Origin of the sequence: Massilia agilis, from assembly GCF_024756255.1 — a bacterium.
Lineage (GTDB): Bacteria > Pseudomonadota > Gammaproteobacteria > Burkholderiales > Burkholderiaceae_D > Telluria > Telluria agilis.
This window is the reverse complement of record NZ_JANUHB010000001.1, coordinates 1,369,099-1,424,017: the sequence shown is the minus strand read 5'-3', so window position 1 is coordinate 1,424,017 and position 54,919 is coordinate 1,369,099. Positions and strand designations below refer to the sequence as shown.

The window sequence follows — 54,919 nt, the reverse complement described above, 5'->3', positions numbered from 1 at the left end:
CGCCTTTGACCTGCAGGTTGGCGCGAGCGCGCAGCAGGGCCACGCCGCCGCCCGGCACGATGCCTTCTTCCACGGCAGCGCGGGTGGCGTGCAGTGCGTCTTCCACGCGGGCTTTCTTCTCTTTCATCTCGACTTCGGTGGCAGCACCAACCTTGATCACTGCCACGCCGCCGGCCAGCTTGGCCACGCGCTCTTGCAGTTTCTCGCGGTCGTAGTCCGAGGTCGCTTCTTCGATCTGCACGCGGATCTGCTTGACGCGTGCCTCGATCGCTTCAGCGGCGCCGGCGCCGTCGATGATGATGGTGTTTTCCTTGCCCACTTCGATGCGCTTGGCCTGGCCCAGGTCCTGCAGCGCGACCTTTTCCAGGGTCAGGCCGACTTCTTCCGAAATCACCTGGCCGCCGGTCAGGATGGCGATGTCTTCCAGCATGGCCTTGCGGCGGTCGCCGAAGCCCGGCGCCTTGACTGCCACGGTCTTCAGGATGCCGCGGATGTTGTTGACCACCAGGGTAGCCAGCGCTTCGCCTTCGATGTCTTCAGCGACGATCACCAGCGGACGGCCCGACTTGGCCACTTGCTCGAGCACCGGCAGCAGGTCGCGGATGTTCGAGATCTTCTTGTCGCACAGCAGGATGAACGGGTTCTCGTGGATGGCGACTTGCTTGTCCGGGTTGTTGATGAAGTACGGCGACAGGTAGCCGCGGTCGAACTGCATGCCCTCGACGATTTCCAGCTCGTCGTTCAGCGACTTGCCGTCTTCAACGGTGATGACGCCTTCCTTGCCGACTTTTTCCATCGCCTCGGCGATGCGCTCGCCAACCGAGCTGTCCGAGTTGGCCGAGATGGTGCCGACCTGCGCGATTTCCTTCGAGGTGGTGCACGGCTTGGCGATCTTCTTCAGCTCTTCGACGGTGGCGGCGACGGCCTTGTCGATGCCGCGCTTGAGGTCCATCGGGTTCATGCCGGCGGCAACGAACTTCATGCCTTCGCGCACGATGGCCTGGGCCAGCACGGTTGCGGTGGTGGTACCGTCACCGGCGTTGTCGCTGGTCTTGGAAGCGACTTCCTTGACCATTTGCGCGCCCATGTTCATCAGCTTGTCTTTCAGCTCGATTTCCTTGGCGACCGACACGCCGTCCTTGGTGACGGTGGGGGCGCCGAACGAGCGCTCGAGCACCACGTTGCGGCCTTTCGGGCCCAGGGTGACCTTGACGGCGTTGGCCAGGATGTTGACGCCTTCAACCATCTTGGTGCGGGCGAGATCGCCAAACACGACTTCTTTAGCTGCCATTGTATTTCTCCGTATTTTGGAAGTTTTTTGAACTGGGAAGGATTAGTCGACCAGGACGGCCATGATGTCTTCTTCGCGCATCACCAGCAGTTCCTCGCCCTTGACCTTGACGGTCTGGCCCGAGTATTTGCCGAACAGGACGCGGTCACCGACTTTCACTTCCAGCGGACGAACCTGACCGTTTTCTTGCACTTTGCCGTTACCCACGGCGAGGATTTCGCCCTGGTCCGGTTTTTCTGCCGCTGCATCGGGGATGATCAGGCCGGACGCAGTTTTGGTTTCCTGGTCGAGACGCTTCACGATAACGCGATCGTGCAGAGGGCGAAGGTTCATGCAAAACTCCTTTAGATTCAATGGTTTGACTTGCAAGGCGCAGCTTTGAGACAGCAGCTGCGATCCGGAAAGTGTTGTTAGCACTCACCGCTAACGAGTGCTAATTATAGGGACGATAATTCAGCATTTCAAGAACTGCTGTTGCTTGTTTGTTCTGCCTGTTTGATCGGCATCAAACCTGAACCGGCCGCCGGAGGCGAAAAAGGGTGGGTTCGCCAAGGAGCAGCCATGCACCCGAAACCAGCGCGTTTTCCCTGGGAAGAAGGCTTCCCACCGGTCCTGGTCCACGCACAAAAATCGGAGGTTACCACCCATCCCTGGTTTGCCGCCGCACGATCCGGCGACGTGGATGCGGCCGCGCTGCTGGTCGCGGACACCTGTTGTGGCCAGGTGGTGGACCGGCTGGCGCAGCTGGCCGGCAGCGAAGCGCCAATGCTGGCCGGCGTGCACGCGCAAAAGCGCGATGGCCTGAACGTGCTGCCGGATGTGCTGGCGCAGGGGCTGCAGCAATTGCTGGGCTGGCAGGTGGATACTGACATCGTGCAGGCCAATATCGTCGAGCACGTGGACGATCCGGCCTTCGTGCACCTGGCGCGCCAGGCCGTGTTCGACGGCACGGTCGAGCCGGGCAGGGCGTATGTGCTCGTGGACGACTTCATCCGGCAAGGGGGAACGCTGGCCAACCTGCGCGGTCACATCATGCGCCAGGGCGGACGGGTGCTGGGGGCGACAGTACTGACCGGCAATGCGTCGAGCGCGGTGCTGCGGCCGGGGGCCGCACTGCTGCGCGAACTGCGGGACAAACATGGTTCACTCGAAAACTGGTGGGAAGAAAACTTCGGCTACCGCTTCGACTGCTTCACCGCCGTCGAGGCCGGATTCGTTGCCGCCCACCGCGACAGCGACCACGTGCGCGCGCGGATCGAGGCGGCTTGGCGTGCGTGACGAGCCGGGGATCGGGGCCTTCGTGGTGCAGTTGAGGCTGGATCGCGTCGCCCAGCCGCGCGCGCTCTCGGCCGCCGAGATCGCGCGCTTGCGGGAAGGGCGCAGGATCGTGGCCGAGCGGGCGCGGGCGCTCTTTGTGCTGCGTACGGCGTTGCCGCCTCCGATGCATGGGGCGACTGAGCCCTGAGCCTCCGGCCCCGCCGGATGCGGGTGCTCTATCGGACGCTCTCGGTTTCTGCTTGCTCAGCATGGGTCCCCGCCTTCGCGGGGACGACGGAGCCTAGATTAGCGGTACCTGGACTAGTTAGCAGTAGCACGTCGTCCCCGCGAAGGCGGGGACCCATAGACCGGCGCCTCGGCCGCAAAGCCTCCTTGCCCCGGCGAATTCACCGCCCCTGCGGCCGTCCCAGCCCCGCCTGGTGTACTATTCGTTCCCACGCCTGCATTGCGCGCCCCAGCCCGCCGCAAAATATTGACGGAATTTCTTTTCCAGTCCTATAGTTACGAATGATTTCCGAATTCCAAGACCTATCCGACAAAATCAGCCGGCTCGCCGAGTTGACTCAGTCCCTGCGTCACGAGAATGCGCAACTGCGCGAATCCAACAAACTGCTCAGCGACGAGAACGTCGCCTTCATGCAGCGCCTGAGCGAGGCACAGCGCCGCGTCGAGGCGCTGCTGGCGCAGCTGCCGGCGCCCGAAGACGACAACGAGACCGACGAAGCCGAGGCCACCGAATGATCCAGCTCGATGTCACCATCATGGGACAGCCCTACCGCCTGGCCTGCAAGGAAGGCGAGGAGACCACGCTGCGTGAAGCGGTGCACTATCTCGACGCCAAGATGTGCGCGTTGCGCGACTCGGGCAAGGTCAAGGGCAACGACCGGATCGCGGTCATGGCCGCGCTCAGCGTGGCCGCGGAATTCCTGTCGGTGCGCTCGCCGCAAGGCCCGCTGTCGGACATGTCGATTCTGGAAGTCAAGCAGAAATTGGAGGCGATGCACCACGTGTTGGACAACGCGCTCACGCCCCAGGAAAATTTGTTCTGACGGCCAAATTCGTTTGACATGCCGCTGCAACGGAGTAAACTTTGCACTACCCTGCGGTGTTCGAGATTGCCATATATTCCTTGAACCATTCGTGTGCAACGGTTGTGGAATACGTTCGATGGGCGTGAGCGTCGCTTGTCCGACGAACCCGAAATTGATCTGACTGCGACCACCTGAACCTCAGGTTCGGGATGCCGGCAAAAACGGCACAGGCGGGGCACAAATTCCTAAGAGCGGTTGCGTCTCACGGCGCAGCCGCTTTTTTATGCGCGCACGGTTTGCGCGCGTTTGACGGAGCAAAATACGGATGCGTTATTGGTTGATGAAATCCGAACCGGATGAAGTCAGTTTCGACGATGTGCTGGCCGCGCCAGATCACACCACGGCGTGGTTCGGCGTGCGCAACTACCAGGCGCGCAACTTCATGCGCGACCAGATGCAGCCAGGCGACGGGGTCCTTTTCTACCACTCCAGTTGCGCCATCCCGGGCGTGGCCGGCATCGCCCAAGTCGCAAGCGCACCCTATCCGGACGCATCGCAATTCGACCCGTCCAGCAAATACTTCGATGCGAAAGCCACGCGCGAACAGCCGCGCTGGATTTCGGTGGACGTGCGCGCCGTTGAACAAGGCCGTTACCTGCCGTTGACCGAAATGCGCGGCGTGCCCGAACTGGAAGACATGGTCCTGCTGCGCAAAGGCAGCCGCCTGTCGATTTCGCCGGTGACCGCCGGCGAATGGAATGCGGTGCTGCGCCTGATCCGGCAGGAGGGCTGATGGACTGGGGTTTGATGCTGGCCCTGCTGGCGATGGGCACGTTCGGCGGGTTTGCCGCCGGCCTGCTGGGCATTGGCGGCGGCATGATCCTGGTGCCGTTCATCACGATGATCTTCAGCGCCAAGCATTTCGCGCCGCACCTGATCGTGCACATGGCCATTGCCACATCGCTGTCCGCGATCCTGTTCACCTCGATGTCGTCGGTGCGCGCGCATCACCTGCACGGCGCCGTGCTGTGGCCGGTGGCGCGCAAGCTGGCGCCGGGCATCCTCATCGGTTCATGGATCGGGCCGTGGATCGGCAAGCAGATGGATACGCAGTTGCTGTCGGTGGTGTTTGGCTTGTTCGTCGCGTTCTCGGCCACCCAAATGCTAGTGAACAAAAAGCCGGCGGCCCACCGCGACCTGCCCAGGACGCCAGGCATGCTGGCGATGGGCGGGCTGATTGGCGTCGTGTCCGGCCTGGTCGGTGCCGGCGGCGGCTTCATTTCCGTGCCTTTCATGACCTGGTGTAATGTCCGCATCCACAACGCGGTGGCCACCAGCGCGGCGCTGGGCTTCCCGATCGCGCTGGCCGGGACCATTTCGAATATTTACTTTGGCTGGGGCGAGCCGGGCCTGCCGCCGTATTCGCTCGGCTTCATCTATGTGCCGGCGCTGGCGCTCATTGCGCTGGCCAGCGTGACCATGGCGCCCCTGGGTGCGCGCCTGGCGCACCGGACCGCGGTGCGCCGCCTGCAACGCATCTTTGCCGGCATCCTGTACGCGCTTTCGATCTACATGTTCTGGAAAGCGGCGCAGGGCTAAGTACGGCTAACGACCTCTCGACGTACCGCCAACCGATGGGAGAGCAGGCAAGAGAAAGCTTGACGGCTGCGCAGTCAGAACAAGCACAGGAAGAACTGGCAGGCCGTATGCGCGCGCACCGATCGCAGACACACGGCCTTGTAGAGCTTTAGCCGCCGGCACGCTTCGGATGATGGCCGTGCCTTCTGAGCGTCTCCATGACCAGATCGCAGTGGTCGCCCTGCACTTCAATCACACCATCCTTCACGGTCCCGCCCGAACCGCATGCCGTGCACAACTGCTTGCGTAGCAGGGCCAGTGTGGTGGGATCGAGCGCGAGCCCTTTGACGAGCGTTACGGTCTTGCCGCCCCGTCCCTTCGTCTGGAGCATCACGCGCACCACGCCATCGCCTGTGGCCGCGGTCCTCGCCTTGCACACGCACTCCACGACGGGGCGGCGGCATTCGGGACACATGCGCCCGCCATCCGTGGAATAGACCAGGCCGCTGTTTGAACTACGCTTCATGAATTGCTCGAGAATATTATTCGTTAACCTTGCCGCGCAACGCTTTGACCTGGCCGCTGCGCGTTTTCGCGTCGAGCCGGCGTCGCTGCGACGCACGCGTGGGCCGGGTCGGCCGACGCACGAGCGGTACCTCGGACGCCGTGTCGACGAGCGCCTGCAGGCGTCGCAGCGCGTCTTCCTTGTTCTGCTCCAAGCTGCGCGACTTCTGCGCCTTGATCACCACCACGCCGCCTTGCGTGATGCGCGCGTCGCGCAGTTCCAGCAGGCGCGCCTTGACCAGCGGCGGCAGTGAGGACGCGGCGATATCGAAACGGGCTTGCACCGCGCACGAGACCTTATTGACGTTCTGGCCGCCCGGGCCTTGCGCTCGGATCGCGCTGAACTCGACCTCGGCTGGATCAATTGCTATCGTCACGACGCGCCTCGGCAACCGTCGGAAACCAGGCTCCGACTATTGGCCGACGCAAATGATCTTGGTCGCATACTCGTGCGCGTTGCTCTTCTTCTTTGCAGCCCAGAGGATAACTTCCTGGGCTTCGGCGACCGTCATCACGGTCGCTTTTTCCTTGTTTTTGATAAAGGACACGCCTTCGAATTTGCCTTCCTTGCTGCGCATTACCTTGGCGAAGACGGGCGGTTTCTTGCCGTTTTCGCCAAGTTTGTTTTGCTGGACGAGGTAGCGCTGGTCGATAGTTTCCATTCCGGACGCTGAGTGAGAAAGTTCAAAACCGCATTTTACGGCCTGCGAAGCAACTTATCAGGCCGGCACGGTGCGCTTCGTCTCGCGGCTGTATGCCCAGATGAGCATCGCAATGCCGGCCACGATCATCGGCAGCGACAGCACCTGGCCAGAGGTGATCGGCATGCCGGCAAAGGTGGTTTCCCAGTCGGGCACGCGGAAGTATTCGGTGAAGAAGCGCGCGCAGCCGTAGAGCAGCGTGTACAGGGCGCCCACCGCCAGGCGCGGGCGCGGCTTGCGCGCGAACAGCCACATGATCACGAACACCAGCAGGCCGTCGACCAGCATCTGGTACAGCGGCGACGGATGGCGCGGCCCTTCCACGCCTGGCCACAGCATGGCCCACGGCAGGCTCGGGTCGGCCAGGCGCCCCGGCAGCTCGGCATTGATGAAGTTGCCCAGGCGGCCGAAGGCATAGCCGATCGGCACCATCGGCGCGATGAAGTCATATACGTCCAGCAGGTTGCGCTTGCGCTTGCGGGCCCACAGCGCCATGGCGATCAGCACGCCCAGGAAGCCGCCGTGGTAGGACATTCCGCCGTGCCAGACCTGGAAGATCTCGAGCGGGTGCGAAAAATAGTACGCCGGCTGGTAGAACAGCACCTCGCCCAGCCGGCCGCCGAGCACCACGCCGAGCATGCCGTAGAACAGCATGTCGTCCAGGTCTTCCGCGGTCCAGCCTTGGGCGGCGATGTGCCGCTGCTTGATGCGCACCCGGCCCAGGATCAGGAACAGGGCGAAGGCGACCACGTACATCAGGCCGTACCAGTGGATCTGGACGGGGCCGATCGAAAACGCGATCGGGTTGGGCTGCGGGTGGACCAGCATGTTCAGTTCTTCCTCAAGAGTTCGATAAAACCGCGCAGCACGGGCGAGGGATTGTCGCGGCGCCAGGACAGGCCGGTCTCGACCAGCGGCGTCGGGTCCGCGAGCGCGCGGTACTCCACGCCGGGGCGCATCAGGTTGGAAACGGATTGTGGCACAAGCGCCAATCCCATGCCAGCCGAAACGAGGCTGACGATGGTCTGCATCTGTATTGCTTCCTGGCCGATGTCGGGCGTGATGCCGGCCGCGCGGAAGCACGACAGGATCGCGTCATGCAGGGCGGGCGAGATCGGGCGCGGGAAGATCACCAGCGGCAGGCGCGGCACGTCCTGCAGGCGCACCGGGCCGTCTCCTTGCAGCAAGCCGGCAGGGGTGCACAGGATCAAGGGTTCCTCGAGCACCTTCAGGTAGTCGAGCTCTGCCTGGACCTTGTCGGGCAGGGGCGGGATCAACAGGCCGGCGTCGATCCGCTGGTGCAGCAGTTCGTCCACCTGCACGTCGGAGGTGGCTTCCTGCAGGGCGATCTGGACGAGCGGGTAGGCCTGGCGGTAGCGCAGCAGGAAGGGCGGCAGCACGCTGTAGTCGGCCGAGGTGACGAAGGCCAGCGACAGGCGCCCGGTTTCGCCGGCGGCGGCGCGGCGCACCAGTTCGGGCAGTTCGGCGGCCTGGGCCAGCATGCGGCGCGCCTCCGGCAGCAGGGCGGCGCCGGCCGGGGTCAGCGCGACCTGGCGGCGGTTGCGCAGGAACAGCGGCGTGCCGAGCTGGTCTTCCAGTGCGGCGATGGCCTGCGACAGCGGCGGCTGCGTCATGTGCAGGCGCTCCGCGGCGCGGCCGAAGTGCAATTCCTCGGCAACGGTGGCGAAGTAGCGCAATTGTCTTAGTTCGATGTTCATCGGCCGGAAGATCCTTGGGTTACCTCCACCACGTCGTCCCCGCGGAGGCGGGGACCCATGCTGAGCCTGCAGGCCAGCGGCGCTTGGGTCACTACCCAACTTGTCCATGGGTCCCCGCCTTCGCGGGGACGACGTTGATATGGGTTTCGACTAATTTGACCTTTATCGATCTTTTTAGCATATCACAGGCACGCGTTGCCGCCGTTTGACTCACCCCGCGGCCCGGGGCATGCTGGCCTGAATCCCGTTTGAGGAGCCCGCCATGCCCGACCAGCCCCGCTACAACCGCCGTTCGCGCCACGTCACCGAAGGCGTCGCCCGCAGCCCCAACCGTTCCATGTACTACGCCATGGGCTACCGCAAGGAAGACTTCGACAAGCCGATGATCGGCGTGGCCAACGCCCATTCCACCATCACCCCCTGCAATTCCGGCCTGCAGAAACTGGCCGACGCGGCCGTGGCCGCCATCCGGGACTGCGGCGCCAACCCGCAGGTCTTCGGCACGCCGACCATCTCGGACGGGATGTCGATGGGCACCGAGGGCATGAAGTACTCGCTGATCTCGCGCGAGGTGATCGCCGACTGCATCGAAACCTGCGTCAACGGCCAGTGGATGGATGGCGTGGTCGTGGTGGGCGGCTGCGACAAGAACATGCCGGGCGGGATGATCGCGCTGGCGCGCACCAACGTGCCCGGCATCTACGTGTACGGCGGTACCATCAAGCCGGGCCACTGGAAGGACAAGGTGCTCACCATCGTCTCGGCCTTTGAAGCGGTGGGCGAGTTCAGTGCCGGCCGCATGAGCCGCGAAGACTTCGACGGCATCGAGCGCAACGCCTGCCCGACAACCGGCTCGTGCGGCGGCATGTACACGGCGAACACGATGTCCTCCTCGTTCGAGGCGCTCGGCATGTCGCTGCTGTATTCCTCGACGATGGCCAACCCGGACGAGGAAAAGGTCGCGTCCAGCGCGCAGTCGGCGCGGGTGCTGGTGGAAGCGGTCAAGCGCGACCTCAAGCCGCGCGACATCATCACGCGCCGCTCGATCGAGAACGCGGTGGCCGTCATCATGGCCACCGGCGGCTCGACCAACGCGGTGCTGCACTACCTGGCGATTGCGCACGCGGCCGAGGTCGAGTGGTCCATCGACGACTTCGAGCGCGTGCGGCGCCGCGTGCCGGTCATCTGCAACCTCAAGCCCTCGGGCCAGTACGTGGCGACCGACCTGCACCAGGCCGGCGGCATCCCGCAGGTGATGAAACTGCTGCTCGATGCGGGGCTGCTGCATGGCGACTGCATCACCATCACCGGGCGCACCCTTGCGGAGGAACTGGCGCAGGTGCCGTCACGGCCGGCGGACGGGCAGGACGTGATCCGGCCGCTGGACCGCGCCTTGTACGCCGAAGGCCACCTCGCGATCCTGAAGGGGAACCTGGCGCCGGATGGCTGCGTGGCCAAGATCACGGGCCTGAAGAATCCCGCGATCACGGGGCCGGCGCGCGTGTTCGACGACGAGCAGGGCGCGATGGATGCGATCCTGGGCGACCGCATCCGTCCGGGGGACGTGCTGGTGCTGCGCTATCTGGGCCCCAAAGGCGGGCCGGGCATGCCCGAGATGCTGGCGCCGACCTCGGCGCTGATCGGCAAGGGGCTGGGCGAATCGGTGGGGCTGATCACGGACGGGCGCTTTTCCGGCGGCACCTGGGGCATGGTGGTCGGGCACGTGGCGCCGGAAGCCTTCGAGGGCGGCGCCATCGCGCTGGTGCGGGAAGGGGATTCGATCACGATCGACGCGCACCGGCAGCTGATCCAGCTGAATGTGGCGGACGACGAGATCGCGCGCCGCCGTGCGGCGTGGACGCAGCCGGCGCCGCGCTACACGCGTGGGGTGCTGGCCAAGTTTGGGGCGCTGGCGGCAAGCGCGAGCCGGGGCGCGGTGACGGGGTAACGGCTGGCGTACGCTGAACGCGTGGGCAGCAGAGCTGCCCACCCTACGTGATGCGAGGGTAGGGTCAGCGCTTGTCGAAACTGTTCTTGATGCGTTCCTTGCGCCGCTTGTCGTGGTCGCGGTGCTCCTTCTTCTTGTCCAGGCCGAGCATCTTTTCGATGAACTCGAACCAGATGAAGGCAAACACCATCAGCCCCACGATGTACCACCACGACAGCTCGGCAAAACGCCAGACTTCGAAGAAACGCAGGGCGACCAGCGCGACAATTAAGAGGATCAGCGGCATAAAAACTCCTTATGGAAAATGATATTACCGCCTGGAAGTGTTACATGGCAAAATTCTGGTACAGAGGTGTGGCGTCAACGCCGCCTCTGTTTCAGTCGTTACAGGCTGTGTCGACACCGCGCCGGCGCGGTGAAACACGCTAGAATGTGGAACATCCCTTTTTGGAGATACACGATGAAACGGTCCCTGATGATTATCGCCGCGCTGTCGGCCCTGGCCACGACGAGCGCCTTCGCGCAGGACGCGGCCGCACTGGCCAAGGCCAAGAACTGCATGGCGTGCCACGCCATCAACAACAAGCTGGTTGGTCCGGCCTACAAGGACGTCGCCGCCAAATACGCAGGCCAGAAGGATGCCGAGGCCAAGCTGGTGCAAAAGGTCATGAAGGGCGGTTCGGGCGTCTGGGGCCCGGTGCCCATGCCCGCCAACCCGCAGGTGAGCGAAGCCGAGGCGCACACGCTGGTCAAGTGGGTGCTGTCGCAGAAATAAGCGCAGGCTCATAACGACAAAGCGCGCCGCACCGCAAGGTGCCGCGCGCTTTTGTTTTGCCGCTCGATTTTCGTAGGGTGGGCTCTCGAGCCCACGCCGTGCACGCGCCGCGTGTTCCCGCGTGGGCTCGGGAGCCCACCCTGCGCCGGTCAGCGGATCACGTCCATCTTGGTTTTCTTGCCGCCCTTGTAGGTGAACAGCGTCAGCGGCGCGTCCTTCAGGTCGCCGTTCTGGTCGAACTGGATGGTGCCGGTCACGCCTTCGTACTTGATCTTCTTCAGCTCGGGCAGGTACTTGGCCGGTTCGGCCGACTTCGCGTTCTGCATGGCCTGCGCCATCACCATCACCGCGTCGTACACATACGGCGCATACAGCTGCACGCCCACGCCGAAGCGCTTCTGGAAGCGCGCGCGGAAGTCGTCCATCACCTTTTCCTGCGGCCCCTTCACGCCGCCGGCTTCGGCGCAGATCACGCGGCCTTCGCCGACCGCATCGCCCGCAAGGCGCGGCAGCGCCTCGGTGCACATGCCGTCGCCGCCCATCATCAGCGCGTTGATGCCGAGCGCTTTCATCTGCTTGAGCATCGGGCCGGCCACCGAATCCATCCCGCCAAAGAAGACCACGTCGGGCTTCTTGGCGCGGATCGAGGTCAGGATCGCGGTGTAATCGGTGGCGGTGGCCTGGGTGAACTCCTTGGCCACGACCTTGACGTTGGTGCCCTTGAGGCCCTTGGTGAATTCGGTGGCCACGCCCTGGCCATAGGTGGTGCGGTCGTCGATGATCGCGATGTTCTTGGCCTTGAGCGTGTTGGCCGCATACTTGCCCAGGATGCTGCCGAGCTTTTCGTCGCTGGCCACGACGCGGAACGCGCCCGGGAAGTGCTGCCTCGTGTATTGCGGCGCGGTGGTGGCGGGCGAGATTTCGGGGATGCCCGCGTCGTTGTAGATCTTCGAGGCCGGCACCGTGGTGCCCGAGTTCAGGTGGCCGATCACGCCATTGACCTTGGCGTCCACCAGCTTTTGCGCGACCGCGGTGCCTTGCTTGGGATCGGCGCCGTCGTCTTCGGGTTGCAGCCGCAGCGTGACCTTCTTGCCATTGATGGTGAAGGGTTTGGCATTGAGCTCGTCGATCGCCATGTGCGCGGCGTTTTCCATGTCCTTGCCAAGGTGGGCGCTGGGACCGGAGATCGGGGCGACATGGCCGATCTTGACGACTTCCTGCGCGCCAGCGCTGCCGGCGAACGCCATGGCGATGGCAAGGGGGATGAGCTTGGTGGTGGACTGCATCGATAGTCTCCGGATGGATTGATCACAGCAAGGCGCGAACAGCGCCGGGAATTTTGAAAGCACCGAAAAAAGGTACAACAAATTGCCGGGTTAGCAAAGAAAAAATCGGAGCGGGCGGTGTTATTGGGTGCGGGGCATGCTGAGCATGTCGGCCAGTAGCACGCGCTGAAGGGATATCTTAAACCCGTCGTCCCCGCGGAGGCGGGGACCCATGCTGAGTATGCGGGCCCGCAGCATGTGCCGAAGCGTTACCTCAACCCCGTCGTCCCCGCGGAGGCGGGGACCCATGCTGAGCGTGAAGAACGATGGTTTCAACCTCAGTGGCTAAGCATGCGGTCCATGGGTCCCCGCCTCCGCGGGGACGACGGGTTGAGGGTGTTGGTACCGTTGGGGCGCGTGTCCGGCACGCTCGGTATGGGTCCCGGCTTTCGCCGGGACGACGGGGTGAGGGAGCTGGTACTTTTAACGTGCGCGTGAGCCTGCGCGGCCTCAGTCCCGGGCGGTCTTCAGGTGCGCCAGCTCCTGCGCCACGGCGCGGCTGACGATTTGCTCGATGGTTTGCGACAGCCCGCTGCGGATCTCTTCGGTCAGCCCGGCCAATGCGTGCTGCATCACGTCGGCCATGCTGTCGCGCAGGCGCTGCTGCAGCACGAAATCGACCCGCCCCTGCAGGTGTTCCAGGATGTGCTCGGTGAGCCGCAGTTCGAGTGCGTCCCATTCGCCGGCACTGAGCGCGGTGGCGGCGCGTTGTTCCAGCGGTGCCGCCGGCGCGGCTTCGGCAGGCGCAGCGGCCGCCGCGACCGGCTCGGCCGGCGCTTCGTCCAGCACCACTTCGGCCACCGCCGCATCGGCCGAAGCCGGCGCGCTCGGCGTCTCGCGTACGACCTCGGTCAGTACGGGAATGCTGGAATCGTCGAAACCCTGATCGTGGTTCATGGCTGTCCCGCGACAAAGTGGGTGAGGGGATAGTCCTGCTTTTTGTAGGCCACGTAGCGCTTGCGGCCGGCGGCCGCGTCCTGCTCGTCGGTGGAGATGATCTCGAACACGCGCGCAAACTGCGCAAAGTGCGCCGGCGTGCGTTGTGTGAGGTTGACCAGCATGTCGTGGTGCGGCAGCGGCGCATCGTCGCTGTCGGCCACGATCACCGGCGTTTCGCCAGCCAGCGGGTCGCCCGCCATCACGTGCGGGATGAAGTCGGTGTCGCCGATCGTCCACAGCGCTTCGTTCAGCTGCGCCGCCTGGCCGGCGTCCTCGGCCAGCAGCACCACCTTGGCGCGCGATGCGTAGGCCTTGCGCGCCAGCCGGCATGCATAGGTCAGCTTGTCGGCGATATTGGTGTGGAAGTCGATGCGCGTCATGTCAGAACTGGAAATCGGGCGTGCCGTTGATTGGCTTGGGGCGCGGCGCGAACTTGGCCTTTTCCTCAGCCTGCGCCGCGGCCTTTGCAGCGCGCTCGGCTTCTTCGGCCTTGGCCAACTCCACCGGCGACGGCTTGCGCGGCGCAGCCGGCGTGGCGGTGGCGAACTGGTAACCGCGCGGCAGGATCGACTGCGCCGGATAGCCGGCCGTGTCGAGCGCTTCGTTCCAGGCGCCGGCCGCAAAGCCGGTCAGCCTGGCGCGCCCCACCAGCAGCAGCGGCAGTTGGCCGTCACCGCCGGCTTCCTTCAGCTTTTGCTGGTCGTCGGCGTTGCCGATGCTTTTTTCGGTGTATGGAATGCCGCGCCGCTGCAGGAAGCCGCGCGCCTGGTCGCACGGACCGCAGGGCGATGCCGAATACAGCGTGACGGGGTTGTTGCGCGCGGCCTGGGCCAGCTCGAACGGCAGCGCGGGGCCAAGATCCCCGCCGTAGTTCTTCACCTCGGCCTTCTCGCGCGTGGATGCGGGCGGGGTGTCGCTGAAGTGGGTGACACCCTTGGCGTCCTTCCACTTGTACACCTGCGCCCACGCGCTGGCAGCGCACAGGAGTGCGGCCAGTGTCAGCGCCAATGTTCCAGCGATTGTGCGTCCCATTTCACCCATCCCGCCATTTATTGCTCATGCATTCCACTGTGGCGCATCAGCGCATCGATCGACGGCTCGCGGCCACGGAAGGCCTTGAACGATTCGAGCGCCGGGCGCGAACCGCCTACCGACAGAATCTCGCGCTGGAAGCGCTTGCCGGTTTCGGCGGTCAGCTCGCCACCGCCGGCTTCCACGGCTTCTTCGAAAGCCGCGTACGCGTCGGCCGACAGCACCTCAGCCCATTTGTAGCTATAGTACCCTGCGGCATAGCCGCCGGCAAAGATATGGCCGAACGAGTGTTGGAATCGGTTGAACGAGGGCGGCACCAGCACGGCGAACTTGCTGCGCACGTCGTCGATCAGCTGCTGGACGGTCTGCTCGCTGTTCGGGTCGAAGTCGTAGTGCAGGTGCATGTCGATCAACGAGAACTCGACCTGGCGCAGCATCTGCATCCCGGACTGGAAGTTCTTCGCCGCCAGCATCTTGTCGTACAGTGCGCGCGGCAGCGGCTCGCCGGTCTTCACGTGCCCGGTCAGGTGCTGCAGCACGTCCCACTCCCAGCAGAAGTTTTCCATGAACTGCGAGGGCAGCTCCACCGCATCCCATTCCACACCCGAGATGCCCGATACCGACAGCTCGTCCACCTCGGTGAGCATGTGGTGCAGGCCATGGCCGAATTCGTGGAACAACGTGATGACTTCGTCGTGCGTGAACAGCGATGGTAGCAAGCTGCCGTCCACAACGGCGGGCGGCGTGAAATTGCAGGTCAGGTAGGCCACCGGCGTCTGGATGATGCCGCCGGTGGTGATGCGGCGCCCGCGCGCGTCATCCATCCACGCGCCCTGGCCCTTGCCGGCGCGGGCATACAGGTCGAGGTAGAACTGCCCGACCAGCTGGCCGTCGCGCTCGATGCGGAAGAAGCGCACGTCGGGGTGCCACACCGGCGCCTGGTCCGGCGCGATGCTCACGCCGAACAGCGTCGAGACCAGCTTGAACAGGCCGTCCACCACCTTCGGTTCGGGGAAGTACTGCTTCACTTCCTGCGCCGAGAACGCATAGCGCTTTTCGCGCAGCTTTTCGGACGCATAGGTCACGTCCCAGGCCTGCATGTCCTCGATCCCAAGCTCGTTCTTCGCGAATTCACGCAGTTCGGCCAGGTCCTTCTCGGCGAACGGGCGCGCGCGGCGTGCCAGGTCTTCAAGGAATTCGATCACGTGCTCGGGGCTGGGGGCCATCTTCGGCACCAGCGACACTTCGGCGAAGTTGCGGTAGTCGAGCAGCCTGGCTTCCTCGTCGCGCAGCTTCAGGAGCTGGGCGATGTTGGAGGTGTTGTCCCACTTTTCCAGCTCGCTGAACACCACGCCCACGTCGGACGCCTTGGTCGCGTTGGCGCGGTAGATGGTCTCGCGCAGCTGGCGGTTATCCGCGAACTGCAGCACCGGGAAGTAGGACGGGAAGTGCAGCGTGAACTGCCAGCCGTGCTTGCCGTCCTGCTCGGCCGAGGCGCGCGCGGCCTGCTTGGCGTCGTCGGGAATGCCGGCCAGTTCCGCCTCGTTCTCGACCAGCAGCTTGTAGTCGTTGGTCGCGTCCAGTACGTTTTCCGAAAAGCGGGTCGAGATGGCGGCGTGCTGCTCCTGGATCTCGGCGAAGCGCTCTTTTTTCTCCGGCGGCAGCTCGGCGCCGCCCAGGCGAAAGTCGCGCAACGCGTTTTCGACGATGCGCTTGCGCGCCTCGGACAGGTTCACGAACTCGGGGCTCGCGCGCAGCATCTTGTATTTGTCGAACAGCGCCTCGTTCTGGCCCAGCGAGGTCCAGAACTCGGTCACCTTCGGCTGGTTTTCGTTGTAGGTCGCGCGCAGCTCGGGCGTGTCCATCACGTTGTTCAGGTGATTGACGATGCCCCAGGCGCGGCCCAGGTGCTCGGTCGCTTCTTCCAGCGGGACCACGAAGTTGTCCCAGCTGACGCTGTCCATCGGCGCTTCGAGCTTGTGCACGACAGCCTTGGCGTCGGCGATCAGCTGCTCGATGGCCGGGGTCACATGCTCCGGCTTGAATTGGTCGAAGCGGGGCAGGCTTGAGAAGTCGAGCAGGGGATTGCTGGTCGTCTCCATGTTCATACGATTCCCTCCTAAGTTCGTTGTCGCGCCGGGGAGAGCCCCATCGTTGCTTCTGTAGGGTGGGCTCCTGAGCCTACGCGCTCGTCACGCGGCGCGTATCACCGCGTGGGCTCGAGAGCCCACCCTACGTATCAGCGTTCGGCTGCTTCCAGCGTATTCATCAGCAGCATCGTGATCGTCATCGGGCCGACGCCGCCGGGCACCGGGGTGATGTACGAGGCCACTTCGCGCACCGAGTCGAAGTCCACGTCGCCGCACAGTTTGCCTTCGTCGTTGCGGTTGATGCCCACGTCGATCACGATCGCGCCGGGCTTGACCATGTCGCCGGTGAGCGTGTTGCGGCGGCCCACGGCAGCCACCACCACGTCCGCCTGGCGCGTGTGGTAGCCGATGTCGGCGGTCGCGCTATGGCATATGGTCACGGTGGCATTGGCTTGCAAGAGCAGCAGCGCCATCGGCTTGCCCACGGTGTTGCTGCGGCCGATCACGACCGCATGCTTGCCGCGCAGGTCCACACCCGTGCTTTCGATCAACTTCATGCAGCCATACGGCGTGCACGGGCGCAGGCCCGGCAGGTTGGCCATCAGCTCGCCGGCGGACATCACCGAGTAGCCGTCCACGTCCTTCTTGACGGAAATGGCTTCGATGACTTTTTGCGGGTTGATATGGCGCGGCAGCGGCATCTGCACGAGGATGCCGTGGATGGCCGGGTCATTGTTGAGCGCTTCGATGCGTTCCAGCAGCGCGGCTTCGGTCAGGTCCGCGTCGTACTTCTCGAACACGCTGTGGAAACCGACGTCGCCGCAGGCCTTGACCTTGTTGCGCACATACACCTGGCTGGCCGGGTCTTCGCCGACCAGGATCACCGCCAGGCCGGGCTGTTTGCCCTGGGCAGTAAGGGCGGCCGCGCGTTGGGCGATTTCGGCGCGCAGTTGTTGGGAAAGTTTGACTCCGTCGATCAGTTGGGCGGGCATGGTGGGATTCACTAGGCAAAAACGAAATTATAAGGCTCCGCCCCCTATTGCGCGCCGCGCGGGAGGGAAGGGGGTCATATTTATAGACCGAATGGACGCGTGGGCGGGTGGTTTTGCGTAGGGTGGGCACATTGTGCCCACGCGTTCAGCGGCGCTTCTGTACGGTCCCCCATCAAATATAGGCAAAAGCTGCCGATCCGGCATTTTTCCGCACCGCGGCAAAACCACAGCCGGTTGAACGCGTGGGCGGGGGACCCGCCCGCCCTACAGGAGATCGGCCGCGCGCACATTGTGCGTTCGCAGCATGTTGTTTCGCATTATGAAATCGCATATCGTAATTTGAAAAATAAAAGCGCTACTGCTAGAATCCAGCGGACTTTTAGCCTGTCAAAGTATTTACTGAAATTTGTAATCGCCGCCAACCACGGATCGGGTGGGGCGCCAACTCTAGGAGACGCATCAATGTCAGCTCAACTCGACCAGTTGACGGCGCTAGCCGCCAACGACCCGGATTCGCTCGAGACCCACGAATGGCTCGACGCACTGGAATCGGTCCTTGAAAACGAAGGGCCGGAGCGCGCCCACTACCTGATGGAGCGTCTGGTTGACCTGGCGCGCCGTCGCGGGGCATTGATCCCGTTCTCCAGCAATACCGCCTACGTCAACACGATCCCGGCGCACCTGGAAGAGCACTGCCCGGGCAACCTGGAGTATGAAGAGCGCCTGCGTTCGTGGATGCGCTGGAACGCGATGGCAATGGTGGTCAAGGCCAACCGCGCCGACGGCGACCTGGGCGGCCACCTGGCCTCGTTCGCGTCGCTGGCGAACATGCTGGGCATTGGCTTTAACCACTTCTGGCACGCCCCGACCGAAGAGCATGGCGGCGACCTGCTGTACCTGCAGGGTCACAGCTCGCCGGGCATCTACGCGCGCGCCTTCCTGGAAGGGCGCCTGACCGAAGAGCAGCTGCTCAACTTCCGCCGCGAGGTGGACGGCCATGGCCTGTCTTCGTACCCGCACCCGAAACTGATGCCGACCTTCTGGCAGTTCCCGACCGTGTCGATGGGCCTGGGCCCCTTGATGGCGATCTACCAGGCGCGCTTCCTGAAGTACCTGCACGCGCGCGGCATCGCCAACACCGAAGGCCGCAAGGTCTGGGTGTTCTGCGGCGACGGCGAGATGGACGAGCCGGAATCGATGGGCGCGATCGGCATGGCCGCGCGCGAGCAGCTGGACAACCTGGTCATGGTCGTCAACTGCAACCTGCAGCGCCTGGACGGCCCGGTGCGCGGCAACGGCAAGATCATCCAGGAACTGGAAGCGGACTTCCGCGGCGCCGGCTGGAACGTCGTCAAGGTCATCTGGGGCTCGAACTGGGACCCGCTGCTGGCCAAGGACAAGGACGGCATCCTGATGCGCGTGATGATGGAAACCGTGGACGGCGAATACCAGAACTACAAGGCCAAGGATGGCGCCTACGTGCGCAAGCACTTCTTCGGCAAGCATCCCAAGCTGCTGGAGATGGTCGCCAACATGAGCGACGACGACATCTGGCGCCTGACCCGCGGCGGCCACGATCCGCACAAGATCTACGCCGCTTTCAAGAAGGCGCAGGACAACAAGGGCACCCCGACCGTCATCCTGGCCAAGACCGTCAAGGGCTTCGGCATGGGCCGCTCGGGCGAGGCGCGCAACACCGCGCACCAGACCAAGAAGCTGGACGACGAGGCGGTCCGCGAAATGCGCGACCGCTTCAACATCCCCATCCCGGACGACAAGCTGAAGGAAATCCCGTTCTTCAAGCCGGCCGACGACGCGCCCGAAATGCAGTACCTGCACGAGCGCCGCAAGGCACTGGGCGGCTACCTGCCGCAGCGCCGTACCGAGGCTGACGAAAAGCTGCCCGTGCCGCCGCTGGACGCCTTCAAGGCCGTGCTCGACCCGACCGCCGCCGGCCGCGAAATCTCGACCACCCAGGCCTATGTGCGCGTGATCTCGACCCTGCTGAAAGACCAGGCGCTGGGCAAGCGCGTGGTGCCGATCCTGGTCGACGAATCGCGTACCTTCGGCATGGAAGGCCTGTTCCGCCAGATCGGTATCTTCAGCCAGCAGGGCCAGTTGTACGAGCCGGTCGACAAGGACCAGGTGATGTACTACCGCGAGGACAAGGCGGGCCAGATCCTGCAAGAGGGTATCAACGAAGCGGGCGGCATGTGCTCGTGGCTCGCGGCAGCGACCTCGTACTCGTCGAACAACCGCATCATGGTGCCGTTCTACACGTACTACTCGATGTTCGGCCTGCAGCGCGTGGGCGACCTGGTCTGGCTGGCTGGCGACATCCGCGCCCGCGGCTTCCTGATGGGCGGCACGGCAGGGCGCACCACGCTGAACGGCGAAGGCCTGCAGCACGAGGACGGCCACAGCCACGTGATCGCGGCGACCATCCCGAACTGCCTGCCGTACGACCCGACCTTTGCGCACGAAATCGGCGTGATCATCCATGACGGCCTGCGCCGCATGGTGGCAGAACAGGAAGACGTGTTCTACTACATCACGATCATGAACGAGAACTACGAGCAGCCGGGCCTCAAGCCGGGCACCGAAGAGGGCATCCTCAAGGGCATGTACCTGCTCCAGGAAGGCGACAAGGCCGCCAAGCACCGCGTGCAGCTGATGGGCTCGGGCACGATCCTGCGCGAGTCGATTTTCGCCGCTGAACTGCTCAAGAACGACTGGGGTATCGCGGCCGACATCTGGTCGTGCCCGTCGTTCACGCTGCTGGCGCGCGACGGCCAGGACGCCGACCGCTGGAACATGGTCAACCCGAACGAAGAACAGCGCGTGCCTTACGTGACCCAGCAACTGCAGGGTACGGCCGGCCCGATCGTGGCCACCACCGACTACATGCGCCTGTTCGCCGAGCAGATCCGCGCGTATATGCCGAAGGGCCGCAACTACAAGGTGCTCGGCACCGACGGCTTCGGCCGCTCGGATTCGCGCGCCAAGCTGCGCGAGTTCTTCGAGGTGAACCGCTACTACATCACGGTTGCGGCACTGAAGTCGCTGGCCGACGACGGCGTGATCTCGACGTCGGTGGTGCAGCAGGCGATCACCAAGTACGGCATCAACCCGAACAAGCCGAATCCGGTGACCCAATAATGCTCAAGGGCTAACGTTAGCGTAACCGACGTCGTTCCCGCGAAGGCGGGAACCCATGCTGAGCTTGAGTAGCCAGCGCACTATGGATCCCCGCCTGCGCGGGGATGACGATTGACTCAAACGGTAACACTAGTGGCACCCTTAGCTGATCAAAAATACGGAGCTAAAAAACATGAGCATTGTTGAAGTCAAAGTCCCGGACATTGGCGACTTCAAGGACGTTGAAGTGATCGAACTGATGGTCAAGCCTGGCGACACGATCAAGGTCGACCAGTCGCTGATCACGGTGGAGTCGGACAAGGCCAGCATGGAGATCCCCTCCAGCCATGCCGGCGTCGTGAAGGAATTGAAGGTCAAGGTCGGCGACAAGATCAACCAGGGCGACGTGGTCCTGATGGTCGAAGCCGCCGAAGGCGCGGCCGCGCCGGCGGAGCAGGCCGCAGCGCCCGCACCGGCAGCAGCTGCTCCCGCAGCCGCAGCACCGGCGCCTGCCGCCACCCCGGCGCCGACCGCGGCACCGGCGCCGGTTTCCGCTGCCCCCGCCGCTGCCGCGCCGGTTGCCACTGCGCCGGCAGGCAAGGCGCACGCCTCGCCGTCGATCCGCAAGTTCGCCCGCGAGCTGGGCGTGGACCTGACCCGCGTGCCGGGCAGCGGTCCGAAAGGCCGCATCACCCAGCAGGACGTGCAGAACTTCGTCAAGGGCATCATGGCCGGCGCCGCCGTGCCGGGCGCGGCACCAGCCGCCGCCGGCGCAGGCGTGGGCGGCCTGAGCCTGCTGCCGTGGCCGTCGCTGGACTTCTCCAAGTTCGGCCCGACCGAACTGGTGCCGCTCTCGCGCATCAAGAAGATCAGCGGCCCGAACCTGCACCGCAACTGGGTGATGATCCCGCACGTGACGCAGTTCGACGAAGCCGACGTGACCGACCTGGAGCAGTTCCGCGTCGACTCCAACGCCGCCTACGCCAAGGCCAAGCAGGCGACCAAGCTGACCATGCTGGCGTTCGTGATCAAGGCCAGCGTCGCGGCGCTCAAGAAGTACCCGCAGTTCAACGCGTCGCTCGACGAGGCCGGCGCCAACCTGATCGTCAAGCAGTACTACAACATCGGCTTTGCGGCCGACACGCCGAACGGCCTGGTGGTCCCGGTGGTCAAGGACGCGGACAAGAAGTCGATCTCGCAGATCGCCGCCGAGATGACCGAGCTGTCCGCGCAGGCGCGCGAAGGCAAGCTGGCCCCGACCGCGATGCAGGGCGCGACCTTCACGATCTCGTCGCTGGGCGGCATCGGCGGCACCGCGTTCACGCCGATCATCAACGCGCCGGAAGTGGCCATCCTGGGCCTGTCCAAGTCGTCGATCAAGCCGGTGTGGGACGGTTCGGCCTTCCAGCCGCGCCTGATGCTGCCGCTGTCGCTGTCGTACGACCACCGCGTGATCGACGGCGCCGGCGCCGCGCGCTTCACCGCCTACCTGGCCGAAGTGCTGGCCGACCTGCGCAAGACCCTGCTGTAAGGAGCGCTTGATGAGTACAGTTGAAGTCAAAGTCCCGAATATCGGCGATTTCAAGGACGTCGAAGTCATCGAGGTGCTGGTCAAGCCGGGCGACACCGTCAGCGTGGACCAGTCGCTGGCGACCGTCGAATCGGACAAGGCCAGCATGGAGATCCCGTCCAGCCATGCGGGCGTAGTCAAGGAGCTGAAGATCAAGGTGGGCGACAAGGTCAACGAGGGTTCGCTCCTGCTGACCCTGGACGAGGCCGCAGGCGCCGCCGCTGCTCCGGCAGCGCCGGCCGCAACCGCAGCCGCCGCCCCGACGCAGTCGCAGGCGCCGGCCGCGCCGGCGGCGCCGGCTGCGGCGCCCGCTCCGGCGGCGTCGAGCTACAGCGGCAACGTGGACGTGCAATGCGAGATGCTGGTGCTGGGCGCAGGCCCGGGCGGCTATTCGGCCGCGTTCCGTTCCGCCGACCTGGGCATGGACACCGTGCTGGTCGAGAAGTACGCGACGCTGGGCGGCGTGTGCCTGAACGTGGGCTGCATCCCGTCCAAGGCGCTGCTGCACGTGGCCGCTGTGATCGACGAGACCGCGCACATGGCCGACCATGGCGTCACCTTCGCCAAGCCGCAAATCGACATCGACAAGCTGCGTGGCTACAAGGACAGCGTCATCAAGAAGATGACAGGCGGCCTGGCCGGCATGGCCAAGGCGCGCAAGGTCAACGTGGTGCAGGGCGTGGGCCAGTTCGTCAGCCCCAACCACCTCGAAGTGACCGGCGCTGACGGTGGCAAGAAGGTGGTGCAGTTCCAGAAGGCGATCATCGCTTGCGGCTCGTCGGTGGTGAAGCTGCCGTTCGTGCCGGAAGACCCGCGCATCGTCGATTCGACCGGTGCGCTCGAGCTGCGCCAGGTGCCCAAGAAGATGCTGGTCATCGGCGGCGGCATCATCGGCCTGGAGATGGCCACCGTGTACTCCACCCTTGGTGCGCGCATCGACGTGGTCGAGATGATGGACGGCCTGATGCAGGGCGCGGACCGCGACGCGGTCAAGGTCTGGCAGAAGCGTAACGAGTACCGCTTCGACCGCATCATGACCAAGACCAAGACGGTGGGCGTGGAAGCGCTGGCCGAAGGCATCAAGGTCACGTTCGAGTCGGCAGAAGCAGGCGGCACTGCGCCGGAACCGCAGCTGTACGACATGGTGCTGGTGGCCGTGGGCCGCAGCCCGAACGGCAAGAAGATCGCTGCGGACAAAGCTGGCGTGGCCGTCACCGACCGTGGCTTCATCCCGGTCGATGGCCAGATGCGTACCAATGTGCCGCACATTTACGCCATTGGCGACGTGATCGGCCAGCCGATGCTGGCGCACAAAGCGGTGCATGAAGCGCACGTGGCAGCCGAGGCGGCGCATGGCGAGAAGGCCTTCTTCGACGCCAAGGTGATCCCGTCCGTGGCCTATACCGATCCGGAAGTGGCATGGGTGGGCGTGACCGAGGACGAAGCCAAGGCCAAGGGCATCGCGGTCGAGAAGGGCCATTTCCCGTGGGCCGCGAGCGGCCGCGCGACTGCGAACGACCGCACCGAGGGCTTCACCAAGCTGCTGTTCGACAGCGAGACGCACCGCATCATTGGCGGCGCGATCGTGGGCCCGAACGCGGGCGACATGATCGGCGAGATCGCGCTGGCGATCGAGATGGGCGCGGACGCGGTGGACATCGGCAAGACCATCCACCCGCACCCGACGCTCGGCGAGTCGATCGGCATGGCGGCGGAAGCCTTCGAAGGCGTCTGCACCGACCTGCCGCCGCCGCGCAAGCGCTGAGCGTTCCACAGTTGCAGACGAGACCGGGGCCGCGTGCCCCGGTTTTTTTTGGGGCGCGTACCCAAACGCTCCCCAAGATGATGGCGACAACAGTACCAGATTGCTGGTCTAATCCTGTCAGACGAAACGCGGAGGTCAAAGATGACAATCGGATTTATCGGCTTGGGCGCAATGGGCCGGGGCATGGCGGCGAACCTCTTGAAGGCGGGCGAGCCGCTGGTGGTATGGAACCGCAATCCCGGCCCGGTGCAGGAACTGGTGGACAAGGGCGCGCAGCGCGCCGCGAATGCTTCGGACGCGGGCAGGGTGGACGTGTTGTTCACCATGCTGTCCGACGACGCAGCCGTGCGCGCGGTGCTGTACGACGATGGCGTGTTCGATGCGCTGGCTCCCGGCAGCGTGCATGTGAACATGGCCACGGTCTCGGTCGAGTTCGCACGCGAGATGGCGCGGGTGCATGCGGAGAAAGGTATCGGCTACCTGGCCGCGCCGGTGCTCGGCCGCTCCGATGTGGCGGCGGCCGGCAAGCTGAACATCCTCGCCGGCGGGCCGATCGACCTGGTCAAGCGCGTGCAGCCTTATTTTGACCTGATGGGGCAGAAGACCTGGCCGTTTGGCGATCTGCCCGAGCAGGCTAATGCGGTCAAGCTGGGCGCCAATCTGACGCTGGCGCTGGCGGTCGAGGCGATGGGCGAATCGTCCGCGCTGGCGCGGGCGTACGGCATCGCGCCCGCCGATTTCCTGGACCTGCTGGCCAGCACGCTGTTTGCCGGCTCGCCCGTGTACAAGGGCTATGGCGGCATGATCGCGCAGGAGCGCTACAGCCCGGCCGGGTTCAAGCTGGCGCTGGGCCTGAAGGACGTGAACCTGGCGCTCGATGCCGGGCGCGACAAGGGCGTGCGACTGGCGGCGGGGCAGGCGGTGCGGGACAACCTGCAGCGGGCGGTGCAACAGGGGGAAGGGGAGCTGGACCTCGCGGCGTTGGCGAAGAGGTCAGCGGGTGTTTAGGGATGAGGGCTGATACGTTGCCGGTAGGAGAGCGTGCATTTCGGATCAAAGATCGAACAGGTCGCTCTGAGGATCGACTTCAAGCGGGGTAACTCGATCGATAATAATTGTGGGGCGTCTCTCAGCAACAAAGCGATTCTTGTTGTGACGCGTTATGCGGCCCTCGACCGCACACTGAAGAAACAGAGCAGGCTTGAATTGCCGCACGCTGCCGGCTGCCGGTACGCAATTGATCACGTGTCCCTTGTGTTCTAAGCCGAGCGAATTTGAGGCTTCACTACCTCTGATCAGCCGGCCTTGTATTGATATGCGCATTCCGTGCACGAGCTCGGGAAAAAGAACTTCGTCCGAGAGGTCATTTTGCTCAGTCGGGTCAAACAGTGATTTTTCAGTAGCGGTTATCGTTACCGAATCAATGCGCTCGCCTTGGACGGCTCCAATCGTCAGAAGTTGATCTTTACGTACCACAGACGTCATGCCTACCAATAGACGCGGCGGCATGCTTCGGTACCAACGATGAAACTCCATGGGAATTTCAACGTTATCACCTTGCGCGGTCTCGACAACAACCGCGTCCGTACCAAGCGTTGGCTCGATTCTCGCTAGCTCCCACGGCTTGGGATGCTTCGTCAGCTTTATGAGCCGCACGACGGTTTGCATTGCAGACATCGATTTGGAGAGAGCGTGTTTTAACCCGATGTCTTTAAAATCATTCTCGGCGAGTTTCTCTCCAGCCTTCTTCGCATAACCCAAGGTAAAAGCGCCGGCGACGGCTGAACTTGCTAGCAATACCGCTTCCCACGAACCAGCTCTTGTTAGAACGGGCACGTCGTACCGAAGCGAAGCAAAATCCGGCGATTGCTGGATGTTAAAATAACGTATTGCCTGATCTAGGCTGGTCAATGCGGACCCTGCGCTGCCCGCATCGATAACACCAGAAGAGAAAGAAGTGCCAGAGTATTTTATAAAACCGATTTCGTTGTATTGCTCAACATTTTGCGGCATCGCTTTATTCTTTCAGGAGAGTACGTCTACGGTTAACTGCCCCCAATTGTGATTAATAGTGCACTATAAATATCTTTTGCGCAACTGTCGGTAGTTGAACTTTCGGGTCTTGGAACAGTGGCTCTTCTATTTGTGGGGGAGTGCTGCGGGGAGGATATGGGGTCTTGGTGCGACAGATTGCATCTCGCGGGCTGTAGCCGGGAGGCGTTTAGTCGGCAAACGGGCAAACTTCTTTTATGAGCTGCTTCGCGTCAGATCATGTCTAAAGTCCTTCGGGTGAAGGTCTATTACATGTCATCCGCGTAGATCCTTGTCGCGTAGCCGCTAGCGAAAATACTCAGTTGGAGCGGTTGAAGGGAACCCGTATTCAGCTCGTTCCCACATAGATATGAGCTCGCGTAAAAAATGCCGCCCGGCGAAGCGCGGGGCGGCATGGTTGTTGCGCTTGGGCGCGATCAGTTGAAACTGACGAAGCGCTGCGGAATTTCGATGTTGCCCGACTGCGCGGCTGCGGCATAGGCCCGCATTTCGGCCACCACGGCGTCGAGTTGTTCCTTGCCTGGATTTTCCAGGAACCCTTTCATGCGCTCATGCAGCGCGGCCTGCTGGTCGCGCCATTCGTAGCGGGCCGACTTGCTCATGCAGCCTCCCCGCGGCGCCCCGCCTTGATCTTGTTGTCCATGACATCCTCCTGTAAAGGTCTTCAGGATGCCGCGCCGGTCCCTGCTGGTCGGTGCGATGACTAACATTGACCGTCGAGAGATCTCAGCTTTCTTTCAGCACGGCCCGGTAGAACAGCGACAAGCGCTCGTCCAGGGCGCGCTGCATTTCTTCTGGCGACTGTTTCGGTTGCGGCGACATAAAGCGCATCAGCAAGTCGCCGGCGACGCAGTTCAGCAAAAAGGTCGGCAGCGCGTCGAACGGCAGGTCGGGCCGCAACTGGGCGCGGATGTCGGGACGCGCGAAGAAGCGGCTCAGCATTTCGCGGGTCGGCTTGGGGCCGGCGTTCTCGAACGTCTCGGCCAGCTCCGGGTTGGTCGCGGCCTCGGCGATGATCACGCGCTGCATGCACAATGCTTCCGGCGCCCACAGCAGGGCCAGGAAGTGGCGCCCGAAGTCGTCCACGATCTCCTTGAAAGGGCGGGTGTCCGTCGCCATGTCGCGCACGTTGAAGAAGCGGTCGCGGCGGGACTGGATGACGGCGTTCAACAGCCCGGCCTTGCCGCCGAACTTGACGTAAATAGTGCGCACGGCTACGTGCGCCTCGCGTGCAATCGCTTCCAGGCTGACCTTGGTGTACCCCTGGCTGAGGAACAGCGCGCCCGCCGTCTCGATGAGGTCGTGCATGCGCGCCTCGACCTCGGCTGCCTTGGGCCGGCCTGCGGCCTTGATGCAAGCGTTGCTGCAATCTTGCGTTGGTTTGCTCATGGCCGCACTTTAGATCAATTAGGAATGAAATGCAATCGTTTCATTTCTTGACTTTCGGTTCGGGATGTCCAATAATGCGCCGAAACCATTTCATTTTCTGGAGTCGTTCCATGGCACAAACGCAAGCCGCAGGCGAGCAAAAGAACTTATCCGCGGTCCAGCCCGCAGCGCAGGCTGCGCCCGGCGCGCCGGCACCGGCGGGCAAGAGTCCGCCGAACAAGCGCGTGCTGGTGATCGTTGGCCTGATCGCGCTTGTGGCGCTGGGCGCCGGCGGCCGCATGTGGTACCGCAGCCATTATTACGTCGAGACCGACAACGCCTATGTCACCGGTCACGTGCACCCGGTGTCCTCGCGCATTGCCGGCGTGGTCACGCGCGTGCTGGTGGAAGACAACCAGGTGGTCAAGGCCGGCGACCCGATCGCCGAGCTGGACCCGGCTGACCAGCGCGTGCGCATCGAGCAGATCGAGGCGCAGATCGCCAGCGTGCAGCAGCAGATCGCGCAGTCCGACGCCCAGCTGGCGCAAACCCGCGCCCAGGCCCAGGCTGCGCAGGCCCAGGTGGCGCAAGCCCAGGCCCAGGCGCTGCGCGCCAAGCAGGATGCCGAGCGTTTCGGCCAGCTGTACACCGACCAGATCAAGGCCGTGTCCAAGGCTGAGGTAGATGCCGCCAACGCCGCCCGTGCCAGCGCCGCCGCCGACGTGGCTGCACGGCGCGACACCGCCGCTGCCGCGCAGGCGCAAATCGCCGCCGCCGGCGCCGGGCGCGACGTGCTCAAGGCCCAGGTCAAGGTGCTGCAGGCGCAGCTCAAGGACGCGCAGCAGCAGCTCGGCTACAACAAGGTCGTCTCGCCGGTGGCGGGGCGCATCGGCAAGCGCAGCGTCGAAGTGGGCGCCCGCGTGCAGCCGGGCCAGCAGCTGGCCGCGGTTGTGGAAGACAACGTCTGGGTCACCGCCAACTTCAAGGAAACCCAGCTGGCCGGCCTGCAGCCGGGCCAATCGGTGAACCTGGAAGTGGACGCGCTGCCGGGCCAGCACCTGGTCGGCCACGTGGAGAGCTTCTCGCCGGCCTCGGGCAACCAGTTCGCGCTGCTGCCGGCCGATAACGCAACCGGCAACTTCACCAAGATCGTGCAGCGCGTGCCGGTCAAGATCACGCTCGAGCAAGCGGACCTGAAGCGCCTGTCCGGGCGCCTGGTGCCGGGCATGTCGGTGGTGGCCGAAGTGCCGCTCAAGCAGACCTCGCAGTCGGCGCACTAAAGGACGTCCATGACCAGTTCGACCAAGAGCCTGCACACGGCCGTCCCCGGCGCACCGCCGGTCGGGACCAAGGTCGGGGCACGCACGTGGATTGCGGTCGCGGCAGGCATGCTGGGCGCCTTCATGGCGGTGCTCGACATCCAGATCACCAACTCGTCGCTCAAGGACATCCTGGGCGCGCTGTCGGCCACACAGGAAGAGGGCTCGTGGATCTCCACCGCCTACCTGTGCGCCGAGATCGTGGTGATCCCGATGACCGCGCTGTTCACGCTGGCGTTCGGCGCGCGCCGCTACCTGATCGGCACCACGGCGCTGTTCCTGCTGTTCTCGACCCTGTGCGGCGCGGCCTGGAACCTGCCGAGCATGATCGTGTTCCGCATGCTGCAGGGCTTCACCGGCGGCGCGCTGATCCCGATGGCCATGACGCTGGTGATGACGCGCCTGCCCGCCAACAAGCGCGCCGTGGGCCTGGCCGTGTTCGGCCTGACTGCCACGCTGGCGCCGGCGATGGGGCCGACCCTGGGCGGCTACCTCACCGAGCTGTATGGCTGGCCGTCGATCTTCTACATCAACTGGGTGCCGGGCGTGCTGCTCATGGCCGGCATGTGGTGGGGCATGGACCGCGAACCGCTCGACCTGTCCAAGCTGGTGGACGCGGACTGGCTCGGCATTGCGCTGATGGCGCTGGGGCTGGCCAGCCTGACGATCTTCCTGGAAGAGGGCAACAGCAAGGACTGGTTCGAGTCGGGGTTCATCCTGACCTTCGCCGCGCTGGCCATCTTCGGCATCCTCGGCTGGGTGGCGGTGAGCTTCTGGCGGCCGCACCCGTTCGTGAACCTGGGCCTGTACGGGCATCGCAACTTCCTCGTCGCGACTGCGCTGTCGGCGGTGATCGGCATGGGCTTGTACGGTTCGTCGTTCCTGCTGCCGCTGTTCCTCGGCCAGATCGCCAACTACACGCCCATGCAGATCGGCGAGGTGATCGCCTGGATGGGCTTTCCGCAGCTGCTGGTGATGCCGTTCGCCGCGGCGCTGTCTTCGCGCGTGGACAACCGCATCATGTGCTCGTTCGGCCTGGCGATGTTCGGCGGCTCGTGCGTGATGAACGCGTTCATGGATGCGAGCACCGGCTATGACCAGTTGATCGTGTCGCAGGTGATCCGCGCCATCGGCCAGCCGTTCGTGATGCTCACCCTGTCGAATTTCGCGATGCAAGGCATCAAGCCGCAGGACATGCCGTCCGCATCGAGCCTGTTCAACATGACCCGCAACCTCGGCGGCTCGATCGGCATCGCGCTGCTGGCCACCGCACTGACCAACCGCGAGCACTTCCATTCTGCGCGGCTGGGCGAGTCGGTGTCCGACTACTCGCTGGCGACCCAGCAGCGCCTGGACGGGCTGACGCAGAACTTCATCGCAAGCGGCATCGACCCCGCGGACGCGGCCAACAAGGCCATGCGCGTGGTCGATAACGTGGTGCGGCGCGAATCGTACGTGATGGCCTACAACGACAGCTTCCTGATCGTCGGCCTGGTGCTGCTCGGCTGCATTGCGGTGATCTGGTTTGCCGACAAAGTGAAGTCGCCCGGCGGCGCCCCCGGCGCACATTAAAAACATGAGAACGTCGTCCCGGCGCAGGCCGGGACCCATGCTGGGCGCGCGAACCTGCCGCGCCGGCCGTGGCACAAAAATGAAGGACCAATAATGATCAAGCCTTTCGTTCACAGCACCCTGGCACTCGCAATCGCCGCCACCCTGACTGCCTGCGGCACCGTCGGCAAGGATTTCGTCGCCCCGCAGGGAGTCGAGACCCCGGCATGGCGCCACGCCGCAACGCAAAGCGATGCCGCGCACCTGCCGGCCGCCTGGTGGACCGTGTTCGGCGACGACACGCTGAACACGCTCGAGCAGCGCGCCTTGCGCGACAACCCGAGTGTGCTGGCCAGCGCGCAGCGGCTGCTGCAGGCGCAGGCGCAGCTGGGCGTCTCGCGCGCCGGCCAGGCGCCGCAGGTCTCGGTGGGCGCATCGGTGGCCAATTCGCGCACCTCGGCCCAGACCGCGCAGGGCATCGCGCTGGGCCATCGCTCCATTTCCGGCAACGAGTATTCCTTCAATGGTTCGCTGTCGTGGGAACTCGACTTGTGGGGCCGCGTGCGCCGCGTGGTGGAAGCGGCCGACGCGCAGGCGCTGGCCGCCCAGTACGACCGCGACGGCGTCATGCTCATGCTGTCCGGTCAGGTGGCCACCGCCTACTGGCAGCTGCGCGGGCTGGACGCGGAACTGGCGATCCTGCAGGACGCGCTGACCGCACGCACCGAGGCGCAGCAGCTGGTCGAAGCGCGCTTTAACGCCGGCCTGACCAATGAGCTGGACGTCTCGCGCGCCCGCGTCGAACGTGCCAATGCCGAGGCTGACCTGCACGAGGTGCGGCGCCAGCGCAACCAGGTCGAGCACGGCCTGGCGGTGCTGGTGGGCGTCTCGCCCAGCGTGCCGCTGGTGGCTGCCGCGCCGCGCGCCCAGCTGCCGCAGCCGCCGATGATTCCGGTCGGCCTGCCGGCCAGTGTGCTTGGCCAGCGCCCGGACCTGGCCGCCAGCGTGGCGGGCCTCAAGGCATCCAATGCGCAGGTCGGCGTGGCCGAAGGCGCTTTCTATCCGTCGGTGTCGCTGACCGGGCGTTATGGCTTTGCTTCCGAGAGCCTGCACGACCTCACGATGGCCGACTCGCGCATGTTCTCGTTCGGGCCGCTGGGGCTGTCGCTGCCGCTGTTCGACGGTGGCCGCAACAAGGCCAACCTGGCGCTGGCCAAGGCGCGCTACGACGAGGCGGTGGCAAACCACCAGGGCCGCTTGCTGACGGCGCTGCGCGAGGTTGAAGACGCGCTGTCGGACGTGCAGCAGCGGCAGCAGCAGGGCGCGGTACAGGAGCAGGCGCGCCAGGCCGCCGATCGCGCGCTGGTGGTGGCGCAGGCGCGTTACGAGCGTGGCGTATCGACCTACCTGGACGTGACCGATGCGCAGCGCAGCGCGCTGGCGGCCGATCGCGCCGGCGTGCAGATCGCGACCCAGCGGCTGCTCGCATCCGTGGCGGTTGCTCGTGCGCTGGGCGGTGGCTGGACGCAGCAGGCTTCTTCGCCCGCCGTCGCGCAAGTCGCCGCCAAATAACCGTCGTTCCCGCGCAGGCGGGGACCCATAGAACGCTTGCCAGGCCTTCACAGGCCGCGTAGCCGCATACTCTGCATGGGTCCCGGCCTTCGCCGGGACGACGGTTTTGCGGGTGTGGTTAGGATTACAATGCACCGGTTGCAATCCTTAACCCAGGGACCCATGAAAAAAATTCTCGCCCCCGTCATGCTGGCAGCCGCCATGAGCGCTGCCTTTGCCGCCACCGCCCCGGCCACCCCGGACGTGCCGCAGCTGAACGCGATGGCCAAGCGCTTCTCGCCCACCGACCTGCGCGCCGACACCTCGGCGCTGTCCGCCGGCGACCGCGTCGCGATCGCCAAGCTGATCGAAGCGGCCAAAATCGTCGACACCCTGCAGCTGCGCCAGCGCTGGGCCGGCAACGAGGCGCTGTGGGCATCGCTCCAGAAGGACAAGACGCCACTGGGCGCCGCGCGCCGCAACTACTTCTGGCTGAATAAAGGCCCGTGGTCGATCATCGACGACAACAAGTCCTTCATGCCCGCCGAGTACGCCGGCATCCGCATCCCCGCCACCAAGCCGGCCGCCGCCAACTTCTACCCGGAAGGCGCGACCAAGCACGAACTGGAAGCGTGGATGAATGCGCTGCCCGCCGACCAGAAGGAGCAGGCGCAGTGGTTCTACACCGTGATACGCAAGGGCAGCGACGGCAAGTTCAAGACCGTGAAGTACTCCGACGAGTACAAGCCGGAGCTGGAAAAACTGGCCAAGCTGCTGCGTGAAGCGGCCGCCGCCACCGGCAACGCCTCGCTCAAGAAGTTCCTGAACCTGCGCGCGGACGCCTTCCTGTCCAACGACTACCTGGCCTCGGACTTTGCGTGGATGGACCTGGATTCGCCGGTGGACGTGACTATCGGCCCGTACGAGACCTACAACGACGAGCTGTTCGGCTACAAGGCCGCGTTCGAGGCGTACGTGAACATCCGCGACGCCAAGGAAACGCAGAAGCTGAACTTCTTCGGCAAGCACATGCAGGAGCTGGAAGACAACCTGCCCCTCGACGCAAAATACCGCAACCCGAAGGTGGGCGCGCTGGCGCCGATGGTGGTGGTGAACGAGGTCTATGGCGCCGGCGACGGCAACATGGGCGTGCAGACCGCCGCCTACAACCTGCCCAACGACGAACGGATCATCAGCCAGCGCGGCTCCAAGCGCGTGATGCTCAAGAACGTGCAGGAAGCGAAGTTCGACTCCACGCTGCGCCCGATCACGAAGCTGGTGCTGCGACCGCAAGACCAGAAGGACCTGGACTTCGACGCGTTCTTCACCCACATCCTCGCGCACGAGATCACGCACGGCCTGGGCCCGCACATCACGCGCAACGGCGGCAAGGAATCGACGCCGCGCCAGGACCTGAAGGACGCCTACTCGACCATCGAGGAGGCCAAGGCCGACATCACCGGCCTGTGGGCGCTGTCGTACATGATGGACAAGGGCCAGCTGAAGGATACGCTGGGGCAGGGCGCCGCGGCCGAGCGAAAACTGTTTAACACGTTCCTGGCGTCCGCTTTCCGCACGCTGCACTTCGGCCTGACCGATTCGCACGCGCGCGGCATGGCGATCCAGATGAACTACCTGCTCGACCACGGCGGCTTCGTGTCGCATGGCGACGGCACGTTCTCGGTCGACCTTGGCAAGATCAAGCAGGCCGTGGCCGACCTCGACCGCGAGTTCCTGACCATCGAAGCCACCGGCGACTACGCCCGCGCCCAGGCGATGATGAAGAAGTACGTCGTCATCCGACCGGACGTGCAAAAGGCGCTGGACAAGATGAAGGATGTCCCCAACGACATCCGCCCCGCCTTCACCACCGCCGCTTCCCTGAAATAACCGCCATGTCGTCCCGGCGCAAGCCGGGACCCATGCTGAGCTTGCGCCGCTGCGCTGTGTGCAATCCCGACACCTTTGCCTTCTTTGCCACAGCGAAAAATTTTCTCCATTTAGCAGGTTCTCCGGCCCGTAGAATTGCCTTAAGGCATTTCAACACCCCTCCGGAAACCTCGCGATGCGCAAGCTTCTCCCGTTCCTTCCGATGCTGCTGGCATTTCACGCTGCATCCGCCGCCGACCTCACCGAACAGGAAACCCGCTGGCTGCGCGCGGCCGCCCCGGTCCTGTCGTATTCGCAACAGCTGAAACTCCCGATCGACATCATCGTTCAGCCGCAGGCAAAGGCGGGCGACGTGCCGCTGGCGATGGGGTTCGACGGCGGCCGCTGCAAGCTGGTGCTGTCCCTGCGTGGCAATGCCGACGCCGAGGCGGTGCTGGGCAGCGTGCCCGAGGCATCGCGCGCCGAACTGATCGAAGCGATGGCTGCGCACGAGATCGGGCACTGCTGGCGCTACGCACAGGGCGTCTGGCATGCGCTGCCGGCCGGCTTTGTCGAGGTTGGCGAGCAGAGCGCGTCCGACCAGTCGCTGCTGGCCGAGGCCAGGGCGATCCGTGAAAACCGCCGCGAGGAGGGCTACGCCGACCTGGTTGCGCTGGCCTGGATACGGCACAGCCACCCCGGCGACTACGGCCGCATCTACGGCTGGCTCGCCTCGGTGCGCGCCACCCAGCCGGTGTCCGGCGCCGGCCACGATACCCGCGCCTGGGTGAACCTGGCCCGCGACGGCGACGCGTTCGGCGCCGCCGACAAGCCGTTCGAGGACGCGCTGCCCCTGTGGCGCAAGGGCTTGCTGACCGACGAGTAACAGCGGGCGGGTGGTTTTTTCGACAAGTGTTCGATGTCGCACAGATGACGCCGTTGCACAGGCGTTAAATCATGGTATTAACAACAACGGACGCAAGGGACACCACATGAAAACGCTCATCGCCGCCCTGCTGGCGACTGCCGCCGGCTCCAGCCATGCATTCGCACCCACCGCCGCGCTCAACCACGACCCGGCCACCTATCGTGCAGTGACCCAGAAGGCCGCCGCCGAGTACAAGGCTGCCGCCGCCAAGTGCAACGGCATGAGCGGCAATGACAAGGACGTGTGCATGGCCGAGGCGAAGGCGGCGCGAGCGCGCACCGAGTCCGACGCGCTGGCCAAATACAACCAGACCAGCGAAAGCCGCACCAAGGCGCGCGAGCGGGTGGCCGATGCCGAATACGCGGTGGCCAAGGCCAAGTGCGGCGCGATGAGCGGGGCCGACAAGGACAGCTGCCTGAACAACGCCAAGTCCACCCACACGGCCGCGCTGGCCGATGCGAAGAGCGGCCGCGACGTGAGCGCATCCGGCGCCAGCGGCAGCGGCGGCACCGTGATCGCGGGCACCGGCAACGCCAACGCATCGAAGGCCATGGAGAAGTGCGAGCAAGCCGGCGGCGACGCGCGCACCGGTTGCCTGGTCCAGACCAAGCCGGGTCCGGCAACGGCGGCGGCCCGGGCCGGCAACGAGGTTGCGGCGCACACCGAGAACGCGGCCGCCGACACGCGTGATGCGGCTGCGGTTGCGGCCGACAAGACCCGCAGCGCCGCTTCCACCGCCGCCGAGAAGACGAAGGAGCTGGCACAGGCCACGGTGGAAAAGACCAAGGAGGTGGCCCATACCGTCGCCCAGAAGACCGAGACCGCCTTGGACAGGGCTGGCGAGAAGAGCCGCGAGGTTGCCTCGACTGCGGCGCAAAAGACCGAGAACACGATGGAGCGCGCTGGCGACAAGACCCGCCAGGCCGCATCGACTGCGGCGCACAAGACCGAAAACGCGATGGAGCGGGCTGGCGAGAAGACGCGCGACACCGCGGCTACCGTTGCCGACAAAGCTGACGGCGCCACCGACACCGCCGCCGCCAACACGCGCGAGGCCGGCAAGAAGACCGCGGTCGCCGCTTCCGACACCGCTATCACGACCAAGGTCAAGGCCAGCCTGTTCAAGGAACCGGACCTCAAATCGCTGGCCATTCACGTCGAGACCGAGAAGGGCGTGGTGATGCTGAGCGGCTTCGTCGATTCCAAGGCCGAGGCGGACAAGGCGGTCAAGGTGGCCAAGGAAGTGGATGGGGTGGCCAACGTGAAGAGCGCCATCAAGGTGAAGTAGGCACCCCCGGTATGCATATATGTGACGGTTCCGCGCGCGGCTGACACACACTGTCGCGCCGCGTCCACGGAACCGCGCTTGTCACGGCACGGTTCCCGCCATCGCATGAGATGCGAGGCAACCAGTTCACCTTGCCAGCGTATAATCGAGCGGTGAACAGAATCGAAGCCTTTGGTTACATCGCCGCCCAGGCAGCGCGCGGCGACATGACCTTCCCAACCAGCGTCAATGCCGTCCTGCGCCTTCAATTGGCGCTGGAGGATCCCGATTGCCATCTGGAAGACGCAATCCGCCTGGTGCTGGGCGAGCCGCAGCTGGCGGCGCGTACCGTGGCGCTGGCGAACACCGCTGCCTATAACAGTGCGGCCGGGCCGCAAATCACCAACGTGCGCGCGGCCGTCGCGCGGATCGGCTACCGGCGCCTGCAGGCGCTCGTGGCCAGCCTGGTGGTGCGCCAGTTCGGCAGCCGCATCGTGGACCCTGGCCTGCGCGCCAAGGCCGAGCAGCTCTGGGCGCATACCGCCCACGTGGCGGCGCTGGCCGAGGCGTTTGCGCGCCGGGTCACCTTCGTCAACCCCGACACCGCCCTGTTTGCCGGCATCGTGCACGAGGTCGGCGGCTTCTACCTGCTTTCGCGCGCCGACGAATTCCCGGGCCTGCTGGACGAAGATCCCGAGAACTGGGCCGAGCTGTGCGAGGACGTGGTCAGCCGCGAGGTGCTGCGCAAGCTGGCCGTACCGGCGCCGGTGGCCGAAGCGATCGTCGAACTGCGTGGCGCGTGGCTGGGCATGCCTCCCGAAACCCTGCGCGACACGCTGCTGCTGGCCAACCAGTACACCCCCGTGGCCTCGCCGCTGGGCACGCCGCCGCCGCCACCACCGGAGCACGCCGAAAGCGCGCTCGACTTCGTGCTCGACGAAGACACGCTGCGCGACATCCAGCGCGAGGCGGCCGAGACCTTCATCTCCATGGACGGGCCGCCGCTGGCCTGAGCCGTTTGCCTGGTGTTCCCGCTTGCGGAACCAAGGCCGAAGCCAGCACTTCTAACCCGTTGGGAGGGACACCCGTCCGTCGCGAGGTGCTGGCATGTTCCCATCATGGCCGGCAAGGCTGGCTTGTTCGTTGCTGATGGCGCTGGCGGCGCTGGCCCCGGCGCGCCTGTTCGGCGCGCCCCGTGCGGTTGACCTGCCGGGCACGGCCAAGGTCGTCGTGCTCACCGTGGACGGCGCCATCGGCCCGGCCTATGCCGACTACGTCGCCCGCGGCATCGCCCGCGCCGCAAGCCAGCGCGCCCAGCTCGTCGTGCTGCGGCTGGACACGCCGGGCGGCCTGGACACGTCCATGCGCACCATCATCCGCGCGATCCTGACGGCGCCGCTGCCGGTGGCGAGCTACGTCGCTCCCGGTGGCGCGCGCGCGGCCAGCGCCGGCACCTACATCCTGTACGCCAGCCACATCGCCGCCATGGCGCCTGGCACCAACCTGGGCGCCGCCACGCCGGTTGCCGTGGGCCCGGGCGGCGCCGAGCCGGCCAGGGAAAAGACGCCATCGACGATGGAACACAAAGAGGTCAACGATGCCGCCGCCTACATCCGCGGGCTGGCCCAGATGCGCGGCCGTAATGCCGACTGGGCCGAGCAGGCGGTGCGCGAAGCCGTCAGCCTGTCCGCGGAGGAGGCGCTCAAGGCACACGTGGTCGATGACGTGGCGCCGGACCTGCCGCGGCTGCTGGCGCTGCTCGACGGCAGGACCGTGACCGTGCTCGGCCAGCCGAAAACGCTGCACACCGCGCGCGCTCCCGTCGAGGACGCGGCCCCGGACTGGCGCACACGCCTGCTCGCCGCCATCACCAACCCGAGCGTCGCGCTGATCCTGATGACCGTGGGGATCTACGGGCTGGTGTTCGAATTCATGAGCCCCGGCGCGATCGCGCCCGGCGTGGCCGGCACGATCTGCCTGCTGCTCGGCCTGTACGGCCTGCAGCTCCTGCCGGTCAACTACTCGGGCCTGGCGCTCATCCTGCTCGGGCTCGGGCTGATGGTGGCGGAAGCCTTCCTGCCCACGTTCGGCGCGATCGGCATTGGCGGCGTGATCGCGTTCGTGATCGGCGCGCTGATGCTGATCGAGACCGACCGGCCCGGCTTTGGCATCCCGCCAGTCCTGGTCGGCACGCTTGGGGTGGCGGCGGGCCTCTTGGTCACGGCAACGGCGAACGTGGCCTTGCGCACACGCCGCCGCAAGCCGGTGAGCGGGGCCGAGGCGCTGGTCGGCAGCGTGGGCGAAATGCTGGAGGGCGCCACGCGCGAAGGCTGGGCCAACATCGGCGGCGAGACCTGGCACGTCGTCACCGACACGCCGCTCGCGCGCGCCCAGCGGGTGCGCGTAGTCGCCATGCGCGGGCCCGTGCTGCAGGTGGTGCCTGAAAATGAACAAGGAGCCTGAGATGCTAATCGAGTTCAGTTTTTCGATCGGCCTGGTCATCGTGCTGCTGGCCGTGCTGCTGGCGATGTCGGTGCGCATTTTGCGCGAATACGAGCGCGGCGTGGTGTTCCAGCTCGGGCGCTTCTGGGCCGTGAAGGGGCCCGGGCTGTTCCTGCTGATCCCGGTGCTGCAGCAAATGGTGCGGGTGGACCTGCGCACCATCGTGCACGACGTGCCCAAGCAGGACGTGATCTCGCGCGACAACGTGTCGGTGCGGGTGAGCGCGGTGCTGTACTTCCGCGTGATCGACCCGGCCAAGGCCATCATCCAGGTCGCGAATTTTTTCGAGGCCACCAGCCAGCTGGCGCAGACGACGCTGCGCTCGGTGCTGGGCAAGCACGAACTCGACCAGATGCTGGCCGAGCGCGAAAAGCTCAACATCGACATCCAGCAGGTGCTGGACGCGCAGACCGACGCGTGGGGCATCAAGGTGGCCAACGTCGAGATCAAGCACGTCGACCTGGACGAGTCGATGATCCGCGCGATTGCGCGCCAGGCCGAGGCCGAGCGCGAGCGCCGCGCCAAGGTGATCCACGCGGAGGGCGAACTGCAGGCGTCGGAAAAGCTGATGCAGGCCGCGCAGGTGCTGGGGCGCCAAAGCGGCTCGATGCAGTTGCGCTACCTGCAGACCTTGTCCACGATCGCCAGCGACAAGACCGCCACCATCGTGTTCCCGCTGCCGGTGGAGATGCTGCGCTCGTTCATGGACGCCAAGGACGGCGGCTAAACGCCATCACTCCCAGCTGACGATGCCGCCCTGGTAAGCCCGTGTCCGCGCCACGATACGCTTGTCGCGCAGGAAGCGCAGCACCGCCTTCACGGCCGGCGCGCGCATCGTGCCAGGCAGGGCGGCGATGACGAATTCGCGCCGCGCCGGAATCGGCAGCGCAAGCGTGCGCACCTCGTCGGGCCGGGGAAAGACCGACAGCTCGGGCAGGATCGAAAATCCCATGCCGCGCCCGACCATGGCGGCGATGCTCGTATCGTTGGCCAGCGTGCGGCTTGGCTGCGCCGCGAAACCGGCCACACGGCAGCGCTCCAGCACCGCGGCGGCTCCCGAGCAGGCCAGCGCGATGAACGGCAGGCCATCGAGCGCCGGCCAGCCGCCGTCGATGCGCGGGGCCAGCGAGGCGGGCAGCACCAGCCGGTAGCTGTCGAACAGGTAGGGCTGCCACGCAAGCGCGTCATCCACCGGCCGCTGCGCAATGCCGATATCGGCGCGGCCCTGCAGCACCGCTTGTGCCACATCGTCGCGCTCGTCGCAGCCGTCGTCGATCTCGATCTCGATGCCAGGATATTCCAGCGCCAGTGCCTCGAGCGCGTGCGGCAGCAGGTGCGTGCCCACGCTGCGAAAGCATGCGATGCGCACGCGTCCCGCCAGGGCCTGGCTGTCGCGCGCGGCGTCGAGCAGGCTGGCCTCGATCCGCAGCATCTGCCGCGCCTTGTCCAGAACCCGGTGGCCGGCATCGGTCGGCGCCGAGCCAACGCGTGTGCGCGCGAGCAGGCGCACGCCGAGCTCGCGTTCGAGCTCGCCGATCGCGTGGCTGATGCGCGATTGCGTGCAGTCGAGCTGCGCGGCGGCCGCGCTGAAACTGCCGTGATCCGCGACCGCAACCAGCATCCTGAGTTGGCTGAGCTTCATAGCCATCGAAATCCTTCATGGATGAGCTGGCAATTATCGGGCATTTCGGTTGGGCTTGCAGCAACGCGCGGGCGAAGATGGCGGCTCGTCCACATGAAAGGAGTACCCGATGCAGCAACTGCCCGCCAACGCCGCGCTGATCGTCATCGACGTGCAGCAGGCATTCAACGATCCGAGCTGGGGAGAGCGCAACAACCCGCAGGCCGAGCAGAACGTCGCACGGCTGCTCGCCGGTTGGCGCGCAACCGGCCGGCCGCTCTTTCACATCCAGCACCGTTCGCAGCGGCCGGGCAGCCTGTTCCACCCGGACGCGCCGGGCTTTCGCGTCAAGCCGGAAGCGGCGCCGCTCGCGGGCGAACCGGTCCTGTACAAGAACGTGAACAGTTCGTTCATCGGCACCGACCTGGAACAGCGCCTGCGCGCGGACGGGATCGGCACGCTGGTCATCTGCGGCATCACCACCGACCACTGCGTATCGACGACCACGCGCATGGCCGGTAATTTCGGTTTCGAGGTGTTCTTCGCGGCCGATGCGGCGGCGACCTTCGAGCGCACAGGCCCCGACGGCCGCCACTACAGCGCGCAGCTGATGCACGATACCGCGCTGGCCAGCCTGCACGGGGAATTCGCCACGGTGGTGCCGACGGCGGACATACTCGATGCGCTCTCGCGTCGAGCGATCCGTCAATGTCCCGCGTCGCCAGGCGCGGCGGTTCCTTGAAGTCGACGCTGCAGCAGGTCCTTGGCCACCGCAAGCGCGTTGTCGGGCGTTGCTGCGATATCCGGGATGACGCCCACTCCTTCCCAATTAGTATGGGTAATTGGACTGATGGTGCGCCGGCTAGGTATCACGGCGTAAAAATGGTCGCCAAGGCGATAAGGGCGCGCGGCATGGGCTCCGCCCCAAGTCCGCTCGCCGATCACTGTGGCGCGTTTCAGCGCTTGCATCGTGTACACGAATGCCTCGGCAGCGGACTTCGTATTGGGGCCTGCCAGGATGAGGACCGGCTTCTTGCCACCATAGCGTTTGCCGTCAAGCTTATCCTGCGTCCAGTACTGTGTGGTGATGTTGGTGGCACGTTCCCAGGTGTCGTTGAGGCGGGTGCGCTCGTCAACAAAATAGCTGATCAGTAACGCCACTGAGTCTCCCCCGCCGCCGCCGTTGTTGCGCAGGTCAATGATGAGGCCATCGGTGTCAGCCAGTTCATTCATCGCCGTGGCGAACTTTTCGGATACGAGAAAAACCGGCCCGAACGAGGAAATCTGCAGGTAGCCGATATTGGGGCTCAGGTGGTCAACCTTTTCGACGCCAAGGTTTGACGCGAGGACCCTTTGGAGCACCGCAGGTGGCACCTGTTTTTCCCACTCCGCCCGCGTCTGGGGTGGCGGGGGCATTGAATCCTCGGACGGGACCGGGCGGGCACTGAAATCTACCAACATATGCTTGTCGTGGATAACGCCATCAATGTCATCCGATAGCTGTTTGGCCAGCTGTTTGCCGTCCGTGATCCCATCGTACTTGCCCTCGCGCTGGCGCTGGCGCAGGACCGCCTCGGCTTGTTTAGCTTTGTCGGGAAAAACATAGTAGGCATTTAGCTTGGCAACCAGTGCATCGACGACCTCCAATTGGGTTGCGCGATTCAGCTCTACTGTCTCCGGGGGGCTGGCGATCGCTCCGGTCATCGTCAGGATCAGCAAAGACGGTATGACAATCCATTTCTTGTTCATTTTTTCCTCTGAGTGTGGCACGCGGTTTTTGGGCAATCAGAAACGATCACGTCATCAATGAGGCAACGAAGCGGAATCAGGGTAGCACAAAACTTACTATTTGATAGCAAAAAATAGTGCGTGACTGACGCAGGTGCGATATGGGGGCGACCAAAGCTCAACGAGCGGTTTCATTGAAGGCAAAGCGGCAACCGACGCGCGAAGGTTGCCAATGAACCGGAAAAGATAGAAGACGAGGCGCCGGACGGCTCCAAGGCTGAGCTGGGGCAGTCGGAACGGCTGGATTGCCGTCGCCCCTGCGGAAGCCGGGGCCCATGCTGAGTATGCGGCCACGCGACTTGTGCCGAAGGCGCACGCTCAGCATGGGTCCCGGCGTTCGCCGGGACGACGTGCGGAGGGGGCGTCAGAACTTGTGCGACAGGCGTCTGCGCCCGTGACCATTGCGGGTCCGCTACGAGCGCCGCGCAGATCTTCGTCAAGCCTTTCTCTTGCTGGCCTGCTCGCTCTTCTGCTGGCGGTACGTTGGGCGGTATTGTGTAGAGATATTTAGTCCAGCGGCCCCAGTGGTTTGCCGTCCGCGAGGCTGTAGATGGCGACCTCGTCCCCCATCCTGACCATCCGCTTGCCCAGGCGCGGGAAGTCGGCGATCTCGGTGTCCAGATTCTCGCCGCCCATCAGGTAGACCAGGTCCTCGTCGAACGGATTGCGCATGTGGTGTGCGACCGAGGTCGGAAAGCCGAGAAAATCGCCGGCGGCGACCTCGTACTGCTTGTCGTCGACATCGGCCATGCCGCGGCCGGAGAGGATGTAGACCCACTCTTCTTCGCGATGGTGCGCGTGGTAGGCGAACGACTCGTGGCCGGCCGGGATGCGCACGATGCTGACCCCGGCGCGCTGCAGCCCGGCGGCCTTGCTCAGGTGGGTGCCGATGAGGCGCGACTTCGGATTCCATGGGTGCGAGAATTCACCCTCGGCTGACTTCACTTCGGCAGCGCGGATCAGGTGCGGGTTGCGTTCGTTGTTGGCGGACATGGCTCCTCCCTGTGGTTGAGATGAGTCGAGTGTAGCACCGACGAGCGCGCCGTCAGTCGTCCTCGCCGTGCCAGGTGAGCCGCCCGTGGCCGGCATCGTTCAGCCTGGCCACCAATCCGGCCGCCGCCACTTCCGGCAGCGCAAATGCAAGGCTCACGGCGTCGCCGTGTTCGACGTCGGCGAGGGTGGCGCCCGCAGCCTCCAGCTCGCGCCGTACCATGCCTTCCAGTGCGTACGGCACCAGGCAGCGCAAGGTCCGGGTACGCACGATGGCGATTTTATCGGCCTGCAGCAGCGCCTGCGCCACCGCGTCGGTGTAAGCGCGCACCAGGCCGCCGGCGCCCAGCTTGACGCCGCCAAAGTAGCGCACCACGGTGGCGAGCACGCCTTCCAGGTCCTGGTGACGCAGCACGTCGAGCATCGGGCGCCCGGCGGTGCCGCTTGGCTCGCCATCGTCCACCGCCGCCGACTGGCCGCCGGCCAGCAGCGCCCAACAGACATGGTTCGCGCCCGGGTGCTGCGCCTTCAAGGCAGACACCACCGCCTGCGCGCCCGCACGGTCGGCCATCGGCTGCACGCACGCGATGAAGCGGCTCTTCTTGATGACCAGTTCGTGGTGGACGGGGGCGGCGATCGTTTGCGGCATGAAGGGCAGGGCGGGTAAAACAAAAAAGGCGTCACGATCACTCGCAACGCCTTTCATGTTACTGCTAAATTCTGGTAGGCCGTGCTGGGCTCGAACCAGCGACCAACGGATTAAAAGTCCGCTGCTCTACCAACTGAGCTAACGACCCGAAGAGCTCGCTATTATAGCGGCAGTTTTGCGGTTGCGCCAGTCTTTACTGCGCGCCCGCCCTACGGCGATTTGGCCGAGGAATGAAAAAAGGGGTTTCGATTGCTCGAAACCCCTTCTTCTGATTCTGGTAGGCCGTGCGTGGCTCGAACACGCGACCAACGGATTAAAAGTCCGCTGCTCTACCAACTGAGCTAACGACCCGAAAGAGGTCGTCATTATAGCGACAGCTTGCCGTTTGCGCCAGTCCTGTTTGGGGCAGGCCGGTCAGGCCATCGCCGAGGTCACCTTCAGCACTTCCTCGGCCGTGGTGACGCCCTCGATGATCTTGAATGCGCCGGCCATGCGCAGCGGTTTCATCCCGTCGGCCATGCTCTGCTGGCGCAGCGCCTGCAGGTCGGTCTGTTCGCCGATCAGGCGGGTGAACTGTTCGGTCACGGTGGCAAGCTCGTACAGGCCGGTGCGCCCGCGGTAGCCGGTCTGGCGGCACTCGGGGCAGCCGACCGGGCGGTACACGGCGGCCGGCTTGGGCAGGTTCCACGCGCCGCCGATGCTCTGCCAGACGTCGTCGGACAAGTCGCCGCCGGTGGCCTTGCAGTGCACGCACAGCGTACGCACAAGGCGCTGCGCCATGATGCCGATGAGCGTGGCTTCGAGCAGGTAGTAGGGCACCCCCAGTTCGAGCAGGCGCATCACCGCCGACGGCGCGTCGTTGGTGTGCAGCGTGGACAGCACCAGGTGGCCGGTCAGCGCGGCCTGGATCGCCATCTCGGCCGTGGCCAGGTCGCGGATCTCGCCGACCATGATGATGTCCGGGTCCTGCCGCATCAGCGCGCGCACGCCGTCCGCGAACGACAGGTCGATGCCCGGCTGGACCTGCATCTGGTTGAACGACGGCTCGACCATCTCGATCGGGTCCTCCACCGTGCACACGTTCACCTCGCTGGTGGCGAGCGCCTTGAGGGTGGTGTACAGCGTGGTGGTCTTGCCCGAGCCGGTGGGCCCGGTGACGAGGATGATGCCGTGCGGGCGCTGGGTGAGCGCGTCCCAGCACGCCGCGTCGTCGGCCGGGAAGCCGAGCTCCGGCAGCGTCTTGACCACCACCTCCGGGTCGAAGATACGCATCACCAGCTTTTCGCCGAACGCGGTGGGCAGCGTGGACAGGCGCAGCTCTACCTCCTGCCCGGTGTTGGTGCGGGTCTTGATGCGGCCATCCTGCGGGCGGCGGCGCTCGATCACGTCCATCCGGCCGAGCAGCTTGATACGCGCGGTCATCGCGATCATCACCGCCGTGGGCACCTGGTACACCTGGTGCAGCACGCCGTCGATGCGAAAGCGCACCAGCGCGAATTCGCGCTTCGGTTCCAGGTGGATGTCGGAGGCGCGCTGCTCGAACGCGTAGCTCCACAGCCAGTCCACGATGTTGACGATGTGCTGGTCGTTGGCGTCGAACTGGCGGTCCGACTTGCCCATCTCGACCAGCTGTTCCAGGTTGTTGCGCAGCGCCGTGTTCTGGCTCGACGTCTTGTTCGCGTCGCGGATCGACTTGGCCAGGCTGAAGAACTGCGAGATGTACTGCGCGATGTCCAGCGGGTTGGCGATCACCAGTTCAACCCGGCGCCGCGAGATGCGCGCGATCTCGTGCTCCCACTCCTTGACGAACGGGTCGGCCGTGGCCACCACCAGCGTGGTCGGGGTCAGCTCGACCGGCAGCACGTTGAAGCGCGCCGCGTAGCTGGCCGACATCACGTCCGCCACCTTGGTGAAGTCGATCTTGAGCGGGTCGATGCGGATGAAGGGCAGGCCGACCTTGGCGGCGCACCACTCCGAGAGCACGTCCAGCGTCAGCAGCCGGTGCGGCGGCAGGGCCGAGGTGAGCTTGCACTGCGCGACCGCGGCCAGCGGGTGCATCGCGCCCGGCGCGTTCTTCAGGATGCCCTGGGCCTGCGCGAAGTTGGCCTTGACGTGTTCCTTGGTGACGATCCCGTCCGCCAGCAGCCACGCGAAAATGGCCTGCAGGTCGAGGCGTTTGATGCGTGGCTTGGCGTCGGAATGGTCGTCCATTTATTTTGTGGCGAGTGCCGTGGCGATGCCCTTGACCCAGGATTTGGCGGGCAGTTTGGTAGAGGCCTGGATCTGCGCCGCGCGTGCGGCCAGCGCGTCCAGGTCGATCTTGCGGCGCTCCCTGAAGCACAGCGCGACCACATTGCCTTCGTGGACTTCGGGCAGGCAGATCACCTGGTCGAACGCGAACTTCATCGCCTTGATGTTCTTGGCGAAGCTCGGATGGTCGCCGAACAGGTTCACGGTCATGATGCCGCCCGGCGCGAGGCAGGCGTTACAGGCCGCGTAGAACTCGGGCGTGTCGAGCACCGGGCCGCGCGCGGTGGCGTCGTACAGGTCGCACTGCAGCACGTCGAATGCGCCGTGGCTGGACGGGTGTAGCACAAAGTCGAAGGCGTCCATCTCGCGTACCTGCAGCCGCGCGTCGTCCTCGGGCAACTTGAACATCGAGTGGCAGATCGCGATCACCGACGGGTTCAGTTCGATGGCGGTGACTTGCGCCTCGGGGAACTGGCGGTAGCAGAACTTGGTGAGCGTGGCCGCACCCAGGCCCAGCTGGCAAATGGTGCGCGGGGCGTCGATGAACAGCATAAAGGACATCATCTGCTGCGCATATTCCAGTTCGGGCCAGTCCGGTTTTCGGATGCGCATGGCGCCCTGCACCCACTCGGTGCCGAAGTGCAGGTAGCGTACGCCTTCCTGTTCCGATAGCGTCACGGGCGCGAATTTCGGCTTGCGCACGGGACGGCGGGACGATTCGGCTTGTTCGATGGATTTTCGTTTGATGAGCATAGGACGGCCTGGGAAAACCGCCCTATTATCAGGCGACGGGTTCCCACAGCGCAAGCACTAGCAGGAACCCGGGGGAGGAGGGCAGGAACCTGCCCGTGGCGGATCGATCAGTAGCGGTCGGCGACCACCGAGACGCGCAGGTGGACGCGGTCGCCCGGGTCGCGGCTCATGATCTCGGTGTACTGGTGGCCGCGGTACTCGTAGGTCACCTCGTAGCCGGCGTTGCGGGTTTCCACCACCTCGACGGTGCGGCACTGGCGCACGGCTTGCTCCTGCACGCCCGGTCCATAGTTGCGGCCGTCGTTTTCGACATGGTCGCCCACCATGGCGCCGGCGATTGCACCGGCAGCAGCCGCAGCCACCTTGCCGTTACCGCCGCCCACCTGGCTGCCCAGCAGCGCGCCGGCGATGCCGCCGACGATCTGGCCACCCGAGCCGCGCTGCGGCTGGGCCTGCGCCTGCACGTATTCGGTGCGGCACTCCTGGCGCGGCACACGCACCTGCTCGGTACGCGGCTGGACGCGCACCACGCGGCCGAAGTCGTCGAAGTCGCCGGCATGGGCCAGCGGGAGCGCGGCGACGCTGAGGGCGGAGATCAAAAGTTTGGCTTGCAGTTTCATGGTTTACCTCGTTCTTGGGTGGTGCTAAGTCGTCAATATGCTAGTGCCACGAGCTTATGGTACTTCCAGCCGAGTACGCCGTGCGATCTGCGTGGCAACAAAATGTAACAGCAGGCATTATGCGACTTTGGCGGACAGAAGCGGGAAAATCCTTGTTAAATCAAAGGTTTTTTTGAAAAATTGGCGTTAGGAGTCAACATTCGGGTTGCTTCCACTACCACAAAACGTTACCCTTAGAAAAGTTAGGGTTTATTGGCGTGTGTAAATCAATAGCAGGAGAGTAAGTAATGCGCGTGCTCCATGGTCCGGGCGCGGGTTCCCCTCCCAACACACTAGGTCAACTTGAGGGAAAAATGAGTTTGTTGATGACAGTGGCGCCCAATCTTGTGCAGTCCATTCGTGCGTTCCGCGTCGTGGAGCTGCAGGAAGAGGCTGGCAGGCTGGGGCATCACTTCCTGTACGCGTACTGTGCCACTGCCCTGACCAAGCAGCAGGTGTGCGCAAAGATCGGCGAGAGCTTCCATTTTCCCAAGCCGTGCAGCAAGAATTTCGACGCGCTGCGCGAGTGCCTGACCCACACCATCCACAAGGCCGGGCCGCAGCCGGGCTTCATCGTCGTGCTGGAGCAATTGCCCAACACGCAAAAATTCGACAAGGAAGCGCGCGAGAACTTGCTCGACGTGTTCCGCGACGCGGCCGATTTCTGGGCGGAGAAAAAGGTGCCGTTCCGGGTGTTCTACTCGTTCGAGTGACCGTCTGATCCTTTCACCGTTGGCCATAATGACCGTAGGGTGGGCAGCTGTGCTGCCCACGCGTTCAATTTGCATGGGCGCACCGGGCTAGCGAACGCGCCGACCGGCATGCACTGGTTGAACGCGTGGGCGGGAAACCCGCCCACCCTACGCACAGCCTTGGTGCCGATGTTTCGGTTGGGCCTGACTTGACGCCTCAGGTACAATGGCGGGCTATGAAAAACATCGTGATCCTCATTTCTGGCCGTGGCAGCAACATGGAAGCAGTGGTGCGCGCCTGCCAAGCCGAGAAGTGGCCGGCACGGGTGGCCGCGGTGATCAGCAACAAGGCCGACGCCAAGGGACTCGCGTTCGCAACAAAGCACGGCATCCCGACGGCCGTCGTGTCGAACAAGGATTACCCGACGCGCGAGGCGTTCGACGCGGCGCTGCGGACAGTCATTGACGGCTTCCAGCCCGACCTGGTGGTGCTGGCCGGCTTCATGCGCATTCTGACCCCCGGCTTCGTCGAGCACTATGCGGGCCGCTTGCTGAACATCCACCCGTCGCTGCTGCCGGCCTTTCCGGGCCTGGCGACGCACCGGCAGGCGCTGGAGGCGGGCGTGCCGGAGCATGGCGCAACCGTCCACTTCGTGACGGCCGAGCTGGACCACGGTCCGGTGATCGCCCAGGCGCGTGTGAACGTGCTGCCCGGCGACACCGAAGAGACGCTGGCCGCGCGCGTGCTGGTGGAAGAGCACAAGCTCTACCCCTATGCGGTCCGCCTGTGCGTCGAGGACAGGGTCACGATCGACAACGGGCAAGTGACCGTTGCCGGAAACAACAGAATCTAAACAAGGAATTTCATGAGATTGCCTCCAGCAATTCTCGCCAATACCGAAGAGGTGTTGCGCGAGATCCTGCGTTTTACCGCGCCGGCCGACGTGACGCTGTCGCGCTACTTCAAGGATCACCCGCGCCTGGGTGGCCGTGAACGCGGCGCCGTCGCCGAGGCGGTGTATGCCGTGCTGCGCAACAAGTCCTTCTTCACCGACTTCGCCGGCTCCGGCAATGCGCCGACCATCCGCCGCCTGGCACTGCTGGGCATGGCCGAGGCGGTGGGCGCCGAGTCGCTGGGCGGCTTGAGCGAAGAGGAAAACCAGTTCCTGGCCCGCGTTGCGCAGATCGACCGCAAGCTGCTGTCGCCGCTGTTGCGTTCGAACCTGCCGCAGTGGCTGTACGACAAGCTCGTGGCCCAGTTCGGCGAGCAGGAAACGCTGGAGCTGGCGGCCGTGCTGAATACACCGGCGCCGCTCGACCTGCGCGTCAACTCGATCAAGGCCAACCGCGAGGACGTGATCGCGGAACTGGCCACGGCGCCGATCATCGCCGAGCCGATGCCGTACGCGCCGCTGGGCCTGCGCGTGCACAAGAAGCCGGCGCTGCAGAACCTGCCGTTGTTCAAGTCCGGCGCCATCGAGGTGCAGGACGAGGGCAGCCAGGTGCTGGCCCAGCTGGTGGGCGCGCGCCGCGGCGAGATGGTGGTGGACTTCTGTGCTGGCGCGGGCGGCAAGACGCTGGCGCTGGGCGCGATCATGCGCAACACCGGCCGCCTGTACGCCTTCGACGTGTCCGAAAAGCGCCTGGCCAAGCTCAAGCCGCGCCTGGCACGCTCGGGCCTGTCGAACGTGCACCCGGTGGTGATCGCGCACGAGCGCGACGCCAAGGTCAAGCGCCTGGCCGGCAAGATCGACCGCGTGCTGGTCGATGCGCCGTGCAGCGGCCTGGGCACCCTGCGCCGCAACCCGGACGTGAAGTGGCGCCAGCAGCCGCAGGCAATCGCCGAGATGCAGGAAAAGCAGCTGTCGATCCTGGACGGCGCCTCGCGCCTGGTCAAGAGCGGCGGCCGCCTGGTGTACGCCACCTGCAGCCTGCTGAACGAAGAGAACGACGCCGTGGTCGAGCAGTTCCTGGCCACGCACGACGACTTCCAGCTGGTGCCGATGAGCGCCGCGCTGGCTGAGCAGAAGATCCCGCTCGAGATGGACAAATACCTCAAGCTGCTGCCGCACAAGCACAACACCGACGGCTTCTTCGCCGCCGTGCTGGAGCGCAAACCGATGGCCGCGAAACCGGCGAAGACGCAGGCGGAAACGGAGGAATAAGCGATGACGGCCGTGCCCCTGTCCAACCTGCTGCCCGACCTGATCGAGGATCTCGCCCGGCCCGGCATCAAGTGGCAGGTGGTGGCGGTCCTCGCGAGCGCCGCGCTCGGCTGGCTCGCTGCGCGCGTGATCCGCCGCTTGCTGCCGCGCGCGCGCGACGGCGAGGGTGGCTTCCTGCGCATCGGCGCCGAGAGCTTCCTCGCGGTGCTGGCGCCGCTGATCGTGGTCGGGCTGCTGGACGCGGCCAAGTACATCCTCATCGCCAACCACATCCACATCAACCTGGTGCGGGTGGCCATGCCGGTGTTCACCTCGCTGGCGGCGATCCGCGCCGTGTTCTACTTGCTGCGCCGCGTGTTCGGCCGCAGGGGCGAGCTGGGCGCGGCCTTCGTGACGTTCGAGAAGATGTTCGCGCTGCTGGTGTGGCTGGGCGTTGCCCTCTACATCACCGGCATGTGGGACGACGTCTACGCCTTCCTCGACAGCCGCGAAATCCACCTGGGCAAGCTGCATCCGTCGATTGCGGAGATTTTGCAGGGCGGCCTGTCGGTGGTCGTGCTGCTGATGCTGGCGCTGTGGGCCGGCGCCGCGCTGGAAGAGCGCCTGATGGGCATGGCCGGCCTGCACACTTCGCTCAAGGTGATGCTGGCGCGCATGAGCCGTGCGCTGCTGATCCTCGTCGCCGTGCTGCTGTGCCTGCCGCTGATGGGGCTGGACCTGACCGTGCTGTCCGTGTTCGGTGGCGCGTTTGGCGTGGGCCTGGGCCTGGGCATGCAGCGCATTGCCAGCAACTACGTGTCGGGTTTCATCATCCTGCTCGAGCGCAGCCTGTCGATCGGCGACATGATTTCGGTGGACAAGTACACCGGCAAGATCACCAACATCAACACCCGCTATACCGTGCTGCAGGGGCTGGATGGCGTGGAAACGGTGCTGCCGAACGAAATGCTGATTTCGGGACCGGTGCAGAACCAGTCGCTGTCCAGCCGCTGCGTGCGCGGCTTCACCCGCATCCTCGTTGCGCACGGCAGCGATCTCACCGTGGTGATGCCGCTGCTGCTGCAGCAGGCGGTCGGCACGCCGCGCGTGCTGGAACAACCCGCGCCCGGCGTCGGCCTGAACCGCTTTGCGCCGGAAGGCTACGAGGTCGAACTCGGTTTCTGGATCGGGGACCCCGAGAACGGACTGGGTGGCGTCGTGTCTGAGGTGAACAAGAAGATCTACGCGCTGGTCCAGTCGGGACAGATCAAGCTGGCAACGAATGTGCTCGATGTTCGTCTGCTTGATAAAGAGCTGCCAACGCCGGTGTCGCGAATGGCGCAAACCGAGGCCACTTGATTGCTCCAGTTGGTGCCCGCGGGCAGTAGTTGCGCGTAAAATGTGAAGTGCGGCGCTGGTCGGGTTTTCGAACGGCGCGGGCAGTATCGCCATCCCCTTTGGAGCATCAATGAATTTGTTTAGCAACACCTTGCACGCGGTGCTGAGTTTCCTCGACACAGGCCTGGTCGGCCTGTCCGGCTGGGAACTCGTGCTGTACACGCTGGTCGTGACGCACATCACCATCGCCAGCGTGACCATCTTCCTGCACCGGCACCAGGCGCACCGCGCGCTGGAACTGCACGCCATTCCCAGCCACTTCTTCCGCTTCTGGCTGTGGCTGACGACCGGCCAGGTGACCAAGGAGTGGGCCGCGATCCACCGCAAGCACCACGCCAAGTGCGAGACCGAAGACGATCCGCACAGCCCGGTCACCAAGGGCGTCATGAAGGTGCTGCTCGAAGGCGCCGAGCTGTACCGCGCCGAGAGCAAGAACCAGGAAACGCTGGACAAGTACGGCCACGGCACCCCGAACGACTGGATCGAGCGCCACGTGTACACCCCGTACAGCTGGGCCGGCGTGTCGGCGCTGCTGGTGATTAACGTGGTCCTGTTCGGCGTGATTGGCCTCACGATCTGGGCCGTGCAGATGCTGTGGATCCCGATCTGGGCCGCCGGCGTCATCAATGGCATCGGGCACTTTTGGGGCTACCGCAACTACGACTGCAACGACGCGGCGACCAACGTATTCCCGTGGGGTATCCTGATCGGCGGCGAGGAGCTGCACAACAACCACCACACCTTCGCCACCTCGGCCAAGCTGTCGAACAAATGGTACGAATTCGACATCGGCTGGACCTATATCCGGATGATGGAAGTGGTGGGCCTGGCCAAGGTGAAGAAGCTTGCGCCCAAGCCCAAGCGTGTGAAGAACAAGGCGGTGGCAGACTTTGACACCCTGCAGGCCGTGATCGCCAACCGCTACGACGTGATGGCCAAGTATGCCAAGTCGGTCAAGCATGCCTTCCGCGAGGAAGTGGAGCACCTGAAGCACAAGGCCGAGCTGGAGTCGCGCTTCCTGAAATCGGCGCGCAAGCTGATGCAGCGTGAGCCGGCCAAGCTGGAAGCGCCGCAGAAGCAGCAACTGGTCGAGCTGTTCCAGCACAGCAAAGTGCTGGAGACGATGCACCAGATGCGCGTGGAGCTGAGCGCGATCTGGGAGCGTTCGCACTCGACGCGCGACCAGCTGCTGCAGCAGCTGCAGGACTGGTGCGCGCGCGCCGAAGCGTCGGGTATCAAGTCGCTGCAGGAGTTTTCGATGCGGCTGCGCACGTACGCGTAAGTATCAGCAGCTTCAATGAAAAACGGCTCATCGGGAGCCGTTTTTCGTAGGGTGGGCACTTGTGCCCACGCGTTACGTTTGAGCTGATGCCGCGTATCCCCGCGTGGGCACAAGTGCCCACCCTACGCATCGCGGCGATATTATCAATTGCAGGCCTTCGACCGCGGCCAGCCGCAGGCGATCATGCCGCCCACGTCCGGGTTCTTCAGGTAGTCCAGGTGCGCGCCGAACGGGTCTTCCAGCAGCCCGAACCAGGTCGATGAATTGGACACCAGCACGTCCGCGATCGTCACGTCGGGCCCGGCGTAGCGCGTGGGCATGAGCTGGTACGACAGCAAATCGTTCGGGTCGGTGAACGCCACCACGGCCAGCTTGGACAGGTTTTCGCGCTTGGGCGTCTGCTGCCCCGCGCGGCGTAAGGTCAGGAAGCGCTGCAGCGCATCCGGCGGGCCGAAGTTGGTGGCACCGGGTGCCAGGGTCTGCTCGGCGAGGCCCAGGATCGGCAGCTGGTTGCCGACCATGAAAACGATCGCCATCCGCTGCGCCGCGCGCTGCCCCAGTTCGTGCAGGTGCGCCGGCGCCTCGGGCCGCAGCATGTCGCTGAGCGCGTCGAACAGCAGTTTGCTGCCCAGGCTCTCGGCCACCACGATCAGCGGCCCCGGCGCCTGGTCCGAGCGCTGTTCCGTGCCTTCGAGTATCTTGGCCACCGCGTCGATCATGCTCTGCTTGATATAGACGTGGCTCTGCCCCTGGTAGATCATCGCGTCCGACAGGCAGTCGTTGAGCAGCGTGTCCTTGAGCAGCCCGTTGTAGTGCGCGCGCTTGGGCCGGCACTCTTCGTCCTTGCCGCAGTCGGTGGGTTTGCCGGTCTTGTCGTAGGCCAGCTGCTGCTTGAGCGTGGCCGACATCGGCGACCATAGCAGCGTATGGAAATTGACCAGGCCGCCCGCCGTCTTGTCCGACCGCTCCACCACCTGGATCTGGTTGGCCGCGGCCAGCGCTGCCTGGTCGGGTTCGGTGCCAGTATTGGTGCGGATGGTTTTGGTGATGTTGTCCATCGTCGCGTGCGCCCAGGCGGTGTCGTGCGTGCACATGCCGTGCACCAGCACCACGTCCACCGGCCGGGCGGCATCTTGCTGGATGACGTTGGCGATGCCGGGGAAGGGCGTGCTGTCGCGGACGACGACCGGCGAGTTGTAGGGCGTCGAACAGGCCGCCATGAGCGTGAATCCGGCGGTCATGACCACTGCATGAAGTCTCATGTCGCTTCCTCCCGAGAAAGCCGTGACCTACGGCAATCTAACCAGTCTACGCATTCTGGTTTCTGGGAAACGACGAATTGGCGTGGCGGTTGAGTTGCCTCAAATGCGTGGCCGAAAACAAAAAAGCCGCACACTTTCGTGGGCGGCTTTCTTTGTACGGAACCGGATCGATTACTTGATCTTGGTTTCTTTGTACTGAACGTGCTTGCGTGCCTTCGGGTCGAACTTGATGATTTCCATCTTGCCCGGCATGGTGCGCTTGTTCTTGGTGGTGGTGTAGAAGTGACCGGTACCTGCGGTCGATTCCAGCTTGATCTTGTCGCGGCCAGTTTTTGCCATGTTTGCTGCTCCCTAAATTAGATTTTCTCGCCGCGGGCACGCATGTCGGCGAGGACAGCGTCGATGCCCAGCTTGTCGATCACGCGCAGGCCGGCATTCGAAACGCGCAGGGAGACCCAACGGTTCTCGGATTCGACGAAGATGCGACGGTTCTGCAGGTTCGGCAGGAAACGGCGTTTGGTTTTGTTGTTGGCGTGGGAGACGTTGTTGCCAACCATCACTCCCTTCCCGGTAACTTGGCAGACACGTGCCATAGCGCACTCCTTAGTAATGTTCCAAAATCGGAAAGACGAGAGTATAGCCGGAAAACCGCCGGGGAATCAATCACTTGCGAAAAAAAATTGTTTCTCGATTCAGTTCTCAAATTTAACAATCGTAAAATCAGGTGATTCCCGTTGTAACTGCAGGGTTTACAAGGTCCGCTTGCTAGAGCTGACCGTGCTCGGCGAACGAGTGGACGTGTGGTCCGGCCACCACAAAATGGTCGAGTACACGCACGTCCACCAGGTTCAGCGCCTGCACCAGTGCGTTCGTCAGGTGCAGGTCGGCCTCGCTCGGTTCGCAGACACCAGAAGGGTGGTTGTGCGCGAGCACCACGCCCGAGGCATTGCGGCGCAGCGCCGCCTTGACCACCTCGCGCGGGTACACGCTGGTCTGGGTGAGGGTGCCGGTGAACATTTCCTGGTGGTCAATCAGGCGGTTTTTCACGTCGAGGAACAGGACGACGAAGGATTCGTGCGGCTGGCAGCCGAATTTCATGCGCAGGTAGTTCTTGGCCACGTCCGGCGAGCAGATCGCTTCGCGCGCCAGCTCTTCGTGCGCGGCGCGGCGCGCCAGTTCGAGCACTGCCTGCAGCTGGGCATACTTGGCCAGGCCCAGCCCGCTCACTTCGCTGAACTCGTCCAGCGTTGCGTGGAACAGGCGGTGCAGGCAGCCGAAATGGTCCAGCG

Annotated in this window: 54 protein-coding genes, 2 tRNA genes and 1 other RNA gene (2 of these 57 running past the window's edge); 27 read left to right on the top strand and 30 right to left on the bottom strand. The window is 64.7% G+C overall.

Features of this window, described 5'->3' with window-relative positions; genetic code table 11:
* Together groL and groES are read right to left on the bottom strand one after the other, a co-directional pair.
* On the bottom strand, positions 1 to 1,291 hold the 5' portion of the coding sequence (gene groL / locus NX774_RS06480) for a chaperonin GroEL (RefSeq protein ID WP_258821331.1). It extends 353 nt beyond the left edge of the window; 1,291 of the gene's 1,644 nt are visible here — the first part of the coding sequence; its start codon is at positions 1,289 to 1,291; its stop codon lies off the left edge, out of view.
* Between the two features lie 42 nt (positions 1,292 to 1,333).
* Positions 1,334 to 1,624 (bottom strand): co-chaperone GroES, encoded by a 291-nt coding sequence (gene groES / locus NX774_RS06475; protein WP_258821330.1) that lies wholly within the window; start codon positions 1,622 to 1,624, stop codon positions 1,334 to 1,336.
* Between the two features lie 228 nt (positions 1,625 to 1,852).
* Here groES and NX774_RS06470 point away from each other — a divergent pair, with 228 nt between their 5' ends.
* The 6 genes from NX774_RS06470 (at position 1,853) to NX774_RS06445 (ending at position 5,199) form a co-directional block, all read left to right on the top strand.
* On the top strand, positions 1,853 to 2,569 hold the full coding sequence (locus tag NX774_RS06470; RefSeq protein WP_258821329.1) for a phosphoribosyltransferase: 717 nt from the start codon (positions 1,853 to 1,855) through the stop codon (positions 2,567 to 2,569).
* Between the two features lie 507 nt (positions 2,570 to 3,076).
* Entirely contained in the window at positions 3,077 to 3,310 is a 234-nt protein-coding gene (locus NX774_RS06465) for a hypothetical protein (protein ID WP_258821328.1), read from the top strand.
* Positions 3,307 to 3,618, top strand: a complete 312-nt coding sequence (locus NX774_RS06460) for a cell division protein ZapA (protein WP_258821327.1) — start codon at positions 3,307 to 3,309, stop codon at positions 3,616 to 3,618. Before NX774_RS06465 ends, NX774_RS06460 begins: the two co-directional genes overlap by 4 nt.
* Before the next feature lie 45 nt (positions 3,619 to 3,663).
* Positions 3,664 to 3,841: non-coding RNA, 6S RNA (ssrS, locus tag NX774_RS06455), on the top strand.
* Positions 3,842 to 3,925: 84 nt separating this feature from the next.
* Positions 3,926 to 4,393 (top strand): EVE domain-containing protein, encoded by a 468-nt coding sequence (locus NX774_RS06450; RefSeq protein ID WP_258821326.1) that lies wholly within the window; start codon positions 3,926 to 3,928, stop codon positions 4,391 to 4,393.
* Complete coding sequence (locus tag NX774_RS06445) at positions 4,393 to 5,199, top strand: sulfite exporter TauE/SafE family protein (RefSeq protein ID WP_258821325.1); 807 nt, start codon at positions 4,393 to 4,395, stop codon at positions 5,197 to 5,199. The genes NX774_RS06450 and NX774_RS06445 overlap by 1 nt, the downstream gene beginning before the upstream one ends.
* A 148-nt stretch (positions 5,200 to 5,347) precedes the next feature.
* Here NX774_RS06445 and NX774_RS06440 read toward each other — a convergent pair whose 3' ends face one another.
* From NX774_RS06440 to NX774_RS06420, 5 genes are read right to left on the bottom strand one after another with little or no spacing between them, the layout of a single operon-like run.
* Positions 5,348 to 5,704 (bottom strand): translation initiation factor Sui1, encoded by a 357-nt coding sequence (locus NX774_RS06440; RefSeq protein WP_258821324.1) that lies wholly within the window; start codon positions 5,702 to 5,704, stop codon positions 5,348 to 5,350.
* 16 nt (positions 5,705 to 5,720) lie between these two features.
* The gene (gene arfB, locus NX774_RS06435) at positions 5,721 to 6,119 is read right to left on the bottom strand and encodes an alternative ribosome rescue aminoacyl-tRNA hydrolase ArfB (protein WP_258821323.1); all 399 of its coding nucleotides are present in this window, start codon (positions 6,117 to 6,119) and stop codon (positions 5,721 to 5,723) included.
* A 36-nt stretch (positions 6,120 to 6,155) separates the two neighbouring features.
* Positions 6,156 to 6,404 (bottom strand): hypothetical protein, encoded by a 249-nt coding sequence (locus NX774_RS06430; protein ID WP_258821322.1) that lies wholly within the window; start codon positions 6,402 to 6,404, stop codon positions 6,156 to 6,158.
* A 57-nt stretch (positions 6,405 to 6,461) separates the two neighbouring features.
* Entirely contained in the window at positions 6,462 to 7,271 is an 810-nt protein-coding gene (gene lgt, locus NX774_RS06425; protein WP_258821321.1) for a prolipoprotein diacylglyceryl transferase, read from the bottom strand.
* Between the two features lie 2 nt (positions 7,272 to 7,273).
* Positions 7,274 to 8,161, bottom strand: coding sequence for a LysR family transcriptional regulator (locus NX774_RS06420; protein WP_258821320.1), 888 nt, complete (start codon positions 8,159 to 8,161; stop codon positions 7,274 to 7,276).
* A 262-nt stretch (positions 8,162 to 8,423) separates the two neighbouring features.
* Between NX774_RS06420 and ilvD the strand changes: the two genes are divergently transcribed.
* The gene (ilvD, locus tag NX774_RS06415; protein ID WP_258821319.1) at positions 8,424 to 10,109 is read left to right on the top strand and encodes a dihydroxy-acid dehydratase; all 1,686 of its coding nucleotides are present in this window, start codon (positions 8,424 to 8,426) and stop codon (positions 10,107 to 10,109) included.
* Between the two features lie 64 nt (positions 10,110 to 10,173).
* Here the strand turns inward: ilvD and NX774_RS06410 are convergent, their stop codons facing one another.
* A complete protein-coding gene (locus tag NX774_RS06410) occupies positions 10,174 to 10,395 on the bottom strand; it encodes a TIGR04438 family Trp-rich protein (RefSeq protein WP_258821318.1) in 222 nt (73 codons plus the stop codon).
* A 174-nt stretch (positions 10,396 to 10,569) separates the two neighbouring features.
* On the opposite strand from NX774_RS06410, the gene NX774_RS06405 reads away from it, so the two are divergent.
* A complete protein-coding gene (locus NX774_RS06405; RefSeq protein WP_258821317.1) occupies positions 10,570 to 10,884 on the top strand; it encodes a c-type cytochrome in 315 nt (104 codons plus the stop codon).
* A gap of 149 nt (positions 10,885 to 11,033) precedes the next feature.
* Here the strand turns inward: NX774_RS06405 and NX774_RS06400 are convergent, their stop codons facing one another.
* The 6 genes from NX774_RS06400 to folD form a co-directional block, all read right to left on the bottom strand.
* The gene (locus NX774_RS06400; RefSeq protein WP_258821316.1) at positions 11,034 to 12,170 is read right to left on the bottom strand and encodes a branched-chain amino acid ABC transporter substrate-binding protein; all 1,137 of its coding nucleotides are present in this window, start codon (positions 12,168 to 12,170) and stop codon (positions 11,034 to 11,036) included.
* Between the two features lie 489 nt (positions 12,171 to 12,659).
* Complete coding sequence (locus NX774_RS06395; RefSeq protein ID WP_258821315.1) at positions 12,660 to 13,106, bottom strand: DUF2486 family protein; 447 nt, start codon at positions 13,104 to 13,106, stop codon at positions 12,660 to 12,662.
* Positions 13,103 to 13,528 carry a DNA polymerase III subunit chi gene (locus NX774_RS06390; RefSeq protein WP_258821314.1) on the bottom strand — a complete coding sequence of 142 codons (426 nt, stop codon included), beginning with the start codon at positions 13,526 to 13,528 and terminating at the stop codon, positions 13,103 to 13,105. The genes NX774_RS06395 and NX774_RS06390 overlap by 4 nt, the downstream gene beginning before the upstream one ends.
* Before the next feature lies 1 nt (position 13,529).
* Positions 13,530 to 14,180: a glutaredoxin family protein gene (locus NX774_RS06385; protein ID WP_258821313.1), complete on the bottom strand. Its 651-nt coding sequence runs from the start codon at positions 14,178 to 14,180 to the stop codon at positions 13,530 to 13,532.
* A 17-nt stretch (positions 14,181 to 14,197) separates the two neighbouring features.
* Positions 14,198 to 16,282 (bottom strand): M3 family metallopeptidase, encoded by a 2,085-nt coding sequence (locus NX774_RS06380; protein ID WP_258821453.1) that lies wholly within the window; start codon positions 16,280 to 16,282, stop codon positions 14,198 to 14,200.
* 137 nt (positions 16,283 to 16,419) lie between these two features.
* Positions 16,420 to 17,262 (bottom strand): bifunctional methylenetetrahydrofolate dehydrogenase/methenyltetrahydrofolate cyclohydrolase FolD, encoded by an 843-nt coding sequence (folD, locus tag NX774_RS06375; protein WP_258821312.1) that lies wholly within the window; start codon positions 17,260 to 17,262, stop codon positions 16,420 to 16,422.
* Between the two features lie 462 nt (positions 17,263 to 17,724).
* On the opposite strand from folD, the gene aceE reads away from it, so the two are divergent.
* The 4 genes from aceE to NX774_RS06355 all read left to right on the top strand — a co-directional run bounded on the left by aceE (position 17,725) and on the right by NX774_RS06355 (position 24,743).
* Positions 17,725 to 20,421: a pyruvate dehydrogenase (acetyl-transferring), homodimeric type gene (aceE, locus tag NX774_RS06370; RefSeq protein WP_258821311.1), complete on the top strand. Its 2,697-nt coding sequence runs from the start codon at positions 17,725 to 17,727 to the stop codon at positions 20,419 to 20,421.
* Between the two features lie 172 nt (positions 20,422 to 20,593).
* The gene (gene aceF / locus NX774_RS06365) at positions 20,594 to 21,931 is read left to right on the top strand and encodes a dihydrolipoyllysine-residue acetyltransferase (RefSeq protein WP_258821310.1); all 1,338 of its coding nucleotides are present in this window, start codon (positions 20,594 to 20,596) and stop codon (positions 21,929 to 21,931) included.
* A gap of 10 nt (positions 21,932 to 21,941) precedes the next feature.
* A complete protein-coding gene (gene lpdA / locus NX774_RS06360) occupies positions 21,942 to 23,735 on the top strand; it encodes a dihydrolipoyl dehydrogenase (RefSeq protein ID WP_258821309.1) in 1,794 nt (597 codons plus the stop codon).
* Positions 23,736 to 23,876: 141 nt separating this feature from the next.
* A complete protein-coding gene (locus NX774_RS06355; protein WP_258821308.1) occupies positions 23,877 to 24,743 on the top strand; it encodes an NAD(P)-dependent oxidoreductase in 867 nt (288 codons plus the stop codon).
* 45 nt (positions 24,744 to 24,788) lie between these two features.
* On the opposite strand, the gene NX774_RS06350 is transcribed toward NX774_RS06355, so the two are convergent.
* The 3 genes from NX774_RS06350 to NX774_RS06340 form a co-directional block, all read right to left on the bottom strand.
* Complete coding sequence (locus NX774_RS06350) at positions 24,789 to 25,748, bottom strand: hypothetical protein (protein ID WP_258821307.1); 960 nt, start codon at positions 25,746 to 25,748, stop codon at positions 24,789 to 24,791.
* Between the two features lie 455 nt (positions 25,749 to 26,203).
* Positions 26,204 to 26,389, bottom strand: a complete 186-nt coding sequence (locus tag NX774_RS06345) for a hypothetical protein (RefSeq protein ID WP_258821306.1) — start codon at positions 26,387 to 26,389, stop codon at positions 26,204 to 26,206.
* A gap of 124 nt (positions 26,390 to 26,513) precedes the next feature.
* Complete coding sequence (locus NX774_RS06340; protein ID WP_258821305.1) at positions 26,514 to 27,176, bottom strand: TetR/AcrR family transcriptional regulator; 663 nt, start codon at positions 27,174 to 27,176, stop codon at positions 26,514 to 26,516.
* Positions 27,177 to 27,286: 110 nt separating this feature from the next.
* Here NX774_RS06340 and NX774_RS06335 point away from each other — a divergent pair, with 110 nt between their 5' ends.
* From NX774_RS06335 to NX774_RS06295, 9 genes are all read left to right on the top strand, one after another.
* Positions 27,287 to 28,435 carry an HlyD family secretion protein gene (locus NX774_RS06335; RefSeq protein WP_258821304.1) on the top strand — a complete coding sequence of 383 codons (1,149 nt, stop codon included), beginning with the start codon at positions 27,287 to 27,289 and terminating at the stop codon, positions 28,433 to 28,435.
* Positions 28,436 to 28,444: 9 nt separating this feature from the next.
* Positions 28,445 to 30,046 carry a DHA2 family efflux MFS transporter permease subunit gene (locus NX774_RS06330; RefSeq protein WP_258821303.1) on the top strand — a complete coding sequence of 534 codons (1,602 nt, stop codon included), beginning with the start codon at positions 28,445 to 28,447 and terminating at the stop codon, positions 30,044 to 30,046.
* Between the two features lie 93 nt (positions 30,047 to 30,139).
* Positions 30,140 to 31,597, top strand: coding sequence for an efflux transporter outer membrane subunit (locus NX774_RS06325; RefSeq protein ID WP_258821302.1), 1,458 nt, complete (start codon positions 30,140 to 30,142; stop codon positions 31,595 to 31,597).
* A 162-nt stretch (positions 31,598 to 31,759) separates the two neighbouring features.
* Positions 31,760 to 33,466 (top strand): DUF8614 domain-containing protein, encoded by a 1,707-nt coding sequence (locus NX774_RS06320; protein ID WP_258821301.1) that lies wholly within the window; start codon positions 31,760 to 31,762, stop codon positions 33,464 to 33,466.
* 175 nt (positions 33,467 to 33,641) lie between these two features.
* Positions 33,642 to 34,331 (top strand): hypothetical protein, encoded by a 690-nt coding sequence (locus NX774_RS06315; RefSeq protein ID WP_258821300.1) that lies wholly within the window; start codon positions 33,642 to 33,644, stop codon positions 34,329 to 34,331.
* Between the two features lie 106 nt (positions 34,332 to 34,437).
* Positions 34,438 to 35,661, top strand: coding sequence for a BON domain-containing protein (locus tag NX774_RS06310; protein ID WP_258821299.1), 1,224 nt, complete (start codon positions 34,438 to 34,440; stop codon positions 35,659 to 35,661).
* A 152-nt stretch (positions 35,662 to 35,813) separates the two neighbouring features.
* Entirely contained in the window at positions 35,814 to 36,653 is an 840-nt protein-coding gene (locus NX774_RS06305) for an HDOD domain-containing protein (RefSeq protein ID WP_258821298.1), read from the top strand.
* 94 nt (positions 36,654 to 36,747) lie between these two features.
* Positions 36,748 to 38,103 (top strand): NfeD family protein, encoded by a 1,356-nt coding sequence (locus tag NX774_RS06300; RefSeq protein WP_258821297.1) that lies wholly within the window; start codon positions 36,748 to 36,750, stop codon positions 38,101 to 38,103.
* Between the two features lies 1 nt (position 38,104).
* Complete coding sequence (locus tag NX774_RS06295; RefSeq protein WP_258821296.1) at positions 38,105 to 38,869, top strand: slipin family protein; 765 nt, start codon at positions 38,105 to 38,107, stop codon at positions 38,867 to 38,869.
* A gap of 6 nt (positions 38,870 to 38,875) precedes the next feature.
* Here the strand turns inward: NX774_RS06295 and NX774_RS06290 are convergent, their stop codons facing one another.
* Positions 38,876 to 39,790 (bottom strand): LysR family transcriptional regulator, encoded by a 915-nt coding sequence (locus tag NX774_RS06290; protein ID WP_258821295.1) that lies wholly within the window; start codon positions 39,788 to 39,790, stop codon positions 38,876 to 38,878.
* A 103-nt stretch (positions 39,791 to 39,893) separates the two neighbouring features.
* Here NX774_RS06290 and NX774_RS06285 point away from each other — a divergent pair, with 103 nt between their 5' ends.
* Positions 39,894 to 40,505 carry a cysteine hydrolase family protein gene (locus NX774_RS06285; RefSeq protein ID WP_258821294.1) on the top strand — a complete coding sequence of 204 codons (612 nt, stop codon included), beginning with the start codon at positions 39,894 to 39,896 and terminating at the stop codon, positions 40,503 to 40,505.
* Here the strand turns inward: NX774_RS06285 and NX774_RS06280 are convergent.
* From NX774_RS06280 to NX774_RS06245, 8 genes are all read right to left on the bottom strand, one after another.
* Positions 40,469 to 41,512 carry a S41 family peptidase gene (locus NX774_RS06280; RefSeq protein ID WP_258821293.1) on the bottom strand — a complete coding sequence of 348 codons (1,044 nt, stop codon included), beginning with the start codon at positions 41,510 to 41,512 and terminating at the stop codon, positions 40,469 to 40,471. The genes NX774_RS06285 and NX774_RS06280 overlap by 37 nt on opposite strands.
* Positions 41,513 to 42,058: 546 nt before the next feature.
* The gene (locus NX774_RS06275; RefSeq protein ID WP_258821292.1) at positions 42,059 to 42,544 is read right to left on the bottom strand and encodes a cupin domain-containing protein; all 486 of its coding nucleotides are present in this window, start codon (positions 42,542 to 42,544) and stop codon (positions 42,059 to 42,061) included.
* Positions 42,545 to 42,596: 52 nt separating this feature from the next.
* Positions 42,597 to 43,190 (bottom strand): IMPACT family protein, encoded by a 594-nt coding sequence (locus NX774_RS06270; RefSeq protein ID WP_258821291.1) that lies wholly within the window; start codon positions 43,188 to 43,190, stop codon positions 42,597 to 42,599.
* Positions 43,191 to 43,262: 72 nt separating this feature from the next.
* A tRNA-Lys gene (locus NX774_RS06265) sits at positions 43,263 to 43,338 on the bottom strand.
* Positions 43,339 to 43,465: 127 nt separating this feature from the next.
* A tRNA-Lys gene (locus NX774_RS06260) sits at positions 43,466 to 43,541 on the bottom strand.
* 63 nt (positions 43,542 to 43,604) lie between these two features.
* Complete coding sequence (gene tfpB, locus NX774_RS06255; protein ID WP_258821290.1) at positions 43,605 to 45,401, bottom strand: type IV pilus assembly ATPase TfpB; 1,797 nt, start codon at positions 45,399 to 45,401, stop codon at positions 43,605 to 43,607.
* Complete coding sequence (locus tag NX774_RS06250) at positions 45,402 to 46,193, bottom strand: spermine/spermidine synthase domain-containing protein (RefSeq protein ID WP_258821289.1); 792 nt, start codon at positions 46,191 to 46,193, stop codon at positions 45,402 to 45,404.
* Positions 46,194 to 46,300: 107 nt separating this feature from the next.
* A complete protein-coding gene (locus NX774_RS06245; RefSeq protein WP_258821288.1) occupies positions 46,301 to 46,813 on the bottom strand; it encodes a glycine zipper 2TM domain-containing protein in 513 nt (170 codons plus the stop codon).
* A gap of 353 nt (positions 46,814 to 47,166) precedes the next feature.
* Between NX774_RS06245 and NX774_RS06240 the strand changes: the two genes are divergently transcribed.
* From NX774_RS06240 to NX774_RS06220, 5 genes are all read left to right on the top strand, one after another.
* Positions 47,167 to 47,565: a barstar family protein gene (locus NX774_RS06240; RefSeq protein ID WP_258821287.1), complete on the top strand. Its 399-nt coding sequence runs from the start codon at positions 47,167 to 47,169 to the stop codon at positions 47,563 to 47,565.
* Between the two features lie 215 nt (positions 47,566 to 47,780).
* Entirely contained in the window at positions 47,781 to 48,398 is a 618-nt protein-coding gene (gene purN, locus NX774_RS06235) for a phosphoribosylglycinamide formyltransferase (RefSeq protein WP_258821286.1), read from the top strand.
* A 12-nt stretch (positions 48,399 to 48,410) separates the two neighbouring features.
* Positions 48,411 to 49,709 (top strand): RsmB/NOP family class I SAM-dependent RNA methyltransferase, encoded by a 1,299-nt coding sequence (locus NX774_RS06230; RefSeq protein ID WP_258821285.1) that lies wholly within the window; start codon positions 48,411 to 48,413, stop codon positions 49,707 to 49,709.
* Between the two features lie 3 nt (positions 49,710 to 49,712).
* Positions 49,713 to 51,047 (top strand): mechanosensitive ion channel family protein, encoded by a 1,335-nt coding sequence (locus tag NX774_RS06225; protein WP_258821284.1) that lies wholly within the window; start codon positions 49,713 to 49,715, stop codon positions 51,045 to 51,047.
* Positions 51,048 to 51,156: 109 nt separating this feature from the next.
* Complete coding sequence (locus NX774_RS06220) at positions 51,157 to 52,368, top strand: DesA family fatty acid desaturase (RefSeq protein ID WP_258821283.1); 1,212 nt, start codon at positions 51,157 to 51,159, stop codon at positions 52,366 to 52,368.
* A gap of 143 nt (positions 52,369 to 52,511) precedes the next feature.
* Here NX774_RS06220 and NX774_RS06215 read toward each other — a convergent pair whose 3' ends face one another.
* The 4 genes from NX774_RS06215 to radC all read right to left on the bottom strand — a co-directional run.
* Positions 52,512 to 53,630: a hypothetical protein gene (locus NX774_RS06215; RefSeq protein WP_258821282.1), complete on the bottom strand. Its 1,119-nt coding sequence runs from the start codon at positions 53,628 to 53,630 to the stop codon at positions 52,512 to 52,514.
* A 171-nt stretch (positions 53,631 to 53,801) separates the two neighbouring features.
* Entirely contained in the window at positions 53,802 to 53,969 is a 168-nt protein-coding gene (gene rpmG, locus NX774_RS06210) for a 50S ribosomal protein L33 (RefSeq protein ID WP_258811419.1), read from the bottom strand.
* 17 nt (positions 53,970 to 53,986) lie between these two features.
* Positions 53,987 to 54,223, bottom strand: a complete 237-nt coding sequence (rpmB, locus tag NX774_RS06205) for a 50S ribosomal protein L28 (RefSeq protein WP_258821281.1) — start codon at positions 54,221 to 54,223, stop codon at positions 53,987 to 53,989.
* A gap of 172 nt (positions 54,224 to 54,395) precedes the next feature.
* On the bottom strand, positions 54,396 to 54,919 hold the 3' portion of the coding sequence (gene radC, locus NX774_RS06200; protein WP_258821280.1) for a RadC family protein. 148 nt of this gene lie beyond the right edge of the window; 524 of the gene's 672 nt are visible here — the last part of the coding sequence; its start codon lies off the right edge, out of view; its stop codon occupies positions 54,396 to 54,398.

What these genes read in the sequence shown, in the direction of transcription:
- NX774_RS06355 (WP_258821308.1), top strand. Translation starts at nt 23,877, where the DNA reads ATGACAATCGGATTTATCGGCTTGGGCGCAATGGGCCGGGGCATGGCG.
- NX774_RS06320 (WP_258821301.1), top strand. Translation starts at nt 31,760, where the DNA reads ATGAAAAAAATTCTCGCCCCCGTCATGCTGGCAGCCGCCATGAGCGCT.
- NX774_RS06460 (WP_258821327.1), top strand. Translation starts at nt 3,307, where the DNA reads ATGATCCAGCTCGATGTCACCATCATGGGACAGCCCTACCGCCTGGCC.
- NX774_RS06335 (WP_258821304.1), top strand. Translation starts at nt 27,287, where the DNA reads ATGGCACAAACGCAAGCCGCAGGCGAGCAAAAGAACTTATCCGCGGTC.
- NX774_RS06440 (WP_258821324.1), bottom strand. Translation starts at nt 5,704, where the DNA reads ATGAAGCGTAGTTCAAACAGCGGCCTGGTCTATTCCACGGATGGCGGG.
- NX774_RS06430 (WP_258821322.1), bottom strand. Translation starts at nt 6,404, where the DNA reads ATGGAAACTATCGACCAGCGCTACCTCGTCCAGCAAAACAAACTTGGC.
- groES (WP_258821330.1), bottom strand. Translation starts at nt 1,624, where the DNA reads ATGAACCTTCGCCCTCTGCACGATCGCGTTATCGTGAAGCGTCTCGAC.
- rpmG (WP_258811419.1), bottom strand. Translation starts at nt 53,969, where the DNA reads ATGGCAAAAACTGGCCGCGACAAGATCAAGCTGGAATCGACCGCAGGT.
- ilvD (WP_258821319.1), top strand. Translation starts at nt 8,424, where the DNA reads ATGCCCGACCAGCCCCGCTACAACCGCCGTTCGCGCCACGTCACCGAA.
- lpdA (WP_258821309.1), top strand. Translation starts at nt 21,942, where the DNA reads ATGAGTACAGTTGAAGTCAAAGTCCCGAATATCGGCGATTTCAAGGAC.
- rpmB (WP_258821281.1), bottom strand. Translation starts at nt 54,223, where the DNA reads ATGGCACGTGTCTGCCAAGTTACCGGGAAGGGAGTGATGGTTGGCAAC.
- NX774_RS06470 (WP_258821329.1), top strand. Translation starts at nt 1,853, where the DNA reads ATGCACCCGAAACCAGCGCGTTTTCCCTGGGAAGAAGGCTTCCCACCG.
- NX774_RS06225 (WP_258821284.1), top strand. Translation starts at nt 49,713, where the DNA reads ATGACGGCCGTGCCCCTGTCCAACCTGCTGCCCGACCTGATCGAGGAT.
- NX774_RS06275 (WP_258821292.1), bottom strand. Translation starts at nt 42,544, where the DNA reads ATGTCCGCCAACAACGAACGCAACCCGCACCTGATCCGCGCTGCCGAA.
- NX774_RS06345 (WP_258821306.1), bottom strand. Translation starts at nt 26,389, where the DNA reads ATGAGCAAGTCGGCCCGCTACGAATGGCGCGACCAGCAGGCCGCGCTG.
- NX774_RS06395 (WP_258821315.1), bottom strand. Translation starts at nt 13,106, where the DNA reads ATGAACCACGATCAGGGTTTCGACGATTCCAGCATTCCCGTACTGACC.
- NX774_RS06300 (WP_258821297.1), top strand. Translation starts at nt 36,748, where the DNA reads ATGTTCCCATCATGGCCGGCAAGGCTGGCTTGTTCGTTGCTGATGGCG.
- aceE (WP_258821311.1), top strand. Translation starts at nt 17,725, where the DNA reads ATGTCAGCTCAACTCGACCAGTTGACGGCGCTAGCCGCCAACGACCCG.
- NX774_RS06315 (WP_258821300.1), top strand. Translation starts at nt 33,642, where the DNA reads ATGCGCAAGCTTCTCCCGTTCCTTCCGATGCTGCTGGCATTTCACGCT.
- NX774_RS06250 (WP_258821289.1), bottom strand. Translation starts at nt 46,193, where the DNA reads ATGCTCATCAAACGAAAATCCATCGAACAAGCCGAATCGTCCCGCCGT.
- NX774_RS06245 (WP_258821288.1), bottom strand. Translation starts at nt 46,813, where the DNA reads ATGAAACTGCAAGCCAAACTTTTGATCTCCGCCCTCAGCGTCGCCGCG.
- NX774_RS06295 (WP_258821296.1), top strand. Translation starts at nt 38,105, where the DNA reads ATGCTAATCGAGTTCAGTTTTTCGATCGGCCTGGTCATCGTGCTGCTG.
- NX774_RS06290 (WP_258821295.1), bottom strand. Translation starts at nt 39,790, where the DNA reads ATGGCTATGAAGCTCAGCCAACTCAGGATGCTGGTTGCGGTCGCGGAT.
- NX774_RS06405 (WP_258821317.1), top strand. Translation starts at nt 10,570, where the DNA reads ATGAAACGGTCCCTGATGATTATCGCCGCGCTGTCGGCCCTGGCCACG.
- NX774_RS06325 (WP_258821302.1), top strand. Translation starts at nt 30,140, where the DNA reads ATGATCAAGCCTTTCGTTCACAGCACCCTGGCACTCGCAATCGCCGCC.
- NX774_RS06400 (WP_258821316.1), bottom strand. Translation starts at nt 12,170, where the DNA reads ATGCAGTCCACCACCAAGCTCATCCCCCTTGCCATCGCCATGGCGTTC.
- NX774_RS06465 (WP_258821328.1), top strand. Translation starts at nt 3,077, where the DNA reads ATGATTTCCGAATTCCAAGACCTATCCGACAAAATCAGCCGGCTCGCC.
- NX774_RS06340 (WP_258821305.1), bottom strand. Translation starts at nt 27,176, where the DNA reads ATGAGCAAACCAACGCAAGATTGCAGCAACGCTTGCATCAAGGCCGCA.
- NX774_RS06240 (WP_258821287.1), top strand. Translation starts at nt 47,167, where the DNA reads ATGAGTTTGTTGATGACAGTGGCGCCCAATCTTGTGCAGTCCATTCGT.
- NX774_RS06410 (WP_258821318.1), bottom strand. Translation starts at nt 10,395, where the DNA reads ATGCCGCTGATCCTCTTAATTGTCGCGCTGGTCGCCCTGCGTTTCTTC.
- NX774_RS06270 (WP_258821291.1), bottom strand. Translation starts at nt 43,190, where the DNA reads ATGCCGCAAACGATCGCCGCCCCCGTCCACCACGAACTGGTCATCAAG.
- NX774_RS06280 (WP_258821293.1), bottom strand. Translation starts at nt 41,512, where the DNA reads ATGAACAAGAAATGGATTGTCATACCGTCTTTGCTGATCCTGACGATG.
- NX774_RS06285 (WP_258821294.1), top strand. Translation starts at nt 39,894, where the DNA reads ATGCAGCAACTGCCCGCCAACGCCGCGCTGATCGTCATCGACGTGCAG.
- tfpB (WP_258821290.1), bottom strand. Translation starts at nt 45,401, where the DNA reads ATGGACGACCATTCCGACGCCAAGCCACGCATCAAACGCCTCGACCTG.
- NX774_RS06230 (WP_258821285.1), top strand. Translation starts at nt 48,411, where the DNA reads ATGAGATTGCCTCCAGCAATTCTCGCCAATACCGAAGAGGTGTTGCGC.
- folD (WP_258821312.1), bottom strand. Translation starts at nt 17,262, where the DNA reads ATGCCCGCCCAACTGATCGACGGAGTCAAACTTTCCCAACAACTGCGC.
- NX774_RS06450 (WP_258821326.1), top strand. Translation starts at nt 3,926, where the DNA reads ATGCGTTATTGGTTGATGAAATCCGAACCGGATGAAGTCAGTTTCGAC.
- NX774_RS06385 (WP_258821313.1), bottom strand. Translation starts at nt 14,180, where the DNA reads ATGGGACGCACAATCGCTGGAACATTGGCGCTGACACTGGCCGCACTC.
- NX774_RS06380 (WP_258821453.1), bottom strand. Translation starts at nt 16,282, where the DNA reads ATGGAGACGACCAGCAATCCCCTGCTCGACTTCTCAAGCCTGCCCCGC.
- aceF (WP_258821310.1), top strand. Translation starts at nt 20,594, where the DNA reads ATGAGCATTGTTGAAGTCAAAGTCCCGGACATTGGCGACTTCAAGGAC.
- NX774_RS06215 (WP_258821282.1), bottom strand. Translation starts at nt 53,630, where the DNA reads ATGAGACTTCATGCAGTGGTCATGACCGCCGGATTCACGCTCATGGCG.
- NX774_RS06310 (WP_258821299.1), top strand. Translation starts at nt 34,438, where the DNA reads ATGAAAACGCTCATCGCCGCCCTGCTGGCGACTGCCGCCGGCTCCAGC.
- NX774_RS06330 (WP_258821303.1), top strand. Translation starts at nt 28,445, where the DNA reads ATGACCAGTTCGACCAAGAGCCTGCACACGGCCGTCCCCGGCGCACCG.
- NX774_RS06390 (WP_258821314.1), bottom strand. Translation starts at nt 13,528, where the DNA reads ATGACGCGCATCGACTTCCACACCAATATCGCCGACAAGCTGACCTAT.
- purN (WP_258821286.1), top strand. Translation starts at nt 47,781, where the DNA reads ATGAAAAACATCGTGATCCTCATTTCTGGCCGTGGCAGCAACATGGAA.
- NX774_RS06420 (WP_258821320.1), bottom strand. Translation starts at nt 8,161, where the DNA reads ATGAACATCGAACTAAGACAATTGCGCTACTTCGCCACCGTTGCCGAG.
- lgt (WP_258821321.1), bottom strand. Translation starts at nt 7,271, where the DNA reads ATGCTGGTCCACCCGCAGCCCAACCCGATCGCGTTTTCGATCGGCCCC.
- NX774_RS06445 (WP_258821325.1), top strand. Translation starts at nt 4,393, where the DNA reads ATGGACTGGGGTTTGATGCTGGCCCTGCTGGCGATGGGCACGTTCGGC.
- NX774_RS06220 (WP_258821283.1), top strand. Translation starts at nt 51,157, where the DNA reads ATGAATTTGTTTAGCAACACCTTGCACGCGGTGCTGAGTTTCCTCGAC.
- NX774_RS06350 (WP_258821307.1), bottom strand. Translation starts at nt 25,748, where the DNA reads ATGCCGCAAAATGTTGAGCAATACAACGAAATCGGTTTTATAAAATAC.